The sequence below is a fragment of the Nitratireductor sp. GZWM139 genome (genome assembly GCF_030068685.1).
Lineage (GTDB): Bacteria > Pseudomonadota > Alphaproteobacteria > Rhizobiales > Rhizobiaceae > Nitratireductor > Nitratireductor aquimarinus.
The window spans coordinates 223,044-278,641 of the sequence record NZ_JAMQML010000002.1; the positions used below are offsets into that span (position 1 = coordinate 223,044).

Genomic DNA, 55,598 nt, shown 5'->3' on the forward strand with positions numbered 1-55,598 from the left:
AGGATGCCGTCAGGCGTCTTCCTCGAAATGCTTGCCGCCAATGACGCGGGAATTGCCGCGAAACTCCGCGATGACTTTGCCGTTCTGGTTCTCCACGCGAACATCATAGATGCCCGAGCGCCCGAACCGCGCCACCTCGCGCGCCACCGCTGTAAGCCGGTCGCCGAGCGCGCCGGGCGCAACGAAGGTGATGGAATTGTGCTGCGCGACAACGATCTGGTTGTAGGAGTTGCACGCAAAGGCGAAGGCGGAATCCGCCAGTGTGAAGATGTAGCCGCCGTGGCAGATGTCGTGCCCGTTCGTGTGGTGCGTTTCCACCGTCATCGACAGGGTGGCGCTGCCCGGCGCCACCGCATCAAGGCTGCATCCCAGCCATTGCGAGGCGTCGTCGCGCGCCCACATGGCTGCTGCGCTGCGCTCTGCGATCTCCTGTGGAGACAGTTGCATTTGTGACATCTAGGCTCCTCCCAACGGCGTCGGTGAAAGCAGACTTGCATAAACCGACCGGTCGGTCAATAATACTGTTGAGAGGAGGCGGTGGGGCCGCTTCCGGGAGGAGAGCATGACAAAAACGGCAGACAACGCTGCAACCAATGGCGAGAAACTGGCGGAGGACTTTGAATTGACGGTGCTGCCCGCGGGCTTCGTGGACGATCCGTTTCCGGTCTATCACGCACTTCTGGAGCACGCGCCCCTGAAGCGTTTCGCCGACGGCTCGGTCATGCTGTCGCGCTATGAGGATCTCGACCGCGTCTATCGCGACACGAAAACCTTTTCCTCCGACAAGAAGGCCGAGTTCCTGCCGAAGTTCGGCGACACGCCGCTTTACGAGCATCACACGACGAGCCTCGTCTTCAACGATCCGCCGCTCCACACACGGGTGCGCAAGATCATGATGGGCGCGCTCACGCCGCGCGCGCTGGCAGCGCTTGAGCCGGGTCTGATCACGCTGGTCGATGGCCTGCTCGACCGTATGGAAGAGAAGGTCGAGGTCGATCTCATCGAGGATTTCGCCGCCGCGATCCCCATCGAGGTGATCGGCAATCTGTTCGATATTCCCCACGAGGCGCGCGAGCCGCTGCGCGACTGGTCGCTTGCCATTCTTGGTGCGCTCGAACCGGTTCTCACCGACGAGCAGCTCAAATGGGGCAACACCTCCGTCACCGATTTCAAGGCGTTCCTGAAGGAGATTGCCGATGATCGCCGGCGCAATCCCGGTGATCCGGCGACCGACGTCCTGACCCGTCTCATCAATGGCAATGAGGGCGAAGAACTCTCCGAGGTGGAGCTTCTGCAGAATTGCATCTTCATCCTCAATGCCGGTCACGAGACCACCACGAACCTCATCGGCAACGCCCTTTATGAGCTGTTGCACTGGCCTGAAGAGAAGGCGCGGCTTGAAGCCGACCCGGACCTGATCGCAACGGCGGTCGATGAGTTCCTGCGTTTCCAGAGCCCCAACCAGCTCGGCAACCGCATGGCGGTGGAGCCGGTGGAGTTCCATGGCGAAACCGTGGAGCCGGGCACGCCGATCCATCTGTGCATTGGTGCTGCCAACCGCGATCCGCGCCAGTTTGCCGATCCGGACCGGCTTGATGTGGGGCGCAGGCCCAACAAGCATCTGGCCTTTGCCGGTGGGCCTCATCTGTGCGCGGGCTTCTCGCTTGCGCGCATGGAAGGGCGCATCGGCATTTCGCATTTTCTCAAACGTTTCCCCGACTACCGGATGACGGGCGAGCCGGAACGCACCGGACGTGTGCGCTTTCGCGGCTTCTCCCGGCTGCCGGCGCGGGTGCGCTGATCAATAAAGGAGTTTTCCATGAGCGTGATGCGGCTTGAAAGCTATGCGGCAGGGGCGTGGGTTGCGCCCTCGGGCGATCTCAAACCCCTGCGGAGTGCGGTCACCGGCGATGTGGTTGCCGAACTCGGTTCGCAGAAGCTGGATTTCGCCGGCATGGCCAATCATGCCCGCCAGGTGGGCGGGCCGGCGCTGCGCGCGATGACGTTCCACGACCGCGCCTTCGCCATCAAGGCGCTGGCGCAGTATCTGAACGACCGCCGCGAAGCGCTCTACGAGCTTTCCTACGAGACCGGTGCGACCAGGCCTGACTCGATGATCGACATTGATGGCGGCATCGGCACGCTGTTCGTCTATTCGTCCAAGGCCCGACGTGAGCTGCCCGATGACAAGGTCTATGTGGATGGCGCGCTCGAGCAGCTTTCCCGCTCCGGAAACTTCGTTGGCCAGCACGTGGCAACCCCGCTTCAGGGCGTGGCCGTCCACATCAACGCCTTCAACTTCCCCGTCTGGGGCATGCTGGAAAAGCTTGCGCCGACGCTGATCGCTGGCGTTCCGGCCATCGTCAAACCGGCCTCTGCCACCGCGTGGCTCGCTGAAGCCTGCTTCCGCATGATCGTGGAATCCGGCCTGTTCCCGGAAGGCGCGGTTCAGTTCATTGCGGGTTCCACCGGAGACCTGCTTGACCGCCTGACCGGTCAGGACGTGGTGTCCTTCACGGGCTCCGCCTCCACCGCATCCATGCTGCGCGCCAACCCGAAGATCATCGGCAATTCCGTGCGCTTCGTGGCCGAGCAGGATTCGCTCAACGCCTCGGTGCTTGGGCCGGATGCAGCCCCCGGAACGCCTGAATTCGACGCCTTCATCAAGGAAGTGCACCGCGAGATGACGGCCAAGGCCGGCCAGAAATGCACTGCTGTGCGCCGTATTTTCGTGCCCGACGCACACCGCGATGCGGTCACCGACGCGCTCATCGCCCGGCTTGAGAAGACCGTGGTCGGCAATCCGCGCAGCGAAGGCGTGCGGATGGGCGCGCTCGCAAGCCTCGCCCAGCGCGACGACGTTCTTGAGAAGGCCGGCATTCTCGCCACCGAGGCCCGCCGTGTCTTCGGGGATCCGGATGCGTTTTCGGTCACCGATGCCGATGCCGGAGCGGGCGCATTCGTGCCGCCCATGCTGTTCTCCTGCGACGATCCCGATGGCGCTCAGAAGCTGCATTCGGTCGAGGCGTTCGGCCCCGTGTCCACCATCATGCCGTACCGGGATCTCGGCCATGCGCTAAAGCTTGCCAATCGCGGCGAGGGCTCGCTTGTCGCCTCAGTCTTCACGCATGATCCGGCGGTGGCCCGGCAGGCGGTTCTGGAAGCGGGCGCTTTCCATGGCCGGCTCTATTTCGCCAACCGCGACACCGGCAAGGAGGCAACCGGCCACGGTTCGCCGCTGCCGCACATGGTGCATGGCGGTCCGGGCCGCGCCGGCGGCGGCGAGGAGCTGGGCGGTGTCCGTGGGGTGATGCACTACATGCAGCGCACCGCGATCCAGGCGAGCCCCGATCTGATCGCCGGCATCACCAACCGTTATGTGGCTGGCGCTTCGACCGAAGAGAAAGAGCCGCATCCCTTCCGCCTGACCTTTGGCGAACTGGAGCCCGGCCGCACACTCTGGGCCGGTCCGCGCGAGGTGACGCTGGCGGACATCGAGCATTTCGCCGAGTTCACCGGTGATACGTTCTACGCGCATATGGACGAGGAGGCGGCTGCCGCCAATCCGTTCTTCCCCGGCCGCGTCGCCCATGGCTATCTCATTCTGTCCTTCGCGGCAGGCATGTTCGTTGAGGCTGCACCCGGCCCGGTGCTTGCCAATTACGGCCTCGACAATCTGCGCTTCATGAAGCCGGTCTCCCCCGGCGACACGCTGAAAGTGCGCCTCACGGTCAAGCAGAAGACCCGCCGCAAGGATGAATATGGCGAAGTGCGCTGGGATGTCGGCGTCTACAATCAGGAAGGCGAGCAGGTTGCGGCCTACGAACTCCTGACCATGAACGCCATGTAGTGTGTGGAGATTTGGGGCGTCCTTTGCCATGTCCTCCCGCTTTCTGGAGAACTGGCGCAGCGCCCCTCATCCCCCTGCCGGGACCTTCTCCCCGCCTGCGGGGAGAAGGCAGCGTTGCACCGCTGCGTTTCTCACGAATACCACCGGCTGAACATTGGACCCGCCACGTCAAGGTCTCCCTCTCCCCGCTGGCGGGGAGAGGGTAAGGGTGAGGGGCGAGCGCCGACGGACGCCCGGGAACATCGCCCCCCGCTAAACGCTCCTGGCCTTGAAGGCCAGCCCGTCCACCAGTTCCGAAGCCTTGAGCAGCGCCGCACCCGTTGCGACAACCATCTGCGGCAGAAGCATCCATTCCAGCGTCCATGCCGCGCCGGAGCGTTCGTTTTCATGCACCAGCGCCTGATGCACGCCACCCACCAGCGTGGCGTTGAAGCGCGCGAGCGTCACCAGCGCTTCGGCGGCGACCGGGTTCTTCTTGTGCGGCATGGCGGAAGATCCGCCGCCCGCCGCCAGTTCGATCTCGCCAATTTCGCTTTGTGCCGCAAGCACGATGTCCTGCCCCATCTTGCCGAGGCTTCCGCTGATCAGCGAGAGAACGGAGGCAAAAGCGGCGATCCCGTCGCGCTCGCTGTGGCGGGCATGGTCGGGCTGCGCAAGGCCAAGCCGTGCCGCCAGCCGCCCGGCAACGGCCTCGCCCTTGTGGCCGAGCTTGTCGAGCGTGCCGGCTGCGCCACCGAAATGCAGCACCGCGATGTCGCCCTGAACCGTCTCCAGCCGTCGCACATCGCGGATGAGCGGTTCGCGCCATGACCGGATTTTCCGGCTGGCGGAAACGGGAATGGCGGCCTGCATGCGCGTATGCGCCATCACTTTGGTCTGTCCGTCCCGCGTCTCCAGCGCCGCCAGCGCGTCGATCAGCCCGGCAAGCCGCCGCGCAAGAATCGCCATCGCATCGCGCGCCCGCAGCGCAAATCCCGTATCGATCACGTCCTGGCTGGTCGCGCCGAAATGGAGATGCGCCCTGACGTCTTCGGGAAGGGCTGCGCGTAATTCCCTGACCAGCGCCGGCACAACCACCCCGTCCTGCGCCACGCCGGCCTTCAGACCGGCCACATCCGGGCTGAAGCGCGCAAGCGTCGCGGTGATCGCCTCCGCCGCCGGGCGCGGAATGACGCCCTCATCGGCTTCGGCTTCGGCAAGCGCGGCCTCGAATTTCAGCATCGCGTCGAGTTCCGCCCGCGCGGAAAAGAGATGCGCGAGCTCCTCATCGCCAAGCAGGCCTGAAAGGATGGGATGATCGAACACGGAGATGGTCATGCGGCAAATGTCCCGGTTGGCGTTCTGAGTAGCTCAATAACACATCTGCCGCCGGGCGATTGGCCCGGCGGCAGGTTGATGCGGCAAAAAAGAAAGCGGGGTGTCATTCAGATGTCGAAGAACACCGTTTCCTTCTCCCCCTGGAGATGGATGTCGAACGTGTAGACGTCGCCGTCGCGGCTGGCGATCAGCGTCGGCACGCGGTTTCGATGTTCGATCCGCGCGAGCACCGGGTCCTCGGCGTTTGCTGCCTCTTCGTCACCGAAATACAGGCGCGTCGCCAGCCCCAGATTGATGCCGCGCGCCACGATCCAGAGATTGATGTGCGGCGCCATCATGCGTCCACCGGGGAAGGGAACCGGTCCGGGCTTGATCGTCTCGAAGCGGATTTCGCCGCTTTCCATGTCGGAGGGAAACCGCCCCCAGCCGCTGAAGGCAGGGTCCGCCGCGCCGCGCGTCTCGGAAGGGGAGTTGTAAAGCCCCTCGGCGTCGGCCTGCCAGGTTTCCACCAGCGCGTCCTTCAGAACCGAGCCTGTGCCGTCAAACACGCGGATCACCACGCTGATGCGCTCGCCCTTCGTCTGGTCGCTGACGAGCGATGCGCCGAGATCTTCAGGGAAAATGCCTTCAATACCGCAGAAATTCGGCGTCAGGCCGATATGGACGTAAGGGCCGGCGGTCTGCGACGCGCTTTCCTTCAGGCGATTGAGATCCTGGGCCATCAATTGCCCTCCATGCGGTTTTCAAAAAGGGTCGAGCGGCGGCCACGCAGAACGATGTCGAACTTGTAGGCGCGCGCATCCATCGGCACGGTCGCCTCCATGTCGAGCGCCGCGATCAGCCCCTCAATGGCCCTGCGGTCGGGAATGGTGCCGACAATCGGGCATTTCCAGATCATCGGATCGCCCTCGAAATACATCTGGGTGATCAGGCGCTGCACGAAACCGTGCCCGAACACGGAGAAGTGGATATGCGCCGGCCGCCAGTCATTGATGCCGTTCGGCCAGGGATAGGCTCCCGGCATGATCGTGCGGAAGGAATAATTTCCGTCTTCGTCGGTGATGGTCCGTCCGCAGCCGCCGAAATTGGGGTCCAGCGGAGCGAGGTAGCCGTCCTTGTTGTGCCGGTAGCGGCCGCCTGCATTGGCCTGCCAGAACTCGACCAGAACATTGGGGACGGGGCGCGCATTCTCGTCCACAACCCGGCCATAGACGATGATGCGCGGTCCAATCGCGCTCTCGCCGGAGCGCGCATGGTTCAGCGTCAGGTCGTTGTCGAGCGCGCCCAGAATGCCGTGCCCGAATGTGGGTCCGGTGATCTCAGACGGCGTGTGCGGAAAGGCGATCGGCGCTTTCTGCGGCGAGCGCACGACGGATGTCTTGTAAAGCGGGGTCAGCGCTGGCGGTTGCCAGGCCCGGTCGCGCTGGAAGAAGCCGCCGGTTTCCGGTCTCTGGTTCTTCATGCCTTGTCTTCCTCCATCGCCGCAAGCGTCTGCTTGACGATCTTGATTGCATGGTTTGCCGCAGGCACGCCGGCATAGATGGCCACGTGCAGCATGGCCTCGCGCAGATCCTCCGCGCTCGCACCCGTATTTGCGGTGGCGCGCACATGCATGGCCAGTTCCTCGTCCTGCCCGAGCGCTGCCAGAAGCGCGATGGTCACCACCGAGCGCTCGCGCTTTGTCCATTCGGGCCGCGACCAGACATGTCCCCAGGCGGCTTCCGTGATGAGCGCCTGAAAAGGCTCGTCAAAGGCGGTCTTGCGGGCTTGCGCATTGTCCACCCAGGCATCGCCCAGCACCGCGCGACGCGTCTTCATGCCCTCCTTGTGTCGGGCGCTTTCTTCCTTGCTGGACATGCTATTCTCCTTGGTAGTCTGGGGCCCGACCGTAGGGTCGGGTATTCTAATGGCAGGGGATCAGAAGGGCAGGCCGACATAGTTTTCGGCGAGCATGGTAAGTGCTGCGCGCGACTGGAACAGATAGTCGAGCTCCGCATGCTGGATGCGCTGGCCGAATGTGCCCTGATCAGGGAAGCGGTGAAGCGTGCTGGTCATCCACCAGGAAAACCGCTCCGCTTTCCACACGCGGGCCAGCGCCTTCTGCGAATAGGCGTCGAGGCCGGCCGTGGATTTTTCGATGTAGTATTCTCGAAGCGCATCAAAGAGATAGCGCACGTCGCTCGCAGCGAGATTCAGGCCCTTTGCGCCGGTTGGCGGCACGATATGCGCCGCGTCGCCGGCGAGGAATAATCGGCCAAAACGCATGGGCTCGGCGACGAAGGAGCGTAACGGCGCGATGGATTTCTCGATGGAGGCGCCGGTGGTCATGTCCTCGGCGGTGGCGTCCGGCAGGCGGCGGCGGATCTCGTCCCAGAAGCGCGCATCCGTCCATTCTTCGACGCGCTCATCGGCGGCCACCTGCACATAGTAGCGGCTGCGTGTGGTGGAGCGCATGGAGCATAAGGCAAAGCCGCGCGGATGATTGGCGTAGATCAGTTCGTCGCCCACCGGCGGCACGTCGGCGATGATGCCAAGCCAGCCAAACGGGTAGATGCGCTCGAACGTCTCCAGCGCCTCATGCGGAATGGACTGCCGCGAAACGCCGTGAAACCCGTCGCAGCCAGCGATGAAATCACAGGCGATGCGGTGCGTCTGGCCGTCTTTGTCATAAGTCACGGAAGGGGTGTCGGTATCGAAACCGTGCGGCTGCACGTCCCGCGCTTCGTAGACCGTCTGCGCGCCGATGGCGTCGCGCCCGTCCATCAGATCATGAGTGACTTCGGTCTGCCCGTAGACGAGAACCCGTTTGCCGCCGGTCAGCGTGTGAAGGTCGACCCGGTGGCGGCGATTGTCGAAGGCCAGATCGAAACCGTCATGCGGCAGGCCTTCGGCCCGCATGCGTGCGCCGACGCCGGCTTCGTCCAGCATGGCGGCGGTGCCTTCCTCCAGAACGCCGGCGCGGATGCGCGAAAGCACATGCGCTCTGGATGCGCGCTCCAGAATCACATTGTCGATCCCGGCGCGCGATAAGAGCTGCCCCAATAATAACCCGGCCGGGCCGGAGCCGATGATGGCGACCTGAGTCCGCACGATGGCAATCCTCCCAATTGCATCGCGAAGAGTGGTTGTTTCCGCCGGGCGCGGCAATGGACATTTCCGGCAAACGATTGCACTATTCGCGCATCGTGCGGGAGGGGGCCGGTGCAGAGATCGATACCGAATTACAGACTTTACCAAGAAAAAACAGGCGAATCTCCTGATTTCTGGCTGCATTGCGAAACGCTCTCCGTTCGCAGTTCACTGCACAATTGGGAAATTTCGGTGCACCGCCATTCCGCGCTTTTCCAGATATTCTGGGTGACGGAGGGCGAGGGCATCATGATGGCCGAAGGACAGGCTGATCGTCCTTTTGCCGCCCCTTGCGCGCTTTTCATTCCGCCCGGCGCTGCTCATGGCTTCCGCTTTCTCGGCCAGTCCGAAGGGCTGGTGACCACGGTTCTGGCAGACCGGCTTTCCCTGCCCATCGCCGCCGACCGGACCCTTGCCGATTTCTTCGCTTCCACCCGTATCATTCCGCTGGGCGAACCTGATGCTTCCACCGGGGAGGGCGGTGCGCAGGTGGGGCGTCTCCTGCGGCGCATTCACGCCGAAAACGGGCGAAGGGACATTGGCCGCGATCTCATCCTCGATGCGCTGTTGACGGAGGTTCTGGTCTGGCTGGCGCGTCTTGGCGCAAGGGCCGGCTTGCCGAAGAAAGCCATGTCGACGCGGGACAATGCACGCATGGAGGCGCTCGATACGCTGATCGCCGCGCATTTTCGCGAGCATCGCCCGGTTGGTTTCTACGCCGGACGCGTGGGCGTCTCCGTTGCGCAGTTGAACCGCATCGCAAGACAGGAGGCCGGCGTCAGCGTTTCGCAGCTCATCGCCCGCCGCCTGCTCGATGTGGCGCGGCGTGATCTGGTGTTCACGCCAACCCCGGTGCAGGCCATCGCCTATTCGCTGGGCTTTCAGGACCCGGCCTATTTCAATCGCTTCTTCCGGCGGCAGACAGGCGCTACGCCCGGCGCGTATCGCGAGGCGGAACGTCGGCGCATGGCCGCCTGAAAGGCTCCGGTTCAGAACAAAGAAAAGGGGCCGCTTGGCCCCTTCCTTTTTTGCCTCTTCCCTGGAAAAGCATGGGTTGTGTTGTCAGCCGGGCGTCGAGCCCGGCCAGCCATCACATCGCCTTGTTGGAAATGTCGTGCGTGAATGCGCCTTCCGGCTCCTTGGTGATCACCGGATCGGAACCGCCCTGCAGCAGCGTGTCGACGGTCTGCTGGTACGCAGCTTCATCCAGCGTCGGGCTGTCGCCCAGAAGCTTGGCAATCTCGCGCGTCATGCGCTTCTGGTGCTTTTCGGTCTGCGCACCGGTCGCATCATTGTCGAGCACGATGAGCGCCGCCTCATCCGGGTTGTCCTTGGCCCACATCCAGCCCTTCATGGAGGCTTTCACGAAGCGCGCCATCCTGTCCACGAATTCAGGGTCCTGAAGCTTGTCTTCCAGCACATAGAGCCCGTCTTCGAGCGTGGCCACGCCCTCGTCCGTGTAGTTGAATACAACAATGTCGTCTTCGCTCAGCCCGGCGTCGATCACCTGCCAGTATTCATTGTAGGTCATGGCGGTGATGCAGTCGGCCTGCTTCTGCAAAAGCGGGTCGACATTGAAGCCGATTTTCTGGATGGTTACGCCGTTTTCGGAACCGTCGCGCGGCAGGTCGAGCTTCGACAGCCAGCTATAGAGCGGATATTCATTGCCGAAGAACCAGGTGCCGAGCGTCTTGCCCTTGAAGTCTTCCGGTTTTTCGATGCCGGTCTCCTTGCGGCAGACCATGGTGAGGCCAGAGCGCGCGAAAGGCTGGGCGATGTTGACCACCGGCACGCCCTTTTCGCGTGCGGCCAGTGCTGACGGGAGCCAGTCCACCATCACGTCCGCGCCGCCGCCGGCCAGCACCTGGACGGGCGCAATGTCCGGACCGCCGGGCTTGATCTCGACGTTGAGATCTTCTTCCTCGTAGAAACCCTGATCCTTGGCGACGTAGTAGCCGGCGAACTGCGCCTGCGTCACCCATTTGAGCTGCAGGGTCACGTCGTCGGCTGCAAGAGCTTGCGAAGCGGCGAGCATCAGCGCGCCGGAAAGTATGCCTGTGACTGCGTGTTTCATTTCGCTTCCCTCTTTGATTGGGCCGTTCTCCTCACGGCCGTGATTATCCACTCCTGATGGATGGATGCCAGAAGGTGACAGCGCGCTCCAGAAGCGCGACCGCACCATAGAAGAGCGAACCGGCGAGTGCGGCAACGGCAATCTCGGCCCACACCATGTCGATGTTCATGCGCCCCACCTCGGTGGAGATGCGGAACCCCATGCCCACAATGGGGGTGCCGAAGAATTCGGCGACGATGGCCCCTATCAGCGCCAGCGTGGAATTGATTTTCAGCGCGTTGAAGATAAAGGGGGCGGCCGCTGGCAGGCGCAGCTTGAAGAGCGTCTGCCAGTAGGATGATGCATAGGTGCGCATCAGGTCGCGGTCGATGGCGGTAGAGGCGGTCAGCCCCTGCACCGTGTTCACCAGCATGGGAAAGAAGGTCATGATGATCACGACGGCGGCCTTGGAGGGCCAGTCGAAGCCGAACCACATGACCATGATCGGCGCAACGCCGATGATCGGCAGCGCGGAGACGAAATTGCCCAGCGGCATCAGGCCGCGCTGCAGGAAGGGCGAGCGGTCGATGGCGATGGCCGTCAGAAAGCCCGCACAGCAGCCGATGGCGTAGCCGATCAGCACCGCTTTCAGGAAGGTCTGCTGAAAGTCCGCCCACAGGGTTGGAACGGAGGAGACCAGCCGCGCCCAGATGGCGCTTGGCGGTGTCAGAAGCACGGGCGAGATGTTGAAGCCGCGCACCAGCCCTTCCCAGACCACCAGAAGCGTGATGCCGAAAATGGCCGGGATCAGAATGCCGAGCGCGCGTTTGGCCGATGCCGAGCGCGGATTGAGCCGCGCAAGCCACTCATTGAGCGCCCAGGCCCCTGCCCAGAAAAGAAAGGCTCCCGTCAGCGCCCAGTTCATGGCTTTTCTCCCATCCGCGCCATCACCATGCGCTGGCCGATGCCCACCACGCCCACCAGAATGGCGGCGAGTGCGGCCGCCATGAAGAGGGCAGACCAGATCTGCACCGTCTGGCCGTAATAGGAGCCGGCCAGAAGCCGCGCGCCGAGGCCCGAAACAGCACCCGTCGGCAGTTCGCCGACAATCGCCCCCACAAGGCTGATCGCCACCGCCACCTTCATGGAGGTGAAGAGATAGGGAAGGGCGGCTGGCCAGCGCAGTTTCCAGAAGGTCTGTGCGCCGCTGGCATTGTAGGTCCGCATCAGGTCGAGCTGGAAGGCTTCGGGGCTGCGGAAACCCTTCACCATGCCCACCACCACGGGAAAGAAGGACAGATAGGTGGAAATCAGCGCCTTGGGCAGAAGGCCCGAGAGGCCGATGGCGTTCAGCACCACGATGATCATTGGCGCAATCGCCAGGATCGGGATCGTCTGGCTGGCGATCACCCAGGGCATTACCGATTTGTCCATCGCCCTGTTGTGCACGATGCCGACGGCCAGCAGCACGCCGAGCGCGGTGCCGATCACGAAGCCGAGCAGGGTGGAGGAGAGGGTGATCCAGGCGTGATAGAACAGGTTGCGCTTGGAGGTGAGCCGCGTGCCGACCGTGGTTTTCCAGATTTCCGCCACCACCTGATGCGGCGAGGGCAGCACGGGCCGCTCCTGCGCCATCGTATCGCGCACGAGATCGGCGGCTGTCCATTCCGTCCCCGCGCGCTCATAGGCGTCGATCTGCCATGGCGCGTTCAGATAGACGGTGAAGGCGTACCAGATCAGAACGATGACGCCGAGCACGATCAGGATCGGCAGCGTCTTGCCCTCCACCGCACGGCGAAAGAAGGGCGTTGTGGCGCCCGCCGGCGCCGTTCCCGCCGCCGCCGTCATGGCGTCACCTTTGGGGCGGGGCGCTCGCCCCTCATCCTCACCTTCTCCCCGCAGGCGGGGAGAAGGGGGCGTAGACGGCGTCGCTTCGTCCTTCTCCCCGTGCGCGGGGAGAAGGTGCCGGCAGGCGGATGAGGGGCAGCGCTGGCGGTGGACATTTTCCTAGTCATCGCCATGCCCCGCTCTCAGCCCATCGCGCACCCGGTGTGCGATCTCCAGAAACTCCGGTGTTTCGCGGATGTCGAGCGGCCGCTCCCTTGGCAGGGGCGAAACGATCACGTCCGTCACGCGGCCGGGCCGTGGCGACATGACGACGATGCGCGTCGACAGATAAACCGCCTCCGGTATCGAGTGTGTCACGAAGCCGATTGTCTTGCCGGTGCGCGCCCACAGTTCGAGAAGCTGCTCGTTCAGATGGTCGCGCACGATCTCGTCGAGCGCGCCAAACGGCTCGTCCATGAGAAGAAGGTCGGCGTCAAACGCCAGCGCCCGCGCAATCGAGGCGCGTTGCTGCATGCCGCCGGAGAGCTGCCAGGGGAACTTCTTCTCAAAGCCCGCAAGGTTCACCAGATCGAGCGTGCGGTGCACGCGCTCCTTCTGCTCCGCCCGCGAATAGCCCATGATCTCCAGCGGCAGGGCGACATTCTGCTCGATGGTGCGCCAGGGAAAGAGCCCCGCCGCCTGAAACACGTAGCCATAGGCCCGCTTGCGGCGGGCCTCTTCCGGCGTCATCCCGTTGACGAGGATCTCGCCGGCGGTCGGCTGCTCCAAATCGGCGATCACGCGCAGAAACGTGGTCTTGCCGCAGCCCGATGGGCCGATGAAGGAGACGAACTCGCCCTTGTTGATGGTCAGGTCCACATCGGCGAGCGCGCGCACCGGCCCGTCATTGGTCTCGAAGGTGAGGCCAAGCCCCTTGGCTTCCACGACGGGCTGGCTGGTTTGAGGGGAGGACGCTTCCTGGCGAATGGCTGGGTTGGCGTTCACTGGATCCGTACCCCCTTAAACGCCGCTTGCCGGAATGCCCGTCCGCTCCACCCTGCGTGGCGCGGTCACCTCCTTCCATTGCGACAGCGCCCTGTTCACCGCCATATGCGGTTCGCGCGCCACGAATTTTCCGTGGCCCGGCTTCGCTTTGACCACGCCATCCTCGACCACGATCTCGCCGCGCGACAGAACGGTTTTCGGCAGGCCCTTCACCTCGATGCCCTCGAACACATTGTAATCGATGGCCGATTGCTGGCTCTTTGCCGAAATCGTCTTCGTGGCTTCCGGATCCCAGATCACGATGTCCGCGTCCGCGCCTTCAACGATCGCGCCCTTCCGCGGATACATGTTGAGGATTTTCGCAATGTTGGTGGAGGTGACGGCGACGAACTCGTTCATGGTCAGCCGCCCGGTGTTGACCCCGCGTGTCCAGAGCACCGGCATGCGGTCTTCCAGTCCGCCCGTGCCGTTCGGGATTTTTGTGAAATCGCCCACGCCATAGCGTTTCTGCTCGGTGGAGAAGGCGCAATGGTCGGTCGCCACCACCTGTAACGAGCCTGCCTGCAACCCCGCCCACAGTGAATCCTGATGCTGCTTGTTGCGGAAGGGCGGGCTCATCACCCGCCGCGCCGCATGGTCCCAGTCGGCATTGGCATATTCGCTTTCGTCCAGCACCAGATGCTGGATCAGCGGTTCGCCGTAAACGCGCATGCCCTTCTGCCGCGCCCGGCGGATCGCCTCATGGCTCTGTTCACAGGACGTGTGCACCACATAAAGCGGCGTGCCCGCCATGTCGGCGATCATGATGGCGCGGTTTGTGGCCTCGCCCTCCACTTCGGGCGGGCGCGAATAGGCGTGCGCCTCCGGCCCGTTATTGCCTTCCTCCATCAGCTTTGCCTGAAGCTGCGCGACCACATCGCCATTCTCGGCATGAACGAGCGGCAGCGCGCCAATCTCGGCGCAGCGCTGGAACGACGAATACATCTCGTCATCGTCCACCATCAGCGCGCCCTTGTAGGCCATGAAGTGCTTGAAGGAGGTGATGCCCTTTTCCACCACCTGCGGCATCTCGTTGAAAACCTGCTCGCCCCACCAGGTGATCGCCATGTGGAAGGAATAGTCGCAGGTCGCCCGGGTCGACTTGTTATCCCACATCTGGATGGCTTCCAGCAGAGACTGGCCGGGCGAGGGCAGGCAGAAATCCACCACCATGGTGGTGCCGCCGGAAACGGCGGCGCGTGTTCCGCTTTCGAAATCGTCGCTTGAATAAGTGCCCATGAAGGGCATTTCGAGATGGGTGTGCGGGTCGATCCCGCCCGGCATCACATAGCAGCCGGTGGCGTCGATCTCGTGATCGCCATGTAGATCGTGGCCGATCGCCACGATCTTGTCATGCTGCACGAGAATGTCGGCCTTCCACGTCCGGTCGGCCGTGACGATGGTTCCGTTTCTGATGACCTTGGACATGAGTTTCCCCTCTTATTGTGTTGTCCTCGGCGGATATGCAGGATCGTCAGATCATTCGACGATCTCCGCCGTTTCCACCACGGCATGGAACAGGACATCCGCGCCGCCCTGCGCCCACTCCTTCGTGATCTCTTCCGCTTCATTGTGCGAAAGCCCGTCGACGCAGGGGCACATCACCATGGCGGTCGGCGCCACGCGGTTGATCCAGCAGGCGTCGTGACCGGCGCCCGAAACGATGTCGCGATGCGAATAGCCAAGCCGTTCGGCGGCGTCGCGGATCGCCTTCACGCAGCCCTCGTCAAAGGTGACCGGGGCGAAATGGCCGACCGGCTCGATCTCGAACTTGATGTCGAGCGCGTCGCAGATGGTTTCGATGCCCGCCTCGATCTTCGCGCGCATCCTGTTCAGCGTCTTCTCGTCGGGCGAGCGGATGTCTACGGTGAACACCGTCTTGCCCGGAATGACGTTGCGGGAATTGGGATAGACCTCCACATGGCCGATGGCGCCCACGGCGTTCGGCTGGTAGTCCATCGCCACTTCATGCACCAGCTCCGTTACCCGCGCCATGCCGAGCCCGGCATTGCGGCGCTTTGGCATCGGCGTCGAGCCGGTGTGGCTCTCCTTGCCGGTCAGCGTCACCTGCAGCCACCACAGGCCCTGCCCATGGGTAACGACGCCGATATCGACGAATTCGTCTTCAAGGATTGGGCCCTGCTCGATGTGCAGTTCGAAGAAGGCCTTCATCTTGCGCTGGCCAACGGGCTCGTCGCCCTTCCAGCCGATGCGCTCCAGCTCGTCGCCGAAGCGCTTGCCTTCCGCATCCGTGCGGTCATAGGCCCAGTCGCGCTCATGCACGCCGGCAAACACGCCCGACGCCAGCATGGCCGGGGCGAAGCGCGTGCCTTCCTCATTGGTCCAGTTGGTCACCACGACGGGGTGCTTGGTCTTGATGCCCAGATCGTTCATCGAGCGGATGACTTCGAGCCCGCCCAGAACGCCGAGTACACCGTCATACTTGCCGCCCGTCGGCTGGGTGTCGAGATGCGAGCCCACATAGACGGGCAGGGCGTCCGGGTCGGTGCCTGCGCGCGTTGCGAACATGGTGCCCATTTCGTCCACGCCCATTTCGAGCCCGGCTTCCTCGCACCATTTCTGAAAGAGCCTGCGGCCTTCGCCGTCTTCGTCCGTCAGTGTCTGGCGGTTGTTGCCGCCGGCCACACCGGGCCCGATCTTCGCCATCTCCATGAGTGAATCCCAGAGGCGGTCGGCGTTGATCTTTAAGTTCTCGCCCGGTGCGGCCATGTTGCGTATTCCCTTACTTCAATTCGACTTCGACGAACGACATCGGTTTGTCGCCGCCATTGATGACATTGTGCTCCACGCCCTCGTCGCGGCGGTAGGAAACGCCCGCTTCAAGGTTGTTGTGCACGGTTTCGCCGCCCGGCATTTCCAGATGGAAAGCGCAGGGCGTGAGCGTGGTGATGACATAGTCCATGCCATGGCGGTGCCAGCCGGTCTCCGCCCCCGGCGCGAAATCCCAGCGGGTCACGCGCACGCGCTCGTCTTCGATCAGCACCTCATGGGTGGCCTTTTCGCGTTCCGTCGCCATATCAGTCAATCATCCTCAAAACGTCGCGCAGATTGTCGATCAGTTCGTCGATCTGGCCGCGGGAGATGATCAGCGGCGGCGAAAGCGCGATGATGTCGCCCGTCGTGCGGATCAGGAACCCGCGCTCATAGGCCTTGAGGAAGGCCGAGAAGGCGCGTTTGGTCGGTTCGCCGGGAATACTCTCCAGCTCCACCGCGCCGACAAGGCCGATATTGCGAATGTCGATCACATGCGGCTCGCCCTTGAGCGAATGCAGCGCATCGGCCCAGTGGTCGGCAAGCTCCGAGGCGCGCGTGAGCAGCCCCTCTTCCTGATAGGTGTCGAGCGTCGCCAGACCCGCCGCACAGGCAATCGGATTGCCCGAATAGGTGTAGCCGTGGAAGAACTCGATCAGGTGCTCCGGCCCGTTCATGAAGGCGTCGTGGATTTCCTTCTTCACGAACACCGCGCCCATCGGGATGACGCCGTTGGTCACGCCCTTGGCGGTGGTCATGATGTCCGGCACCACGCCGAAATAATCCGCAGCAAACGGCGCGCCGAGGCGGCCGAAACCGGTGATGACCTCATCGAAGATCAAGAGGATGCCGTGCTTGTCGCAGATGTCGCGCAGGCGCTTCAGATAGCCCTTCGGCGGGATCAGAACACCCGTCGAACCGGCCACCGGCTCGACGATCACCGCTGCCACCGTCGAGGCGTCATGCAGCGCAACGATGCGCTCCAGCTCGTCCGCCAGATCGCCGCCATGCTCCGGCTCGCCGCGCGTGAACGCGTTTTCGCCGGGCAGATGCGTGTGCGGCATGTGGTCGACGCCCGTCAAAAGCGTGCCGAACATCTTGCGGTTGGACACGATGCCGCCCACCGAAATGCCGCCGAAATTCACGCCATGATAGCCGCGCTCGCGGCCGATCAGGCGGAAGCGCGAGCCGTCGCCCTTCACCCGGTGATAGGCAAGCGCGATCTTCAGCGCCGTGTCGACGCTCTCCGAGCCCGAATTGGTGAAGAACACATGGTCCATGCCCTCCGGGGCCATCGCGGCCAGCCGGTTGGCGAATTCAAACGCGATGGGATGGCCCATCTGGAAGGCGGGCGCATAGTCCAGCTCTGCGGCCTGCTTCTGAATGGCCTCGGTGATCTTCGGCCGGCAGTGCCCGGCGTTCACGCACCACAGCCCCGCCGTGCCATCCATGATCTTGCGGCCGTCCTCGGCCGTGAAGTGCATGTCCTTGGCTGCGACCAGCATCCGTGGCGTTTCCTTGAACTGCCGGTTCGCAGTGAACGGCATCCAGAACGCGGATAGGTCATTCGGCCTCTTGTTTTGCCTGTCGAGCATGACCAAGCTTCCCCTGATTGTTTGTTGCGCTCGGCTTATCCCGGTCAATGCTTGGTAGTTCGCACATAGTTATGCTACGAAATTTTTGACCGTTTGGACAAACGTTAACACCGCCATGTGGGCGGTCAAGAGTATAGTAGGGGAAATGTCCTTGCGCCGGCGCATTCCACAGTGGACTAATCGGCTGGACCAGAAGCGCCGTTTACACGGCCTTGATGGCCCCCGTCACACGCGCGCAACCGACCCCGCAGCCCATGGAGCGACGGCCTGATGGACGAGCCCGCTCCCCGCCCCAAACGCACCCGCATCCAGCGCGAGAAACGCGAGCTGATCGGCGAGGCGGCGCTCGAGGTTTTTTCCAGGCACGGTTTCCGTGGTTCGACCATCGATCAGATCGCCGATGAGGCGGGCATGTCGAAGCCCAATCTCCTTTATTATTTCAAGAACAAGGAGGAGATTTTTACGACCCTGATTCAGCGTCTCATGGAGACATGGCTCGCCCCCTTGCGCGCCATGGATGCGGCGGGCGATCCACAGTCGGAAATCCGCTCCTACATCCGCCGCAAGATGGAGATGTCGCGCGACTTTCCGCGCGAGAGCCGGCTTTTCGCCAATGAGATCCTGCAGGGCGCGCCGCGCATCCTTCCGCTGCTTGAGGGCGAGCTCAGGGAACTGGTGGACGAGAAGGCGGCGGTCATCGCCGCATGGATGCGCGAGGGAAAGCTAAAGAAGAGCGACCCCTACCACTTCATCTTCGCCATCTGGGCGACCACCCAGCACTACGCCGATTTCGACGTTCAGGTACGCGCCGTTCTGGGCGAAAAGCGCGGCGGCGAGGGCCGTTTCGAGGATGCCGCGCGGTTCCTGGAAGGGTTGTTTTTGGAGTAAGTAACGGCAAGATTGCGATAGCAGATTTTGCATCGTTTTTTTGCCAAGGGGGATTTGGACTTGAATTTTTGCAAAGCGGGTATTTGGGAGGATGTTGTTAAATCCTCTCAGGGCGATTTGTTCGACATTGATTTTCTTCTTGGGGCAGGAGCTGATTTTCGAGAGCAGTATAGTGGGGCGAAACCCGTTTCCTGGCCGAACATTCCCGCTGATGTTGCCAAATTTGAGCAGGGAAAGGCTGACGACATCTGCGCCGGCTACGATATGCCGATCACCTTTACGCCGGATAATTGGAATGGGTGCTTTTTTGCGCTGATCGCGCAGGATCCTTTGAGAAAACCGCTTGAAGGCAAGGGCAAGCGACAGTTCACTCTGGCAACCCCTTGGGGTTTCAGTAACCCGGAGGCACCAAAAGCCGCTCACAACGGCAAGCTCTGGCCGTCAGTCGAAGCGATCTGTCGTTCCGGTCATGGCGTCTATCTCACCGATGCCTCGAAAATCTACATCCATCCGAAGAACAGCCTCAAAACTGCCGAGACCCGGGCGCTTGAAGAGGTGGTCTTCAAGAAGGAGATGGAAGCGGTCAAACCCGTCCATGTGGTGGTCTTTGGTCGTGAGGCGGAAGCTTCAATCCGTGCGCTTGGTGTGTCCAACTACGACTACCATCCGCATATCTCTGCATGGGGAAAGCAGAAGTCCCACTACGGTACGGAAAACGAAACCCATGCGGTAATCGCAGGAGCCCTGATGGCGCAGATCGCTCGCAACAGCGGTGTCGAACTCAGCTGACCCGAGCCTTCCCCGAAGAGGCTGGCTGGATGGTTTCAGCCAGCCTTGCTCGGATACGATGAGGCGCGTTGCCTCTGCGCCGCACAGCTGTTAAACGCCCGGTCCCAACTCAACCGGAGCACTCACATGCGGCCTGCACTCAGGGCGAAAGCCATCGCGATCTGCGAAGAGAAAATCGCGAAGAAGGGTGAGGGCGTCGGGCTCTCTTTCTATGCCTTCTTCGCCAATAAAAATGACGACCCCGAGCTTCTCATGGAAGCAGCGGAATGGTGGATCAGGACGCACGCGCTCGATCATTTCGAAAAGGCGGTGAAGATCCGCGACATGATCCGGTCCGGCAAATAACCAGCTGTCTTTCAAAGCGGTTCGTCTGACCGGTGCATTCCATTTGCGCCGGTCAGTCCCCATATTGGGGGCATCCGAGTTTCAACCGTTCGAGACAGGCCATGCGTTTTTCCCTCCCGACCCTTGCCGCGTCATTCATCGCGTCCGTTTTCATCGCAGCTCCCGCATCCGCCGAGCAGGTGGGCGAAATCGGTGTCGACTGGCTCGGCAACGACATCATCACCGAAGCCGTCAATGACCCGAAAGTGGAGGGCGTGACCTGTCACGTCACTTATTTCGATCGCGGCGTGATCGACCGTTTGCAGAAGGGCAACTGGTTCGAGGACCCGTCCAACTCCTCCATCTCCTGCCGCCAGACCGGTCCCATCGTCATTGGCGATATCGAGATGGATGACGGTGGCGAAGAAGTGTTCAAGCAGCGCCAGTCGCTCATCTGGAAGTCGGTCGTCGTCAAGCGCATCTATGATGAGGCCAACGACACGCTGATCTATCTGTCCCACGCCCGCCAGGTGCAGGACGGTTCGGCCAAGATGGCGATCTCCACCGTGCCGCTCTACGGGCAGGATGCGGTCTGGAAAGAGGGGGAATAGTCTTCTCTGCTGGTGCGAAGCGGGCGCAACGCGTTTCGCCCGCTTTCGCCTCGTTTTCGCATCCTCAGACCGCGCGTGGCCTGTCGTAAGGGCACCACCAGTAAGCCCTGTGAATGCAGTTTCCCTGTCCATCGCCGAAGGCGTGGTAGGTGCGTTTGAAGCGCTTTTCGTCAATGCCGAAAAGGGCCGCCACGTCTGCGATCTGGAAATCGTTGAGGCCGGCTTTCGCCAGATCTCCAAAGTAGATTTTCGAGACGAAGCCGTTCTCGTCGAAGTCCAGGCAATGCCTGAAAAACGAGATTTCCTCATTGCTCAGGATCGAAAGGTGCGATGTGTCGAGCTTCTGGTCGTCCCCGCAGAACTCGTCGAAATCTTCAAGTGACCTGATCATGACTTTCCTCCACAGCGTAATTGCAGCGAGAATTGCCGGATCAGGCTACTTTAATTCCGATTGATCTGTCACTCGAAATAAAACGCAGAGCCTTGGAAGTTTAGCCGTCAAGATAAGCGTAGGCGCCGGTTGCCGTGAAGGCGAGGCGTGCGTCGCCTTCGGCGCGCATCTCCACCCGCACATAGGCCATGCGCCGTCCATTCGACAGCACCTCGACGCGGATCGCCACGGGGCCGGGTTTCAGCGGGCGAATGAAATGCGTCGTCATGTCCACCGTCGTGCAGGTGCGGAAGCGGCCATTGGCGGCGGAAAGCGCTGCCACCGCGCAGGTGTCGGCGGCGGAAGCCGTTGCCTGCCCGCAGATCACGCCGCCCGCATGCGCAAGGTCCCGGTTTTCCGGCAGGCGGAAGTCCACGCCCGTTTCGTCCGCTGCGAGCGCCTCGATCTCAAGCGCTGCAATCCACGGTGCGAAAACCGTTGCAAGCGTGTCGCGCGCGGCCGTCAGCGCGTTCTTTTCGATCGCCGTTTCGCTCATCATTCCTCCCGTCGCCAAAAAGCGTTACAAAATATTGCAAGTTTCAAGCTTTTTTGTTACACGTTTTCTGTGAGGGCATGTTCCCCCGCCCTGAGCCGCCGCAAGCATGGAGGACAAGCGATGTATAGCCAAGGGCTTATCGGCGCTAAGACCGATACGAACGAAGACGAGGCTTTCCTCGCCGCGTTTCAGGCGCGCATCGACGCCGAAGAGAAAATCGAGCCCAACGACCCGATGCCGGAGGGCTACCGCAAGACGCTCGTCCGCCAGATCGGCCAGCACGCGCATTCCGAGATTGTCGGCATGCTGCCGGAGGGCAACTGGATCACGCGCGCCCCGTCGCTGCGCCGCAAGGCGGCCCTGCTCGCCAAGGTGCAGGATGAGGGGGGCCATGGGCTTTATCTTTATTCCGCCGCCGAGACGCTGGGCGTTTCGCGCGAGGAGATGACCGAGGAGCTTCTGTCCGGCAAGGCGAAGTATTCCTCCATCTTCAACTATCCGACGCAGACCTGGGCCGACATCGGCGCGATTGGCTGGCTTGTGGATGGCGCGGCCATCATGAACCAGATCCCGCTCTGCCGCTGTTCCTACGGCCCCTATGCGCGCGCCATGATCCGCGTGTGCAAGGAAGAGAGTTTTCACCAGCGTCAGGGCTACGAGATCATGATGACGCTGGCGCGCGGCACGCCCGAGCAGAAGGAAATGGCGCAGGATGCGCTGAACCGCTGGTGGTGGCCCTCGCTCATGATGTTCGGTCCGCATGATGGCGACAGCCAGCACAGCGACCAGTCCATGAAGTGGAAGATCAAGCGCTTCACCAATGACGAGCTCAGACAGAAATTCGTCGATGCAACGGTGCCGCAGGGCGAGTTCATCGGCCTGACCTTCCCCGATCCGGACCTGAAATGGAACGAGGAGAAGGGCGGCTACGATTTCGGCGCCATCGACTGGGATGAGTTCTGGCGCGTGGTGAAGGGGCATGGCCCCATGAACCGCGACCGCATCGCCGCCCGGCAGAAGGCCTGGGACGATGGCGCATGGGTGCGCGAGGCGGCCCTTGCGCATGCGGAAAAACGAAATGCCCGCCGCGAAGCGGCGAAAATGGCGGCAGAGTGAGCGGAGAGACGCTATGAGCAAGAACCAGATCCCCCTTTGGGAAGTCTTCATCCGCCCGCGCAACGGGCTGGCCCACAAGCATTGCGGCTCGGTGCACGCCGCCGATGAGGTGATGGCGCTTCAGGCTGCGCGCGATGTCTACACGCGCCGCGGCGAGGGCACCTCCATCTGGGTCGTTCCGTCGTCTGCGATCACCGCGTCGGACCCGGAAAACAAGGACGAGAACTTCGAGCCGGCAATGTCGAAGGTCTACCGTCACCCGACCTTTTACGAGATTCCGGAAGAAGTGGGGCATATGTGATGGCCGCTGCTTCTTCCATCGCTCCTTCCATCTCCGGCGAAACGCTGACGGCGTTCCTCTTGCGGCTTGCCGACGATCATCTGGTTCTCGGCCACCGGCTTTCGGAGTGGTGCGGCCACGCGCCCATGCTGGAAGAGGATCTCGCCATGCCCAACATGGCGCTCGATCTCATCGGCCAGGCGCGCGCACTCTACCAGTATGCCGGCGAGGTCGAGGGCAAGGGCCGCGACGAGGACCAGATCGCCTATGTGCGCCGCGAGCGTGAATATGTGAACTGCCTGATGGCCGAGCGCCAGAATGGCGATTTCGCACACACCATGCTGCGCCAGTTCTATTTCGCAGCCTTCATGCAGCCGCTCTGGCAGGCCATGATGACGTCGACCGACGAGCGTCTGGCCGGCATCGCCGCCAAGGCCGAGAAGGAAGTCGCCTATCACATCCGCCATGCCGGCGAATGGGTGGTGCGCCTTGGCGATGGCACCGAGGAAAGCACCCGCCGCATGAAGGCGGCGGTCGAGGCGCTCGCGCCCTATGTGGACGAGCTGTTCGAGAGCGACGATGTCACCCGCACCGTGGCCGGGGCTGGCATCGCGCCCGACCCCTCCACCCTGCGGCCTGCCTTCGACGCCATTGTTGGCCCGGTCTTTGCCGAAGCTGGCCTTGAATGGGTGGAAACGCCCTATGGCCAGACCGGCGGCCGTCAGGGTCGCCATGGCGAGGCGCTGGGCTTTCTGCTCGCGGAGCTGCAATACATGCAGCGCACCTATCCGGGGATGACCTGGTGAGTGCGAGGTCGGATAAGGTCGTGACAGCCTCCTTCTCCCCGCTTGCGGGGGTCCAAAGGACGGGCCGAGACCAGCGGCTCGGCCCCGGCGGGTCCCGGCAGGGGGATGAGGGGCGAGCCTGCCTCTCGGATGCTGTGCAAAGCCCCTCATCCGACCCTTCGGGCCACCTTCTCCCCGCAGGCGGGGAGAAGGAAGAGCGCGCCTATCGCGCCGCCGCTTCCGTGGTCGATCCGGAAATCCCCGCCGTCACCATTGCCGATCTCGGCATCCTGCGCGGTGTGGAGATGGAGGGCGACGTCGCCGTTGCCCGCGTCACGCCCACCTATACGGGCTGCCCGGCGGTGCTTGCCATTGAGCTCGCGGTGGAGACGGCGTTGCGCGAGGCGGGTTTCGAACCGCGCATCGAGCGGGTCATTTCGCCCGCATGGACGACGGACTGGATCACGGCGGAGGGGCGTGAAAAGCTGCGCGCCTATGGCATTGCGCCACCGGCGAATGCGTCCAATTCCATCCGCTCCCTTTTCGGCGAGACGGAGGTGGCGTGCCCGCGCTGCGGCTCGCTCGAGACCGCGCGCATTTCCGAGTTCGGTTCCACGGCCTGCAAGGCGCTTTACCGCTGCCAGACCTGCCACGAGCCTTTCGACTATTTCAAATGTATCTGACTGAACCCAGACCGAGGTGACCATGGCCCCGCGTTTTCACGATCTGAAAGTGGCCTCCATCGAGCGCCAGACCCCCGAAGCCGTGGCGATCGCCTTTGAGATCCCGGCCGATCAGGCCGAGGCCTTTGCCTTCACACCCGGCCAGTATCTGACCCTCGCCACCGATATCGACGGCACGGAGGCGCGCCGGTCCTATTCCATCTGCTCCGCGCCCGGCGATCCGTATCTCCGCGTCGGCGTGAAGAAGGTGGCCGATGGCCGCTTCTCCACCTTCGTCAACGATGTCCTGTCGGTTGGCGACACGATCCGCGTGATGCCGCCGCAGGGCCGCTTCACCGCGCTGAAGGGTGAGCGCCACGATTACCTGCTGTTCGCCGCCGGCTCCGGCATCACGCCAATGCTCTCCATCGCCCGCACGGTTCTCGCCCACGAGCCCGAGAGCACCATCACGCTGGTCTATGGCAATCGCTCCACCGAGACGATCATGTTCCTTGAGGAGCTGAACGATCTCAAGGACCGCCATATGGGCCGCTTCACGCTGATCCATCTCCTGTCGCGCGAAACGCAGGATGTGGAGCTCCTGAATGGCCGCATTGATGCCGGGCGCGTTGGCGAGCTCGCCTCCGGCGGTCTCATCGAGCCCGCCGCCATGGATGGCGTGTTCCTGTGCGGCCCCGGCGAGATGATCGACGCGGTTTCCGGCGCACTTGAGACCATGGGTGTCGAGCGTGACCGCATCCGCTTCGAGCGCTTCACGCCCTCCGGCGAAGCGCCCGCGCCCCGCAAGGCATCGAAGGCCGCACGCGAAGCGGTTCAGGATGGTGTTGCCATTGAGGTCGTTGTCGATGGCGTGCGCCGCAGCTTCTCCATGCAGGATGCCGATGGCACCGTGCTCGACGCCGCCCACAAGGCCGGCATCGAGCTGCCTTACTCCTGCGCAGGCGGCATGTGCTGCACCTGCCGCTGCCGCGTTGTGGAGGGACAATCGGAGATGGCCGTGAACTTCTCGCTCGAACCCTGGGAAGTGGAAGCCGGCTTCACACTCGCCTGCCAGACCCGCCCCACGGCGAAGAAACTGGTCCTCGATTTCGACGCCGCCTGATCCGCGCGTTTCATTTCTGACAACCGTCAATGACGCGTTCCTTCTCCCCGCAAGCGGGGAGAAGGTCCCGGCAGGGGGATGAGGGGCAAGCGCCTGCTCTTATGGATTTTCCGCTGCCCCTCCATGTCGCCCCCGCCCTTCGACAAGCTCAGGATGAGGGCTGTGTTGGTGCGTGTGCAGTCGTTGCGACCGGCCTCGAATAGGCGGTTCAAGCTCCCGGTTCGCTTCCCGAATAGCGCAAAGCTCCGCCTGATCAGCGCGCTTCATTTCTGCGCAACCGTCAATGACGCGTTCCTTCTCCCCGCAAGCGGGGAGAAGGTCCCGGCAGGGGGATGAGGGGCAAGCGCCTGCTCTTCTCGTTTGCCACTGTCCCCTTCATGCCGCCGCCGCCCTTCGACAAGCTCAGGATGAGGGCTGTGTTGGAGGGGAGGACTTGGCAAGTCGGAACCACCCTATCAGTGGGCTTTCAAACGTAATCTCGCCTGATCAAAGATAGCACGGTTAATCTGCCTTCTCCCTCATCCTGAGCTTGTCGAAGGGCGGGGGAGAAGGCACGCGCTGACAGTGCCGCAGGCTCACGCCCGCAGCACAAATGATTCTCAGCGCTTCTCGCGGATATCCGTCAGCGTTTTGGCGGGCGTGATGGCTTCCGGGTCGAGCCGGATTTCGATCAGCGCCGGTTTGCCGCTGGCCTGTGCGCGCTCGAATGCTTCGGCAAACGCTTCCGTCTTCTCCACCATTTCGCCATGTCCGCCATAGGCGCGGGCAAGCGCTGCGAAATCGGGGTTGTTGATCGAGGTGCCGGAAACGCGGCCGGGATATTCGCGCTCCTGATGCATGCGGATCGTGCCGAAAATGCCGTTGTTCACCACCACCACGATGATCGGCAGGTTCTCCTGCACGGCAGTGGCGAATTCCTGACCGTTCATCATGAAGCAGCCATCGCCGGCAAACGCCAGCACGGGGCGCTCGGGGAAAAGCGCCTTGGCGGCCACGGCTGCCGGCGTGCCATAGCCCATTGAGCCGGAGGTCGGTGCGCCCTGCGTGGCGAAACGGCGGAAACGGTGGAAGCGGTGCACCCAGGTGGCGTAATTGCCTGCGCCATTGGTGAAGATCGCATCGTCCGGCAGAACGCTTTCCAGATACTCCATGATCGGACCCATCTGCACCGCGCCGGGGCCGGTCTTTGGCGGGGTCGACCAGTCGAGATAGGCCTGATGCAGGCGTTCGGTCTCTTCTGCCCATGGCATGTCACGGGGCGCGTCACCCGGTGCGAGCCCGGCAAACGCCTCGGCAAAGGCTGCCGATGATGCGTTGATGGCAAGCGTAGGGCGATAGACGCGGCCAAGCTCATTGGCGTCGGCGTGCACATGCACCAGCTTCTGGTCGGGATAGGGGCTCTTCATGAGCGTGTAGTCTGAGGACGGCATCTCGCTGAACCGGCCGCCGACGAGCAGCACCAGATCGGCATCCTTGACTGCGGCTGCGAGCTTCGGATTGGGACCGATGCCCACATCGCCGGCATAGGAGGGGTGCAGGTGATCGAACAGCATCTGCCGGCGGAACGAGCAGCCAACGGGCAGGGACCACGCTTCCGCCGCCTTCTGGAAATCGGCCACGGCCTTCTCGTTCCAGCGCGAGCCGCCAAGAATGACGAAGGGCCGTTTGGCGTCCTTCAGGAGAGCGGCAAGCTCTTCCATCTCGGCTGCGCCCGGGCGCGTTTCGACCGGCGTGGCGGCCAGTGCTGCGGGCGCATCCACCAGGCTGGTCAGCATGTCCTCGGGAAGCGAAATCACCACCGGGCCGGGGCGGCCGGAGGTCGCGACCGAAAAGGCGCGCGTCAGGATTTCGGGAATCCGCGCCGCATCGTCGATCTCGGTCGCCCATTTGGCGATGGGGCCGAAGAAGGCGCGGTAATCCACTTCCTGAAACGCCTCGCGTTCGCGGGCATGGCTCGCCACCTGTCCGATGAACAGGATCATCGGCGTGGAATCCTGCATGGCGATGTGGACGCCGGGCGATGCGTTGGTCGCGCCGGGGCCGCGTGTCACGAAACAGATGCCAGGCTGGCCGGTCAGCCGTCCGTGGCAGTCCGCCATCATCGCCGCGCCGCCTTCCTGACGGCAGACAATGTTGCGGATCTTTGAATCGTGAAGCGCGTCGAGCACCGCCAGGTAGCTTTCGCCCGGCACGCTGAAAATGCGGTCGACGCCATTGGCTTCAAGGCTGTCGACGATAAGCTGGCCACCGGTCTTCATTCGCTGTCGTCTCCGATTTCGCGCAGGATCTCTGCCGTGTGTTCGCCAAGCCGGGGGCTTGGCCGTTCATAGGAAAGCGGGGTTTGTGAAAGGGCGATGGGCGCACGCACCGAAGGCAGCGCCGTCCCGTGTCCGTCATCGAGCGAAAGCTGCATGCCGCGCGCCTTCACCTGCGGATCATCGAACATTTCCTCAATCGTGTTGATCGGGCTCGCCGGCACCGCATTGGCGTCGAACTTGCCCAGAAGTTCCGCCTTTTCCCAGCCCGCCAGCGTGGCGACGATGCGCTCGCGCAGCGCCGTGCGGTTGGCCACGCGCGCCGGGTTGGTTGCAAAGCGTTCGTCTGCCGGCAGATCGTCAAGGCCGACGATCTTGCAGAAGCGCTGGAACTGGCCGTCATTGCCCACGGCGAGGATGATGTGCCCGTCCTTCACCGGCAGCACCTCATAGGGCGCGATGTTCATGTGGGCGTTGCCCATCTGCACCGGGCTGTTGCCGGAGATCAGATAGTTCATGTTCTGATTGGCAAGCACCGCCACCTGGCTGTCGAGCAGCGCCATGTCGATGTGCTGGCCCTGGCCGGTCGCCTCCGCGTGGCGGAGTGCGGCCTGAATGGCGATCACCGAGTACAGCCCGGTGAAGATGTCGCTCACCGCCACGCCCACCTTCTGCGGCTCGCCGCCCGGCGCGCCGGTGATGGACATCAGCCCCGACATGCCCTGAATGATGAAGTCGTAGCCCGCGCGCGGCGCATAGGGGCCGGTCTGGCCAAAGCCGGTGATGGAACAATAGACGAGGCGCGGGTTGATGGCCTTCAGGCTCTCATAATCGAGCCCGTATTTTTTGAGCCCGCCCAGCTTGAAATTCTCGATCAGAACGTCAGCGGTGGCGATCAGCTTTTTCAGCTTCTCCGCCTCTTCCGGCTTCGAGAAGTCGAGCGCGATGGAGCGCTTGCCGCGGTTGCACGAATGGTAATACGCAGCCGAAAGGTTCTCGCCATCCGTACCTTCCACGAAGGGCGGTCCCCATTTGCGGGTGTCGTCGCCGCCATTGGGGTTTTCGACCTTGATGACATCGGCGCCCAGATCGGCCAGAACCTGGCCTGCCCAGGGGCCGGCCAGAATGCGCGCCAATTCGATGACGCGAACGCCCTTCAGGGGTGGGTTGTTCATGATCGCCCGCAGCCCTCCAAAACTGATATGCTTTTGAGGTAGCAAACGGCCCGGTCGCCTTCTAGATGCGCTCACCGCATTATTTTGGCATTAATTGATGATTTTTTCGGCCCAGGCCGCAAAGTCCTCCATGGCCTGCTCGCGCCCGATCTCCCTGAGGGATTCGTGCCGGAAACCCTCGTAAATCCTTGTTTCGAGATTCGAAAAGCCGTGTTTGCGCAGATGCGTTTCAAGCTTCCGTGTGATCTTGCCGCCGCGTGTCGAAGGATCTTCCGAACCGCCGACCAGTTGATAGGGCAGGGTCTTGCGCGCTGCCGCAAGCGTCGCCGGGTCGGCGGGGCCCCGACCCAGTTCGAACAGCACCGTCCAGATGCCGACCGACGGATCCCAGCCGGACAGCGGATCGGCGATATAGGCGTCGACCTCGGCAGCGTCCCGCGACAGCCAGTCGGACCCGGTGCGCCGCTCCGGGAAGGCGCTCGCCCAGAGCGCAAAGGTGAATTTCGGCAGAAGCCATGAAGGCACATCCGATCCGAGGCGGAAGCGCTCCCACGCCAGAACGGACCGGCCGGCAAACGCTTCCAGCGCGGTGGTCAGTGGTGCGTTCCACACCGCAGCACCCGCCAGCCGGTCGCCATGGCGAAGCGCGAAATTGAGGGCGATCATGCCGCCCATCGAATGCCCGAAGATGACCACCGGCAGACCGGGATGTTCCCCGGCGATATGATCATGCACCGCGTTGACGTCCGTGAGCAGCGTGTCCATCCCGACGCCTGGTCCGAAATGGCCAAGCGGGGCGCCCGGCGCTTTTGTTTCGCCATGGCCGCGATGGTCGTGTGCATAGACGTGAAAGCCACGCTGCGACAGGAAATCGGCGAAGGCCGCATAGCGCGCGGCATGCTCCGCAACGCCATGGTTTATCTGCACGGCAGCGCGCGCCTCGCCGCTCGCCGAGCGTTTGAACAGATGCAGATCAGCACCGGTCGGCGTTGCAAGCCGCGTTTCGATATCGAAGCCCATCTTCCCTCCGTGCTGCGGATTGCCCCGCCGCTTCGTTTGGCCTACATACGCTGCTCAACAGGTTCCCCCCAATTCGAGTGAGACGGAGCGCGACGAGCCACATGGCACGCCAATTCATCTACCACATGTCCGGCCTCAACAAGGCCTACGGCTCCAAGAAGGTTCTTGAGAACGTTCATCTGTCCTTTTACCCGGACGCCAAGATCGGCATTCTCGGCCCCAACGGCGCGGGTAAGTCGACCGTGCTCAGGATCATGGCCGGTCTCGACAAGGAGTTCACCGGCGAAGCATGGCTCGCCGAAGGCGCGACCTGCGGATATCTGCCGCAGGAGCCGCAGCTTGATCCGGCCCTCGACGTGATGGGCAATGTGATGGAGGGCGTCGCCGCCAAGAAGGCGATCCTCGACCGTTACAACGAGCTGATGATGGACTACTCCGACGAGACGGCGGAGGAGGCTTCCCAGCTTCAGGATCAGATCGACAGCCAGAACCTCTGGGATCTGGAAAGCCAGGTCGAAATGGCCATGGAAGCGCTGCGCTGCCCGCCGGCCGATGCATCCATCGACCATCTGTCGGGTGGTGAAAAGCGCCGCGTGGCGCTGTGCCAGCTTCTCCTGCGCCAGCCCGATCTGCTGCTGCTCGACGAACCGACCAACCACCTCGACGCCGAAACGACCGCGTGGCTTGAAAAGCACCTGCGCGAGTATCCCGGCGCCGTGATGATCATCACCCACGATCGCTACTTCCTCGACAATGTCACCGGCTGGATTCTCGAGCTCGACCGTGGTCGTGGCATTCCCTATGAAGGCAATTACACCGCCTATCTGGAAGCCAAGGCCAAGCGCATGGCGCAGGAAGGCCGCGAAGAGGCCGCCCGCGAGAAGGCGCTGTCGCGCGAGCGCGAGTGGATGGCGGCCAGCCCCAAGGCCCGTCAGGCCAAGTCGAAGGCCCGTATCCGCGCCTATGACGAGCTGGTGCAGTCTGCCGCCGACCGGCGTCCCGGCGATGCGCAGATCATCATTCCGGCCGGCGAACGTCTCGGCAATGTGGTCATCGAGGCCGAAGGCCTCTCCAAGGGCTATGGCGACCGCCTCCTGATCGACGGTCTCGACTTCAAGCTGCCGCCCGGCGGCATTGTCGGCGTGATCGGCGCCAACGGCGCGGGTAAGACCACGCTGTTCCGCATGATCACCGGCCAGGAAAAGCCCGATGGTGGCGAGATCCGTGTCGGTGAGACCGTCAAGCTGGGCTATGTCGACCAGAGCCGCGACTCGCTCGACCCCGACAAGACGGTCTGGGAAGAGATTTCCGGCGGCAACGACATCATCAAGCTTGGCGCTCACGAAGTGAACAGCCGCGCCTATTGCTCGTCCTTCAACTTCAAGGGCGGCGACCAGCAGCAGAAGGTCGGCTCGCTGTCCGGCGGTCAGCGCAACCGCGTTCACATGGCCAAGCTGCTCAAGGAAGGCGGCAATGTCCTGCTGCTCGACGAACCGACCAACGACCTCGACACCGAGACGCTGGCCGCACTCGAAGACGCGCTGGAAAACTTCGCCGGCTGCGCCGTTATCATCTCGCATGACCGCATGTTCCTCGACCGTCTGGCCACGCACATCCTCGCCTTTGAAGGCGATAGCCATGTGGAGTGGTTCGAGGGCAACTTCGAGGATTACGAGCAGGACAAGATCCGCCGTCTCGGCCCCGACAGCGTCAACCCCAGACGGGTGACCTACAAGCGCCTGACGCGGTAGACAGACCGATACGTGTCTGTAGAATGAGCATTCGGGAAGGGGCTTCGGCCCCTTCTCTTTTTGCGTTCACACTCTGTTTGAGTGTTTCGTTCATTATTGCATCGTGAACGCCCGGGGCAGTGTTTCCTTGACACCGTGGCGTCACGTCGTAAATCGGCCATAGATCGCCATGTATCCATTCGGACGCAAAAGGGACGATCGAAACTATTTGTGGGGCGTCGGATCAACCGAAACCGGTTTCCGGTCCGAACCTCCAGAAGGCAAACACAGGCACGGATCATGCTGCGCACCAGCGAGCAAGAGGCTTCAGACTTCGCACCGCACCATTCCAACGCCATGACGCGCGTCTGCGTCGGCGGAATTGGCGTCGAAATCCCTGAAGCGTCCATCTCCAATGAAGAATTGGTCGAGAGCTTCAACGCCTGGGTCGACACGGAAAACCCGAAGCGCGAGGCCGCCGGCCTGCCGCCGCTGGCGAAATCTGATGCCGGCTTCATCGAGCATGCGTCCGGCATCCAGCGCCGCCATGTCTATGAGCGTGACGGCATTCTCGATCCAGCCCGCATGGCGCCCAACATTCCCGCCCGCGCCGATGACGAACTTTCCGTCATGGCCGAGTTCGGCGTGGCCGCAGCCCGAAAGGCGCTTGCCCATGCCGGCGTCGAGGCGCGCGATGTCGATCTTGTTATCTGTGCGTCCGCCCATCATCAGCGGCCCTATCCGGCCATCGCCATCGAGATCCAGAAGGCGCTCGGCGCCAGCGGCGCTGGCTTCGACATGGGGCTTGGCTGCTCCTCGGCGCTCGCCGGCCTCCATGTGGCGACCAATCTCGTGCGCTCTGGCGCGCACCGCCGTGTGCTCGTCGTCACGCCGGAGCTCATCACCGCGCACCTGAATTTCCGCGACCGGCAGACCCACTTCATCTTCGGTGACGCCTCCGTGGCCGTCCTCATCGAAGCGCTGGGCGCGAGCGAGGAGCGTCCCGGCCGTTTCGAAATCGTCGACACGCGCAGCTGGACCCAGTTCTCAAACAACATCCGCACCAATTTCGGCTTCATGAGCCGCCTGGCGCAGGACGATCCGTCCTATCTCGCCATGGAAGGCAATCTCATCAAGCAGAACGGAAACAAGGTCTTCAAGGATGTGACCATTGCCGGTCACAAATTCATCGTCGACTTTCTGGCGGAGCACGGTCACACGCCGGAGACCATGCGTCGCTTCTGGCTGCATCAGGCCAATGCGCGCATGAACGCCATGATCCTCAAGCTCGCCTTTGGCGGCGAGGTGGGGCAGGACCGTGCGCCCACCGTGCTCGACCGTCTGGGCAACACGGCAGCCGCTGGTGCAATCATCGCGCTTGAAGAAAAGCACCGGGACATGAAACCCGGCGAGCACGGGCTGCTCTGCGCCTTCGGCGCCGGCTACTCCATTGGCGGCGCGCTCCTGCGCATGATGTGATGCAGGGCATGGCTGCCCGCCGGCAGGTTCAGTCCTGCCGGGCTTCCATGCCGTCTTCTTCCGCCGGATCGAGCAGGCGCGTGGCGCGCCAGCGCGTCAGAACGGTGTTGATGTCGTCCAACACGAAGTGCCGCGCCGCATCCCGGTCATAACCGTCTTCCAGCATCGCGTCGTAATCCGTGTGCTCATGGCGCACATGCGTCACCGTTGCCAGCCAAACGGCGATGGCCGGAGGCAGCGTGCGCAGCTTGCGGTCGTCTGCCTTGTCGCGGATCGCCTCGGCATCCGCCATCGGCGCCCAGGGAATCAGCAACGTCAGCGCCTTGTCGACCGCTTTGCGCCGCCCGGTTGATGCCCGCTTCATGTCCCTGAAAACTCTCTTCTTCCTGTGCGCGGCCCGCATTGCTGCGCGCTGTGCCCCGCTTTGCCGCACGCTTTGCCGCACGCTTTGCCCCACGCTTTGCAGTGTGAACTGCGCCGCCTTGCCAAGCAAGTCGAAACGATATAAACATATCTTTATATGTATCAGGAGAAGCGCATGCTGATGCGTCCGGCAATTCATCTCGACCAGATGGTCGATACGTTGAAGGCGGCGGCTGAAACCAGTCGCCTGCGTATCCTTGCGCTTCTGTCGCAGGGCGATCTGACCGTGACCGATCTGACCGAGATTCTCGGCCAGTCGCAGCCGCGCGTTTCCCGTCACCTCAAGCTCCTGCTCGAAGCCCATCTCATCGTCCGTTACCAGGAGGGTTCCTGGGCCTATTTCCGCCTGTCGGATGCCGACGCCGCGCGTGAATTCGTCGATGGCGTCGTGGTGCGGCTCGATCAGGCCGACCCGGTCATTGAGCGTGATCTGGAGCGGCTTGGCGCGATCAAGCGCCGGCGCGAGGAGAGGGCGGCGGAGTATTTTTCGCAGAACGCGGCAAGCTGGGATGAGATCCGCTCGCTTCACGTGCCCGACAAGGCCGTGGAAGAAGAGCTCCGAAAGCTCATCGGCGACCGGCCGTTCCAGTCCATGGTGGATCTTGGCACGGGCACCGGCCGCATGCTGGAGCTGTTCGCGCCGCTCTACCAGCGCGGGGTCGGCATTGATCTGTCGCGCGAGATGCTTGCGGTGGCCCGCGCCAATCTCGACCGGGCGGGCATCGCCAATGCGCAGGTGCGCCTTGGCGATATCTCCGCCCCGCAGCTTGAGCGTGATGCGCATGATCTGGTGACCATCCATCAGGTGCTGCACTATATCGACAGGCCAGGAAACGCCATCCGCGAGGCCGCCCGGCTTTTGAGGCCCGGCGGGCGGCTGGTGATCGTCGATTTCGCGCCGCATGAGCACGAGTTCCTGCGCGAGGAACATGCCCATATGCGGCTCGGACTGGCCGACAGCCAGATTGCAGAATGGCTCGAAGAGGCCGAACTCGATCTGGCCGAAACACTGGAATTTGCGCCGCGTGGCGAGGCCGGAAAGGGCCTAACGGTCAAGCTTTGGCTGGCCCGCGACCGGCGCATGCAGATTGCCGACGGCATGGCGCCGTCGATTGCTCAGAAGGAGACGGCTTGATGCCGCAACAGCGTTTTTCCCGTCAGCCGGACACGGCTGGCAAGCTCCGTGTGTCGTTCGAGTTCTTCCCCCCGAAGACGGATGCGATGGAGGACCGCCTGTGGGAAACGGTGAAGCGGCTTGAGCCTCTGGCGCCGTCCTTCGTCTCCGTCACCTATGGCGCGGGCGGCTCCACGCGCGAGCGCACGGCCCGCACGGTCCGCCGCATCCTTGAAGAGACGACGCTGACGCCGGCCGCTCACATGACCTGTGTTGACGCTTCACGCGAGGAAGTCGATCAGGTGGTGGCCGAGTTCGTCGAAATGGGCGTAAAGCGCTTCGTGGCGCTGCGCGGCGATCCGAGTGCGGGTGTCGGCGCTGCCTATCGCCCCCATCCCAATGGCTACGCCAATGGCGCAGAGCTCACGGGCGCGATGAAGCTGCAGGGCGATCTCGATATCTCGGTGTCCGCCTATCCGGAAAAGCATCCCGAAAGCCCGGATTTCGCAACCGACATCGACATGCTCAAGCGCAAGGTCGACAATGGGGCGACTCGCGCCATCACCCAGTTCTTCTTCGACAACGATCTCTATGAGCGTTACGTCGAGCGCGCGCGCCGCGCCGGCATCTACATCCCCATCGTTCCGGGCATTCTGCCGGTGCACAATTTCACGCAGGTGGCCAACTTTGCGGGCCGCTGCGGCGCAAGCGTTCCCGGTTGGCTGGCCGAGCGTTTCGCGGGGCTGGAAAACGAACCGCAGATCCACGCTCTCGTGGCTTCGGCGGTGGCCGCCGAGCAGGTTCTGGACCTTATCGAGCGCGGCATTGGCGATTTCCATTTCTACACGATGAACCGTGCGGATCTCGTCTACGCCGTCAGCCACATGATCGGCATCCGCCCGAAGGCGGACCTTGGCGCCGAGCAGCCGGCGGCAGCATAAACCGCTTGTGAGAAAGGGCCGGCGAACCGGCCCTTTTTTATGTCTATCAACAAAATCCGGATGGCTGCCTTCCAGAGCATCGAAACCCTGGATCAACCCTTTTGCATCCGCATGGATGCGGGGAGGGGCTGGGTGGCTGTTCCGGTTATGGCTTTACGGCAACACGCCCATCACGAGAGCGCCGATAAAGACGAATGCCGCACAAATCATCAGTGCATTAACAGGCCGTGTCAGTCCCATGGCAAAGCCTCCTCTGCTTATGCTTCCCGGATTCTAGGGATGGGCGGGTCTGCGGCAAGCGGATTTTATGCTGCGCTGCGGTAGGAATCTGGAAAATCTGACCACTGTCGCGCGCGCCCTTTTGAAATCATTGGGCAATCGGTTTGATTCACTTTGTGTTAACGGATGCGCGCGATCAGCCGCCCGTCGATCACGATCAGGCCCGCCGCGATCAGCGCCATTCCGGCCATCTCGAAACGCGCCAGCCTTTCCCCCAGAAACACGGTTCCAAGCAGGATCGCGCTCACCGGATTGAGGAAGGTTACAAGCGAAGCGTTGGTCGCGCCCGCGCTTGCCAGGACACGGAAATAGATCAGATAGGCGAAGGCCGTCGAAAGGGCGGCCAGCCCGATCACGGCGGCCCAGACATTGCCCGGGAACGCAAACAGGTTGCCCGTGCCGTAAAGCGCCAGAACCAGCGGGATCATGATCACGCTCGAAGCGCTTAGCTGCCCGGCGGCGACGATGGGCGAAGGCACGTTGCGGAAGCGGCGCGCATAGATGAAGGCGAAGCCGTAGGAGACCGCACCGCCGATCATCGCGAACTTGGCCCAGATCGGCCCGCCCAGCCCGGCAAAAAGGCCGGGGCCGATCATCACCGCCGTGCCGGCGATGCCGAGTGCTATGCCAGTGATCTTCGTGACCGACAGTTTTTCATCCGCCGTCAGCATGTTTGCGAGGATGGCCGTCCAGAAGGGCGTCGTTGCATTGAGCACCGAGGCAAGCCCTGCGCCAACCTCCGTCTGGCCCATGAAGATCAGCGAAAACGGGATCACATTGTTCAGGAGCGCCATCACGCAGAAACTGCCCGCAAGCGGTAGCGCCGTGCGGAAAGAAGGGCCGCGCAGGGCGAGATAGGCCTGAAGGATAAGGGCTGCGATCGACACGCGAAACATGACCAGCATGAGCGGCGGCATCTCGCCGACCGCGATCCGCGCGAAGAAATAGGAGCCGCCCCAAACCGCGCCGAGAACGATGAGAAGCGCCCAGTTTTCAAGCGACATATGCGGCGTGGCGGTTCCGGCTGGCGATTGTGCGGTCATCGCATTGTCTTTCGTCTTGGTAACATTCGGGATCGAATGCCTGTCTGGTGCATTAAATCGGAGAGGCACGCGCCGCCCACCCGAAACATGCCTTCCCGTTTCCAGTGCCGGAAAAACCCTTTGGAGGAGCGTTTACTTGAACAGCAAATCCTCTACCCTTCCGGTCCGCCCTAAGCGTTCAACCGAACCCGGAGCCGCCAATGCAGTTTTTTGAGACCGCCCGAGACGCCGCCATGAAGCTTCGTCCGGATGAGCCGATCTACTGCTTCCGGCCCGATGTTCTGAAAGCCGATGCACGTGATTTCATGGGGCAGTTTCCCGGCAAGACGGCCTATGCGGTCAAGACGAATGGCGAGAAACTTGTTTTGAAGACGCTGGCGGAAGCCGGCGTCGATGCGTTCGATGTGGCCTCACCCGCCGAGTTTGCCGCCGTCCGTTCCGTCGCGCCGCGGGCCGAGATGCTCTACATGCACCCGGTCAAGGCGCAGTCCGATATTCGCCTTGCGCTGGAGGAATACGGCATTCGCGTCATCGCGGTCGATCACGAGGATGAGGTCTCCAAGCTGATCCGCGTGGTCCGCGCCCTCGATATCGATCCGGGCACGCTCACCGTCTTCGTGCGCATCCAGACCAAGGGCCACGCGGCCTACGAACTGTCGAAGAAATTCGGGGCCGGTCCCGCTCAGGCGGTTGAGCTTCTGCGGCGTCTGCATCGCCATGGCTACAGGCTTGGCCTGTGCTTCCATGTCGGTTCACAGATCCAGGACCCGGATACCTATGAGCGCGCGCTTGCCTCGGCAGACTGGGTGCGGGGCAGGGCGGGCGTGCCACTCGCCGCGCTCGATGTGGGCGGTGGTTTCCCGGCGGAATATGGCCACGACCCAAACCGCAAGAAGCCCGAAATGCCGAGCCTTGATGAAATCATGGCGCGGTTGCGGGCCGATATCGTGGAGTGGGGCTTTGATGAAATGCCGCTCGTTGCGGAGCCCGGTCGCGTCATCGTCGCGCGCGCCTTTTCGCTCATCGTGCGCGTTCTCCTGCGCAAGGGCCGCCGGCTTTACATCAATGACGGCATCTGGGCCTCGCTCTCCGATTCCTGGACCGGAAAAATCACCCTGCCGGCCCGCTTCATTCCCGACCCCGCGATCCGCAACCGCAATGGCGATCCTGAAAAGGTGGTGCCGTTCAAGGTCTGCGGGGCGACCTGTGATTCCGTCGACATCCTGTCCCGTCCGTTCTGGCTGCCGGAAACGGTGGATACCGGCGACTGGATCGAGATCGGCCATATTGGCGCCTATTCCATGTCGCTAAGAACCCGGTTCAACGGGTTTTATCCCGACACGTTCGTCGAGGTGAAAACGCCTTTCGATGCGGGTTCCGCACCGGAAGGTTTCGCCAGCCTCGAAACCATGGCGGACTGATCGGGCGCGCACGGAAAAGGGAACCGGAACTTGGAAGCGGAAGCACACGCCTTTCCACTGACGGAGATCGCCTTCGTCCTTCTGGTGGCCATTGCGCTCGGGCTCGGCCTGATGCGCCTGAAACAGCCTCCGCTTGTCGGTTTCATTCTGGCCGGTGTCGTCATGGGGCCGACCGGTTTCGGCCTCATCGGCAATTCCGACAGCGTGACCGCGCTTGCCGAGATGGGCGTGCTCATGCTGCTCTTCTTCATCGGCATGGAGCTTTCGCTGAGAGCCTTCATCATGAGCCTCAAACCTGCTGTCCTTGTGGCGGTCGGGCAATTGGCCGTGGCGCTGGCCATCGGTCTGTCCATCGCATGGATGGGCGGAACCGGGCTTTCCGAGGGCATCATCTTCGGCTTCATCATCGGCCTGTCGAGCACGGTCGTCGCCATGAAGATGCTCAGCGACATGGACGAGCTTCGCCGCGATGCGGGCCGCATCGCCATCGCCGTTCTGATCGCGCAGGACATTGCCGTGGTGCCGATGCTCATCATCGTCTCGGCGCTTGGCGGTGCCGACACGAGCCTTCTCGCCATCGCTGCCAAGGTGGCGCTGGCGGTCGGGTTTCTCGGCTGGCTCTTGTGGTGGCTTGGGCGACGCGGCAAGCTGCGCGTGCCCTTCGCTGCCGCCATTGCCGACAATGTCGAGATCCTGGCGCTTGGCGCGCTGGGCGTCTGTTTCGGCGCGGCCGCTCTCTCGGGCTTTCTCGGTCTCTCGCCCGCCTATGGCGCGTTCGTGGCCGGCATTCTGGTGGGCAACTCAAACCTGCGCGCCCGCATCATCCCGGTCATCGAACCGATCCAGAGCATCCTCGTGGTGATCTTCTTCCTGTCCATCGGCCTTCTGTTCGACCTGACCTATATCTGGAACAATCTCTGGATGGTGCTGGGGGCCGCCCTTCTGGTCATCGCCGCCAAGACGCTGCTCAACGTCTTCCTGCTGCGCGCCACCGGGCACGACCGCAACACGGCGCTGATCGGCGGTCTTTCCATGGCGCAGATCGGCGAGTTCTCCTTCGTGCTGGCAGCTGCCGGCCTGTCGGCGGGCGCGCTCGGGCAGGACAGCTATCGCCTTGCCATCGCCGTCACCGCCATCTCGCTTCTCTTCTCGCCGGCGTGGATGTCGGTCATGCGCCGCATCGACTATGTGGCGGCCAAGGGCTTTTCTTCCTATCGTGAAGCGCTGTCGGAGGCCTATGCCGAAGAGATCGGGAATGTGGGTGAGGGGCTCTGGTGGGTGCGCGCCCGCTATCGCGCCGGCCGTCTGACCCTGCGCAAATGGCGCGCCCGCCGCGCGCTTGAAAAGGCCGCAAAAGCCGCCCGGAAGAAAGAAGAGAAGGCGGAAAAGGAAGCCGCCGAGGCGGCGGTCGCATCTGAGGCGACGGAAGAAAAACCCCGGCAACCCGATGAAGATCAGGCTGCCGGGGTGTCTAAAGAAAACGCCTAGAGGTTGGAGAACAGCGTCGGCGTCGGCCAGCCATCGGCGGGCAGGCCAAGGCGCAGCTGTTCCTGACGCACCGCTTCGCGGGTGCCGGCGCCCAGAATGCCGTCGATCTTGCCCACGTCATGGCCGCGCGCGGCAAGCTTGGTCTGCAACTGCTTCATCGTCTCGGGCGCAAGGCCCTGCTCGGGCGAGCGCACGTCAAAGCGCGGTGCGCCGGCAAGGCGCGCCGCCAGATGCGCCGCCGTCAGCGTGTAGATGAGCGACTGGTTCCATTCCAGATAGATGTCGTAATTGTCGTAGACGAGGAAGGCCGGTCCCTTGTGGCCCATCGGCAGAACCACAGCCGTCGCCATGCCATCGGCCGGAAGGGGGCTGCCATCGCGATAGGTCACGCCCATCGCCGCCCATTCCGAGCGCGGCAGCTTGGTCACGCGGCCGGTCTTCTCCCAGGCCATCTGATCGGGCACGCGCACTTCTTCCATCCAGGGCTGGCCGGGCTTCCAGCCGAGCGACTGGAGGTTCTTCGCCGCCGTCAGAATGGCGTCGGGCGAACTGCCTTTCAAATCCACCTTGCCGTCGCCGTCGCCATCGACACCCTTGGTGTAATAGTCGGACGGCAGCATCTGCATCTGGCCGATCTCGCCGGCCCACGCGCCGGTCACATTGGCCGGCACCCAGCCCTGATCGATCAGGTGCAGAAGCGCGATCAGCTGCGGGCGGAAGATTTCCGGCCGGCGGCAGTCATGCGCCAGCGTGGCGAGCGCGTTGAGCGTCGAGAAGTCGCCCTGCACCGCGCCGAAATCCGTTTCCAGCGCCCAGAAAGATGCGATCACCGGGCCGGGGACGCCAAACTCGTTCTGGGCGCGCGCGAAGGTGTTGGCGTATTTCTTCAGATTGGCCGCGCCGTTCTTCAGCCGGTAATCATTGATCATGCGGCCGGCGAATTCGGCAAAGGTCTGGTTGAACACGCCCTGCGCGCGGTCGCGTTGCAGAACCTTCTGCTCGATGCCGGCGCCGTTGAGCGCCGAAAGGCCGCGCTCGCCGATGCCGTCGGCTGCAGCCTCCTGCCGCACGCCTTCCCGCCAGGCGTTGAAATCGCCGCCACATTGCTGCGCCACGGCGCTGCCGGCAAAGCCAAAGGCGAACAGCGCCCCGAGCGCGATGGATTTTCTGCGCATGTGAACTCTCCTTGATAACTCGGGCTGAAGGCGTCTGGCGCGATCAGCTGGCATTGGCCCGGAGCCAGTTCTTCCAGGCTCTGGCGTTGCCGTTGAACACGTTGATATCGGCCTTCCCCTCAATGCCCGGGATCACGCCGGTGCCCGTATATTGCCAGAAGACCCAAGGATGATCGGAATATTTGTCATCCGGATGACCGGCCACCGAGCGTAACCAGAAGGGATAGCCCTTGAAGCTGCTCAGATCATTGTCATCGAAGAAGTCGATCGAGGTATAGATGATCGGCCGCTTGCCATAATGGCGTTCCACCGCGTTCAGGAAGATGCGCATCTCCGAACGCACCTTCTCCGCCGGCGGGCGGATGGTGCAGGTTGGAGAGAAGGGCGTCCACTCCATGTCCAGAACGGGCGGCAGGGCCGAAGCGTCGCGCGGCACATTGCGGATGAACCACCGCGCCTGCTCGATGGCCGGGCGGCAATGGTAGTAGAAATGGTAGGCCCCGCGCGGAACGCCGGCCGCTTTTGCCGCGCGCCAGTTGCGCGCAAAATAATCGTCGACAATGTCGCCACCCTCCGTCGCCTTGATGAAGGCAAAGGAAATGTCGTTGCGGGCAACCTTCTTCCAGTCGATGTCGGCCTGATATTTGGCGACATCCGTTCCGTGCACCGCATAGTGCCAGGGCGCGCCACCCTCCCATTCATGCGGGTCGGTGTCGGCAAAGCGCAGGCCGCCGCTGCTGCGCATTGTCGAGGGTTGCGCCTTGGGCGCAACATCGGAAAAATCATAGTCGACGGTCGAGCAGCCGACGAGCAAAGCGGATAGACTGGCGATCATCAATCGACGCATGATGAGCGGGGCTCCTCAGGGTGCGAATCAGCAAATAGGGGCGTCGCCGACAGAAATAGGCGAAGTTGCCGGCCCCGTCACCACAGGATGAAAGGGCTGGCCGCAAGGGAAGACGGAGAAGACGACGGAATGCGAACTGCTCTCAGGCTCTTCAAATGGCTCCTCGGTCTCCTTGCCGTTGCAATCGCCGGTGCCGCGCTCTGGCTTTACGTCTCGCCGCCCGCGCTCATTCGAGTCGGCTCCAATTACGCCGCCAAGATTATCTGCTCCAATGTGTTCATAGCCGGGCGCGACCCGCAGACCGTGCTCGAGCGCGACGTTCAGGCCCCGGGCCATCCGCTTTTGAAGCTCATGAGCGTGCGGGTCGAGCCGTCCGACGCCACGGTTCATACCGGCCTCTTCGGGGTCTTTGGCGACGGGCTTGCCGTCTATCGTGGTGCGACCGGCTGCGCCGCCGTGCCCGATGGCGATGTGAAGGCGGCGCTGGGCGCCCGTTTCGACAGGCCGGAGCCTGCGTCTCAGGGAACGGATCTGTGGCCGGATGGCCCGCGCATCGACGTTAAGGGGCATGAACTGGTGGCCGAACTCCTCGATGATCCGGCGCTCACCGGCCCCGGCATGCGCGCCGTGGTCGTCGTGCAGGATGGCCGCATCATCGGCGAGCGTTTTGGCGAGGATGTCGCCCATTACACGCAGCCCCTGATCGGCTGGTCCATGACCAAGACCGTCACCGCCGCGCTCATCGGCACCCGCGTCAAGGCTGGCCGCCTTTCCGTCGAGGACAGCAATCTGTTCCCCGAATGGGCGGGTGACGAGCGATCGAAGATCACCGTTGCCGATCTTCTCGCCATGGAGAGCGGTCTCTACTTCAACGAGGATTACGGCGATGTGAGCGATGTCACGCGCATGCTCTATCTCGCCTCCGACATGCCGGCCTTCGCGGCTGACCAGAAGCTTGAAGGTCCCGTTGGCGGGGTCTTCAACTATTCGAGCGGCACGAGCGTTCTCCTGTCGCGTGTCTGGCAGGACACGTTCAATGCGCCACAGGATGCGCTGGCGTGGCCCTATGAGGCCCTGTTCGGTCCGCTGGGCATGGACAGCGCCGTCTTCGAGACGGACCCGCGCGGCACCTATGCCGGTTCTTCCAACCTCTATGCGTCAGCACGCGACTGGGCGAAGTTCGGCCAGCTTCTCCTGCAGGATGGCGTGTGGAAGGGCGAACGCATTCTGCCGGAAGGCTGGGTGCGGTGGATGCGCACCCCCACGGAAGCTTCGGGCGGCGAATATGGCCGGCAGACCTGGCTGCACGGTCCCCGCGCCAACACGCCGCGCGGCGTGCCGGAAGACGAGGGCTTCAACCTGCCGCCCGACGCATTCTGGATGCTCGGCCATGATGGCCAGACCATCACGGTCATTCCCTCGCTGCGCATGGTGGTGGTGCGCATGGGCCTCACGCCCTCACGCCTCGGCTACAAGCCACAGGCGCTGATCGAGGCTCTGGCGAAGATCCCGGGGGAGATGGAGTAGGGGCAGGCGCCAATCTCGGCGCTGTTCGGTTTTGCGGTGGCAGCATTGTGCGTGGTTCGACAAGCTCACCATGAGGGAGGTGGGCTTCGCGGTGAAGACCGGTTTCACGCCCTTGCTCACCAGTTTTGCAGCCAATCCCTTCCGTCATGGTGAGCTTGTCGAACCACGCACCACGTCACTGCAGCAGTATCTCGTCTACTGCGGCAGTTCCACAATCGCCTGCACGGCATAACCCCGAAAAGACGAGTCGAAACGCAGGTTTGCGCCCCGTTTCTCGCATTCCGATTCCAGCGCTTCACGCAGTGAATCACGCGGTGTCACGTGGAAGGCCGCAAGCCAGCGGCGCAGTCCTGCGCGAAACCAGCCGGGCAGGCGCTCCTGCTGGCCGAAATCCACGATGTGCAGCGACCCGCCCGGCGCAACGCAGTCGAGGCCGGCTGCAATGGTCTCGCGCCATGGCGGGATCATCGACAGCGAATAGGAAATGAAAACCCGGTCGAACCGGGCCTGCCCGAACAGCGCTTCGGCATCGAAAGACGATGCATCGGCTTTGGCCAGTCGGGCGTCGATCCCCTCACGCTCCATGCGCCTTCTTGCGGTGGCGAGCATCTCCTGCGAAATATCGAGGCCGAAAAGACGCGCTTTCGGATAATGATCCGAAACGAGCGCCAGATTGCGCCCCGTTCCGCAGCCCAGCTCCAGCACCGCGCCGCCTTCCGGCGCGTTCAGCCCGCCGATCAGCCCGTCACGCCCAAGCAGATAATATTTGCGCGTCAGGTCGTAGATATGGCGCTGGCGGCGATAGACGCCGTCCATCAGACTGGCGTGGCCGGCGGTCTGGGGCATGGCCATTCTCAGGCCGCTTTCACATAGAGGTGGAACCCGCCATAGATCGCCGAGCGGTCATTGGCCGAGAGTTCGCGCGAGCGGAGCTTCTCATAGCGCCACTGGTTCAGAATGTGGTCGTTCACGCGGCCCGGCAGCAGGCTCGGCGCTGCGGCAGTGCGGAAGATGACGCGCGCGCCGGGCGCTGCCGTGCGGGTGATCTCGCTCCACAGCGCGTTGAGCTGATCGTCGTTCATCCAGTCCTGCGCGTCGAGCAGCACATAGCGGTCCACGCTCTGCGCCGGCTTGTTGCCCAGCACATCCATCAGGTTCGCGTGATGCACCGTCACATTGTCTGCCGCAGCGCGGATCGTGTCGAAGTTCCTGCGCTCCAGATAGGCGGGCAGGGTGGCTTCGCCCTGAGCGGGGTAATGGCGGGCGAAGGCCTGCCAGGCGAAATAGTTTTCCTTCAGCGGAAAATGGCAGGCGAGCTTCTCAAGACGGCTCGAAAGAACATCCGCCATGGTGCCGTCACCCGCCGTGATCAGCGAGTCATACTGTGCTGGCGGAATGCCGAGGCCAAACAGCGATGCCTTGCGCGAGGTCGCCCAGCGCACGAGCCCGCGGTCGAACAGCGGGCGTAACTGCTCATCGAAGAAGATGCGCTGATCGCGAAGCGAGCGCGATTTCATGATGTCCGCCGGGTTCACGCCATAGAACTTTGCGACCGTGTGGCCGGTGGCGATGAAGAAGCCGAGCAGGCCCTTGCGGTAGAAATTGCGCGTGAAGGCGTCGATGCGCTTGCGGCCGAGCGGCCCGCGGCTTTCCCAGTGCCGGCGCGACTGGGCGTCGAGCGCTGGCGCGATGAAGCGGCGATAGGCCTCGCTGTTGCTGCGCTGGTTGGTTGCGCCGAAGAAGCGCAGCAGGTCGCCATGGGCGGGCAGCGCCTTGAAGGCGGTGAGCTTCAGCCGGTTGAGCGCCACATGCGCGGCGTTCAGGTCCACGGCGTCGATCTTCGCCGGCTGGCGGGTGAGATAGGCCAGCACATTGCAGCCGCCCGACGCGATGGTGACGATGCGGTGGCTCTCATCGAGTTCCATCGCCGCGATGTCCACGTCCGGGTCTTCCCAGATCTGCGGATAGACGAGGCCCGAAAAAAGAAGGGCGAAGAGGCGTTCGGAAAGGCCTGCGCGCGTGGTGGCCCTGTTCTGATAGACCGCCTTGCCGAGATGTCGGCGGGTGGAAAGGCCGGTGCCGGCTGAAAGATCTGTCATGGGTCTCTCCCCTCAATCTTGTCTTGAGGGGCTACTGCGCTTCCATGACGCGCGCGTGAAACCTGAATGACCGAGTGTGACGGGGCTGTTAAAGGCGGGGTGCAGGTTTGGCCCCGCGCGCCGCCCGTTCGGCAGCGCCTGGCCCCGAACGGGGCTTCAATGGCAATGCGGGCGGAGAAGCATGCTCCCCCGCCCGCAATCCTGAGTGCTTTACGCCTTGCCGAAACCGCCGGCGGTGGGCGTGGTCACGATCACCGCTTCGCCGGCCTCGATCACCGTCTGGTCACAGCCCTTGAGCGTTTCGACATGACCGTCCTTGCGGCGCACCTCGGTCTTGCCCATTTCACCATCGCCACCGCCCTCAACGCCACGTGGCGGCTGGGTGCGGTGGGAGGAGAGAATGGCGCATTCCATGGTCTTCAGGAAGCGGATGGTGCGGCGCGTGCCGTCGCCCGCATTCCATTTACCCTTGCCGCCCGAGCCTTCGCGGATGTGGAAGTCTTCAAGCAGAACCGGGAAGCGCAGTTCGAGGATTTCCGGGTCCGTCAGGCGCGAATTGGTCATGTGGACATGAACGCCCGACGCGCCATCGAAGCCGCGACCGTCATTCATGCGACCAGCCGGCGAGCCGGAGCAGATGGTCTCGTAATACTGATACTCTTCATTGCCGAAGGTCAGATTGTTCATCGTGCCCTGGCTGTTGGCGATGGCCTTCATCGCGCCGAACAGCGCATTGGTGACGTGCTGGGACGTCTCCACATTGCCGGCCACGACCGCTGCCGGATAGGAGGGGCGCAGCATGCAGTCTTCCGGGATCACGATGTTGATCGGCCTGAGGCAGCCCGCATTCATCGGGATCTGCCCTTCCACCATCACGCGGAAGGCATAGAGCACCGCTGCGCGGGTCACCGGTTCGGGCGCGTTGAAATTGTTCTTCTGAACATTCGACGTGCCGGTGAAGTCGACGGTCGCCTCGCGCTTCTCGCGGTCGACGGTGATCTTCACCTTGATCACCTGGCCCGTGTCGGTCGGATATTCATATTCCGACGCGTCCGGCAGGCGTTCGAGCACGCGGCGCACGGCTTCCGCCGCATTGTCCTGCACATGGCCCATATAGGCCTGCACCACGTCCAGACCGAACTGGTCGATCATCTTGCGCAGTTCCGCCACGCCCTTTTCGTTGGCGGCGATCTGCGCCTTCAGATCGGCGATGTTCTGGTGCGGGTTGCGCGCCGGGTAGGCGTGGTCGGTCAGAAGCGTGTGCAGCTCCTCTTCGCGGAACTTGCCGCCTTCGACGAGGCGGAAATTGTCAAACAGAACGCCTTCTTCATCCACCGTGGTCGCCAGCGGCGTCATGGAGCCGGGTGCGGTACCGCCGACATCGGCATGGTGGCCGCGCGAGGCGGTGTAGAACAGAATGTTCTCGCCGTGATCGTCAAACACGGGCGTGACAACCGTGATGTCGGGCAGATGCGTGCCGCCATTGTAAGGCGCGTTCAGCGCGAACACGTCGCCGGGGCGGATATTGCCCTTGTTCAGCCGGATGACGGTTTCCACCGAACGGTCCATGGAGCCCAGATGCACCGGCATGTGCGGGGCATTGGCCACCAGCGCGCCATTCTGGTCGAACACCGCGCAGGAGAAGTCGAGCCGCTCCTTGATGTTCACCGAATAGGCGGTGTTCTGCAGCGTCACGCCCATCTGCTCGGCGATCGACATGAACAGGTTGTTGAAGACCTCAAGCATCACCGGATCGGCCTTGGTGCCGAGCGCGGCCATGCGGGCCTTCTTTTCCACGCGGCGCATCAGAATGTGGTCGAGCGCGGTGATCTCGGCCTGCCAGCCGGGCTCCACAACAACCGTCTGGTTGGCCTCGATGATGAGGGCAGGGCCGTTGACCCTGGCGCCGCGCGACAGCGTTTCGCGGCGGTAGATGCCGGCATCGTGCCATGCGCCATCGCAGAAGATTGCGCGCGTCTCGCCGGGAGCGGGCGTGGCGTCGCTGGTTGCCTGCTCCTGCTCCACCGGACGGCCGTCGCCCGCGTCCAGTCCCTCGACGCTGACGGCTTCCACCACCATCGGCTTGTCGTCATAGACGAAGCCGAACTGCGCCCTGTGCGCCGCCTCGAAGGCGGCCCTGGCGGTCTCAAGCGTGCCGTCGAAGGCGATGGGCAGCGTCGTGTCGGTGCCCTCGTAACGGATTTCCAGCTTGGTTGCCCACATCACCTTGTCGCCGGTGATGCCCTGATCTGCCAGCTCCGCGCGCACTTCTTCGCGCAGCGACGCCGAAAGCGCGTCGATGGCGTCCAGAGAGCTTTCCGCAAAGGGCTTCAAAAGCGCCTGCTGGCGCGAGGCGAACACGGTCGCAAGCCCGATGCCATAGGCCGAGAGCAGGCCCGACATCGGATGGATCAGCACCGCTTCCATGCCCAGCGCGTCGGCCACGAGGCAGGCATGCTGGCCGCCCGCGCCGCCAAAACAGTTCAGCAGATAGCCGGTCACGTCATAGCCGCGCTGCACGGAGATCTTCTTCACCGCGTTCGCCATGTTTTCGACCGCAATGGTGATGAAGCCTTCCGCCACGGCTTCCGCCGGACGTCCGTCGCCGATCTGCTCCGCCAGTTCGGTGAAGCGGGCGCGCACGGCGTCCACGTCGAGCGGCTCGTTCTGCTCGGGGCCGAAAATGGCAGGGAAGAAATCCGGCTGCAGCTTGCCCAGCATCACATTCGCATCGGTCACGGCCAGCGGCCCGCCACGGCGATAGCAGGCGGGGCCGGGGTTTGCGCCGGCCGAATCCGGACCCGCCTTCAGGCGGTTGTCTTCATAATGCAGGATCGAACCGCCGCCGGCGGCCACGGTGTGAATGCGCATCATCGGCGCGCGAATGCGCACGCCCGCCACTTCCGTGTCGAAGGCGCGTTCATATTCGCCGTCATAATGGGCTACATCCGTCGAGGTGCCGCCCATGTCGAAGCCGATCACCTTGTCGAAGCCGGCAAGCCGCGCCGTCTCCACCATGCCGACCACGCCGCCGGCAGGGCCGGAAAGGATCGCGTCCTTGCCCTGGAACTTGTCGGCCGCCGTCAGGCCGCCCGACGACATCATGAATTTGAGGCCCGGGCCTTCGCCGTTCTCGTTGACGCCCAGTTCCGCCGCCACGCGGCTCACATAGCGCGACAGGATCGGCGACAGATAGGCGTCCACCACCGTGGTGTCGCCACGACCCACCAGCTTGATCAGCGGCGAGGTCTCATGGCTGACCGAAACCTGCGAAAAACCGGAATCGCGGCAAAGGCTTGCCGCCGCTTTCTCATGCTCGGGATATTTCCACGCATGCATGAAGACGATGGCGACCGCATCGATGCCGTCTGCCTTGGCCGCCTCGATCTCGCCCTTCACGGCGTCGAGGTCGAGTTCCGTTTCCACCGTGCCGTCGACACGGCGGCGCTCCGGCACCTCGATCACGCGCTCATAGAGCTGTTCGGGCAGGATGATTTCCTTGGCGAAGATGTCGGGCCGCGCCTGGTAGGCGATCTTGAGCGCGTCGCGGAAACCCCTTGTGATGACCAGCGCCACGCGGTCGCCCTTGCGCTCCAGAAGCGCATTGGTCGCCACGGTCGTGCCCATCTTCACGTCGCCGATCAGATGCGAAGGCATGGTTTCACCGGCCTTGACGCCGAGGTGATCGCGAATGCCCTGAATACCGGCGTCGGCATAGGCTTCCGGATTTTCAGAAAGCAGCTTGCGGGCGAAAAGCCCGCCATCCGGATCGCGGCCGATCACATCGGTAAACGTGCCGCCGCGGTCGATCCAAAAATCCCATTTGCCAGCTGTCATCGTCGGTTCCTTCGCATTATCCTTGGCAAAAGGAGAAACATGTCTCGGATAAAACGTCAATAATTTATTGACATATTATCTGAGTGTGCGACGCTCCTTCCATTGCAACGAAAGAAGGTGAGGGAACGCCTCCGTTGCCTCATACAAATGGGAGATTGACGATGCATCATTCCGTGAAATTCGCTGTGGCCGCAGCCGCTCTCGGCTTTGCCACCTCTGCCTCCGCGCAGACCAAGTGGGACATGCCGGTACCCTATGGCGACACCAATTTCCACACGCAGAACATCGCCCAGTTCGCTGAGGATGTGAAAACCGCCACCGATGGCGGTCTGGAGATCACCGTTCATTCCAACGGCTCGCTGTTCAAGCATCCCGACATCAAGAACGCCGTGCGTCAGGGCCTTGCCCAGATCGGCGAGGTTCTGGGGTCGCGTCTTTCCAATGAAGACCCGATCTATGAAGTGGATTCGATCCCCTTCCTGGCGACCAGCTATGATGACGCGAAGAAGCTCTATGGCGCGTCGAAGGACCAGCTTGCCGCAAAGCTTCAGGAGCAGGGGCTTCAGCTTCTCTTCTCCGTGCCGTGGCCGCCGCAGGGCATCTACACCCAGAAGGAAATCTCTTCGGTCGACGACCTCAAGGGTCTGAAGATGCGCGCCTACAATGCCGCCACCGAGCGTCTGGCGCAGCTCGCCGGCTCGCTGCCGACCCAGGTAGAGGTGCCGGACCTGCCGACCGCCTTCGCCACTGGCCGCGTCGAGGCCATGGTCACGTCGCCCTCCACCGGCGCAAACTCCAAGGTCTGGGACTTCCTCTCCCATTATTCCGACGCGCAGGCCTGGCTCCCGCGCAACATGGTCTTCGTCAACAAGGCCGCGTTCGATGCGCTGCCGGAAGATCAGCAGGCAGCGGTGCTTGAGGCTGCGGCCACCGCCGAGACGCGCGGCTGGGAAGCCTCCGTCAAGGAGACGGAAGACAAGACCCAGATCCTCAAGGACAATGGCATCACCGTCACTGCGCCCAGCGCCGGGCTCAAGGAAGGGCTTGCCGCCATCGGTGCGGAAATGTCCGCCGAATGGGCCGAAAAGGCTGGCGACGAAGGCAAGGCCGTCCTCGACGCCTACAGGAACTGACCGCTTTGACTGACCCTGCGGGCGGCTGGATGTCCGGCCGCCCGCAGACCGGTCGCCATGTGCGACCAGAATGAGACCGTCGAGCGGAGACGACGACAATGAGAAAAATACTGAACGGGCTTTATGGCGCGGCCGAGTGGCTGGCCATGGCTGCCCTCTGCGCGATTGCAGTTCTGGTGTTCGCCCAGGTCATGGGGCGCGTGGTGGACACCCTGCTTGGGCTTTTCGGCCTGCCTCCTTACGGGTTTCTCGTGCCGTCGCTGGCCGAGATCGCGGGCTTCCTGCTGGTCGGCGCGTCTTTCATGGCGCTTGCCGGCTCCCTGCGCGGCGGTGCGCAGATCCGTGTGACCCTGGGTCTTGCCGCCATGCCCGAGGGCATGCGCCGGGTGGCCGAGGTGTTCGTGCTTCTGGTCGGCGCGGCGCTGGCCGGCTTCTTCTTCTATTATGCAGCGAAGCTCGCCCTCGACAGTCACCGCTTCAACGAATTGTCTTACGGCATCATCGCCATCCCGCTCTGGATACCGCAGGCGGTCATGGCGCTCGGGATCGGCATCTTCGCCGTTGCGCTTCTGGATGACCTGTTCGCCGCGCTCACGGGCCGGTCTCCATCCTATCTCGCCACCGAAGACGGCGCAGCGGAGGAAGTGTGATGGACCTTCTGACCATTTCCCTCACGCTCGGCGGGCTGATGCTCGTCCTGCTTGCCGCCGGCCTCTGGGTCGCTCTGGCGCTCATGGTGGCCGGCCTTACGGCCATCTATCTCATGGTTCCGGTGCCGCCCGGCGCGGTGATGGCCACCACCGTGTGGGGTTCCATCAATTCGTGGGATCTGGCTGCTCTTCCCATGTTCATCTGGATGGGGGAGATCCTGTTCCGCACGCGGCTGGCCGAAGACATGTTCGCCGGTCTTGCGCCGTGGATGCGGCGTCTGCCGGGCCGGCTCCTGCACGTCAACATTCTGGGCTGCGCCATCTTTGCCGCCGTGTCCGGCTCGTCTGCAGCCACCACGGCCACCATCGGCCGCATGTCTCTGCCCGAACTCAGAAAGCGCGGCTATGACGAGCGCATGGCCATCGGCTCGCTTGCCGGTTCCGGCACGCTCGGCCTGCTCATCCCGCCCTCGATCATCCTGATCGTCTATGGTGCGGCCACCGAGCAGTCCATCGCCCGTCTTTTCATCGCCGGCGTCATTCCCGGCATCATGCTGGCGGCGCTCTTCATGGGCTACACGGCCGTTTGGTCGATGATCAATCACAAGCGCATGCCCGAGGCCGATCCGCGCATTCCCTATCTTCAGCGCATCTGGCAGACGCGCCGCCTGTTCCCGATCCTGGCGCTCATCATCGGTGTCATCGGTTCGATCTATGGCGGCTTTGCTTCGCCCACCGAGGCCGCCGTTGTCGGTGTGGTCCTCTCACTGGCCCTGTCATGGTTCACCGGCACGTTAAGCCGCTCGACCTTTTTCGCTGCGCTGCGCAACGCCTCGCGCACTTCCTGCATGATCGTGCTCATCCTCGCCGGTGCGTCCGTTCTGACCGTGGCCATGGGCTATACGGGCATTCCCCGTGCGCTGGCGCAGTTCATCGCCGAGCAGGGCTACTCGCCCTATGCGCTTCTGGCTGTGCTGACCCTTTTCTTCGTCGTGCTGGGCTGTTTTCTCGACGGTATTTCCATCGTCGTGCTCACCGCATCGGTCATTCTGCCCATGGTCGAGGCTGCGGGGCTCGACATCATCTGGTTCGGTATCTATCTCGTGCTCGTGGTCGAGATGAGTCAGATCACGCCGCCGGTCGGCTTCAACCTGTTCGTCATTCAGGGGCTCACCGGTCACAACATTCTCAAGGTCGCCGGCATGACCCTGCCGTTCTTCCTCATGATGATCGTCGCCGTTGCGTTGGTCGTCCTGTTCCCGCAACTGGCGCTATGGCTGCCGCAAACCATGCTCGCGAGGTAATGATGTCGAACGCCGAACGGAAAGTCGGACCGGTCGTCTCCGCAGCCCATCTGGCCGCTGGCGCCATGCCGGCGCTGTCGGAGATCGAGTTTGCGATGACCGTGATGAGCCATTCCTTCGAGCGCTGGATGGTGCGCTGCATGGCGGCGGCGGGTGTGCCGGGTCTGCAGCCCACCGCCGTGCAGATCCTGCACGCCGTCAATCACAGGAACCGGGAGAAGACGCTTTCGGAACTGTGCATGATGTTCAACATCGAAGACGTTCACGTCGCGTCCTACGCCATCAAGAAGCTGGCCGCGCTCGGTCTGGTCAAGACCGGGCGCAGGGGCAAGGAGAAGACGGTGAAGGCGACTGCGGAAGGGGCTGCCGCCTGCGAGCGCTATCACGAGGTTCGTGAAGCGCTGCTCGTTTCGAGCACCAAGCGCCTCAAACTCGATGAGGAAGCGCTTTCCGGCATCGCCGCGGTAATGCACGCCCTGTCCGGGCAATATGATCAGGCCGCGCGCAGCGCCACCAGCCTTTAGGGGCCTGACCCTGGCCCGTAAGCCTGCGGGCAGGGCGCATGGCGCGTCCGCGATCCCGCATCGTTACGGCCCGTCACTCAACGTTACGAAACTCCATGCGGTCTGGCGCATTTCCTCGCTGTGGGCGCGCGGCGACGTGCCCGGAAGATGTGCTTTGTATGGAGAGTGGATATGAAAAAGTTTCTAGCTGCAACCGTTTCGGGGCTGGCCCTTCTCGGACTTGCCGCCTGCAGTGAAGGCGACAACACGACCACCCAGAGCATCGAGCCCGAGCAGCAGGATACGACCCCGATGGATGCGCCCGCTGCTGCGCCGGAAGCGCCTGACACGATGCAGGATCAGGGCACGACCAGCCAGTAAAGTCCAGTAAGGTGATGCACCGTCTGGCATCGAGCTGATGCCGGCGGGCGTTGACGCTCATGAATGAGACCGGGTGAGCCGTGCGGCTTGTCCGGTTTCTTCATGCGCCAATCTGCGTCTCGAAATCGTCAGCAATTGCGGTTACAAAACCGCATGACTTTTTGGGATCGCATTACAGACTTTATTACGCGCGCACCCGGCAGCGCGCTTTCGGCGATGGTCGAGGCCATTCGCACCGTTTTCGAAGGCGATCCGCAGTTGCGCCGGCGCGTCGCCTTCTCCGTCGCCATCATTGCCCTGTCTGCAAAGATGGCCAAGGCCGATGGCGTCGTGACGCCCGACGAGGTGCAGGCGTTTCACGAGATTTTCTCCGTTCCGCGCAATGAGCAGGCCAATGTTTCGCGTCTTTATGGCCTGGCGCAGCAGGATGTGGCCGGCTTCGAGGCCTATGCCCGTCAGATGTCCGGTCTCTGCGGCTCCGGTGACACCAATTGCGCCATGCTTGAGGATATCCTTGATGCGCTGTTCCACATCGCCAAGGCCGATGGTGTGATCCATGAGCGCGAGCGTGACTTCCTTCAGCGCGTTGCCGAGATCTTCGATATCCGCGAAGACCATTTCGAGCAGATCCTCTCGCGCCATGCGCTTCAGGGCGAGGGCAATCCCTACATGGTTCTTGGCGTCGAGCAGGATGCCCCGTTTGACGAGATCAAGCGCCGCTACCGCAGGCTCGTTGCCGAAAACCATCCTGATCGCATGATCGCACGTGGCGTTCCCGAAGAATTCCTCGCCATCGCCAACACCCGGCTCGCTTCCATCAATGCCGCCTATGAGAGCATCGAGAAAGCGCAGGTTCGCGCGTGAGCGCGGGTGACTGTTCCGCCATGATGTTCGAGCCTGATTTCGCAGGCGCCGAAGTGTGTCCGTCTCCGAATTTCGGAGAGCGGCGTGGCGGACTTCTGCCCGACATGCTCATCCTGCATTACACCGGCATGGAAACGGGCCAGGGCGCACAGGACTGGCTGTGCGCGCCCGAAAGCGAGGTCTCCAGCCATTATCTCGTTCACGAGGATGGCCGGATCGTGCAGATGGTGCGCGAGGCAGACCGCGCCTGGCATGCCGGGCGCAGCTCCTGGCAGGGCTGCGAAGACATCAATTCCTGCTCCATCGGCATCGAAATCGCCAATGCGGGACACCCGCAGGGGCTGCCTGATTTCCCCGATATCCAAATCGAAGCCGTCCTGAAACTGGGCAAAGATATCTGCCGGCGTCACAAAATCGGGCCAAAACGGGTCCTCGGACACTCCGATATTGCGCCCGGCCGCAAGGTTGACCCCGGCGAAAACTTCCCCTGGGAGCGTCTCGCAAAGGGCGGTCTTGGCACTTTTGTCGCAGTTCCGCCCATTTCGGGCGGCCATTCCCTGGGCGCTGGAGACGCGGGGCCGGCGGTGCAGGCTCTCCAGAGATTACTCTCCGGTTATGGGTATGGAATCGCCCAAACAGGCATTTTCGACCGTGACACGGAGGTTTCCGTAAGGGAATTTCAAAGGCATTTCAGACCGTTAGAGATAAATGGGATTGCCGATGTCTGGACATGCGCAATTTTGCAAAAACTAATGTATGATTAACCTGTGATTGATTCTTCTCCCTGACGATCACTCACTCCCAAGACTGGCGCAAAATTTCATCAGTTCATATTATTTGAATTGAAGCGCCTTTTTTGTTTCTCCTTCCCCTGCAAAACAGCGACCCGTGTTGAGGCCGAGGGACCACGTCCCGGCCTCGTGGAAAACAAAACCTGCCGCGCCCTGATGCAGCGGCACAGAATTACGGGTCGAAATGAAAATCACTACCTTATTCGCGGCAGCGCTTGCTGTCTGCGCCGCAACGTCTTTGTCTCACGCTGACGAGCCCCGCTACAGCCAGGTCATTGCCACGCATTCTGCAAAGAAGGCTGCAGAGAAGAAGGTTGATACGGGCAAGGAGCCGACCACGCTCCTTCAGGCAATCATTCGCGGCGGAAAAGGTTCCAGTGCGACTGACGTGGACATGACGACCACCGGTTCCATCAAGGCCGACAAGAAGACCGTCAAGAAGGCCCTGCAGGCGAAGTCCCGCAAGTCCACGAAAACGGCGAAGGCTTCCAAGTCCCGGAAGAAGACCACCGTCAAGACGTCGGTCCGCAAGAGCGGTTCGGGTGGTTCCTACCACACCATCATTTCCAAATACGCGGCTGCCTACGGTGTGCCGGTCTCGCTCGCCAACGCCGTTGTGCGCGTTGAAAGCAACTACCGCGCCAATGCCCGCGGTGCGGCAGGTGAAATCGGCCTGATGCAGATCAAGCCGGCAACCGCGCGCATGATGGGTTACAGCGGTTCCTCCAAGGGCCTCTACAACCCCGAGACCAACATCAAATACGGCATGAAATATCTCGCCAAGGCGCACAAGCTCGGCGGCGGTTCCACCTGCGGCACGATCCTCAAATACAATGCCGGTCACGGTGCAAAGCGCATGAACCCGATCTCCTCGCGCTACTGCTCCAAGGTGAAGCAGATCCTGGGGCATTAATTCTCGGGCTGGGAAGCGGAAACCGGCTTTCGGTTCCTCCGCCGCTTCAGGTGAAATTTGGATCGCCGCGCGTCCGGAAGGGCGCGCGGCGATTTAAGTTCGGGACGAAGGCGCT

General features: G+C 62.8%; 53 protein-coding genes. 27 read left to right on the forward strand and 26 right to left on the reverse strand.

Going from position 1 to position 55,598, the window contains the following annotated elements; genetic code table 11:
- Positions 1 to 9 precede the first annotated feature (9 nt).
- On the reverse strand, positions 10 to 447 hold the full coding sequence (paaI, locus tag NDI72_RS03480; protein ID WP_113155696.1) for a hydroxyphenylacetyl-CoA thioesterase PaaI: 438 nt from the start codon (positions 445 to 447) through the stop codon (positions 10 to 12).
- Between the two features lie 115 nt (positions 448 to 562).
- Here paaI and NDI72_RS03485 point away from each other — a divergent pair, with 115 nt between their 5' ends.
- A complete protein-coding gene (locus tag NDI72_RS03485) occupies positions 563 to 1,801 on the forward strand; it encodes a cytochrome P450 (RefSeq protein WP_283799614.1) in 1,239 nt (412 codons plus the stop codon).
- An 18-nt stretch (positions 1,802 to 1,819) separates the two neighbouring features.
- Positions 1,820 to 3,850 carry a phenylacetic acid degradation bifunctional protein PaaZ gene (paaZ, locus tag NDI72_RS03490; RefSeq protein ID WP_283799615.1) on the forward strand — a complete coding sequence of 677 codons (2,031 nt, stop codon included), beginning with the start codon at positions 1,820 to 1,822 and terminating at the stop codon, positions 3,848 to 3,850.
- 252 nt (positions 3,851 to 4,102) lie between these two features.
- Here the strand turns inward: paaZ and NDI72_RS03495 are convergent, their stop codons facing one another.
- The 5 genes from NDI72_RS03495 to pobA form a co-directional block, all read right to left on the reverse strand.
- Positions 4,103 to 5,167, reverse strand: a complete 1,065-nt coding sequence (locus NDI72_RS03495; protein WP_283799616.1) for a 3-carboxy-cis,cis-muconate cycloisomerase — start codon at positions 5,165 to 5,167, stop codon at positions 4,103 to 4,105.
- Between the two features lie 107 nt (positions 5,168 to 5,274).
- Complete coding sequence (gene pcaG / locus NDI72_RS03500) at positions 5,275 to 5,889, reverse strand: protocatechuate 3,4-dioxygenase subunit alpha (protein ID WP_206554183.1); 615 nt, start codon at positions 5,887 to 5,889, stop codon at positions 5,275 to 5,277.
- Positions 5,889 to 6,629 carry a protocatechuate 3,4-dioxygenase subunit beta gene (gene pcaH, locus NDI72_RS03505; RefSeq protein ID WP_283799617.1) on the reverse strand — a complete coding sequence of 247 codons (741 nt, stop codon included), beginning with the start codon at positions 6,627 to 6,629 and terminating at the stop codon, positions 5,889 to 5,891. Before pcaH ends, pcaG begins: the two co-directional genes overlap by 1 nt.
- Entirely contained in the window at positions 6,626 to 7,024 is a 399-nt protein-coding gene (gene pcaC / locus NDI72_RS03510; protein WP_283799618.1) for a 4-carboxymuconolactone decarboxylase, read from the reverse strand. The genes pcaH and pcaC overlap by 4 nt, the downstream gene beginning before the upstream one ends.
- A 60-nt stretch (positions 7,025 to 7,084) precedes the next feature.
- On the reverse strand, positions 7,085 to 8,257 hold the full coding sequence (pobA, locus tag NDI72_RS03515; RefSeq protein WP_283799619.1) for a 4-hydroxybenzoate 3-monooxygenase: 1,173 nt from the start codon (positions 8,255 to 8,257) through the stop codon (positions 7,085 to 7,087).
- Between the two features lie 231 nt (positions 8,258 to 8,488).
- Here pobA and NDI72_RS03520 point away from each other — a divergent pair, with 231 nt between their 5' ends.
- A complete protein-coding gene (locus tag NDI72_RS03520; protein ID WP_283799620.1) occupies positions 8,489 to 9,274 on the forward strand; it encodes a helix-turn-helix domain-containing protein in 786 nt (261 codons plus the stop codon).
- Between the two features lie 112 nt (positions 9,275 to 9,386).
- Here NDI72_RS03520 and NDI72_RS03525 read toward each other — a convergent pair whose 3' ends face one another.
- The 8 genes from NDI72_RS03525 to aptA form a co-directional block, all read right to left on the reverse strand.
- Positions 9,387 to 10,370, reverse strand: coding sequence for an ABC transporter substrate-binding protein (locus NDI72_RS03525; RefSeq protein WP_283799621.1), 984 nt, complete (start codon positions 10,368 to 10,370; stop codon positions 9,387 to 9,389).
- A 43-nt stretch (positions 10,371 to 10,413) separates the two neighbouring features.
- On the reverse strand, positions 10,414 to 11,274 hold the full coding sequence (locus NDI72_RS03530; RefSeq protein WP_283799623.1) for an ABC transporter permease: 861 nt from the start codon (positions 11,272 to 11,274) through the stop codon (positions 10,414 to 10,416).
- Positions 11,271 to 12,197: an ABC transporter permease gene (locus tag NDI72_RS03535; RefSeq protein ID WP_283799625.1), complete on the reverse strand. Its 927-nt coding sequence runs from the start codon at positions 12,195 to 12,197 to the stop codon at positions 11,271 to 11,273. Before NDI72_RS03535 ends, NDI72_RS03530 begins: the two co-directional genes overlap by 4 nt.
- Before the next feature lie 159 nt (positions 12,198 to 12,356).
- The gene (locus NDI72_RS03540; RefSeq protein ID WP_113155686.1) at positions 12,357 to 13,181 is read right to left on the reverse strand and encodes an ABC transporter ATP-binding protein; all 825 of its coding nucleotides are present in this window, start codon (positions 13,179 to 13,181) and stop codon (positions 12,357 to 12,359) included.
- A 15-nt stretch (positions 13,182 to 13,196) separates the two neighbouring features.
- Positions 13,197 to 14,648: a dihydropyrimidinase gene (hydA, locus tag NDI72_RS03545; RefSeq protein ID WP_283799626.1), complete on the reverse strand. Its 1,452-nt coding sequence runs from the start codon at positions 14,646 to 14,648 to the stop codon at positions 13,197 to 13,199.
- A gap of 51 nt (positions 14,649 to 14,699) precedes the next feature.
- Positions 14,700 to 15,950, reverse strand: coding sequence for a Zn-dependent hydrolase (locus NDI72_RS03550; RefSeq protein ID WP_113155684.1), 1,251 nt, complete (start codon positions 15,948 to 15,950; stop codon positions 14,700 to 14,702).
- A gap of 13 nt (positions 15,951 to 15,963) precedes the next feature.
- Positions 15,964 to 16,257 carry a cupin domain-containing protein gene (locus tag NDI72_RS03555; protein ID WP_090327048.1) on the reverse strand — a complete coding sequence of 98 codons (294 nt, stop codon included), beginning with the start codon at positions 16,255 to 16,257 and terminating at the stop codon, positions 15,964 to 15,966.
- Position 16,258: 1 nt separating this feature from the next.
- Complete coding sequence (gene aptA, locus NDI72_RS03560; protein ID WP_113155683.1) at positions 16,259 to 17,587, reverse strand: omega-aminotransferase AptA; 1,329 nt, start codon at positions 17,585 to 17,587, stop codon at positions 16,259 to 16,261.
- Positions 17,588 to 17,857: 270 nt separating this feature from the next.
- Here aptA and NDI72_RS03565 point away from each other — a divergent pair, with 270 nt between their 5' ends.
- From NDI72_RS03565 to NDI72_RS03580, 4 genes are all read left to right on the forward strand, one after another.
- Complete coding sequence (locus NDI72_RS03565) at positions 17,858 to 18,475, forward strand: TetR family transcriptional regulator C-terminal domain-containing protein (protein ID WP_283799628.1); 618 nt, start codon at positions 17,858 to 17,860, stop codon at positions 18,473 to 18,475.
- 27 nt (positions 18,476 to 18,502) lie between these two features.
- Positions 18,503 to 19,264 carry a hypothetical protein gene (locus NDI72_RS03570; protein WP_283799629.1) on the forward strand — a complete coding sequence of 254 codons (762 nt, stop codon included), beginning with the start codon at positions 18,503 to 18,505 and terminating at the stop codon, positions 19,262 to 19,264.
- A 126-nt stretch (positions 19,265 to 19,390) separates the two neighbouring features.
- Positions 19,391 to 19,609, forward strand: coding sequence for a DUF6500 family protein (locus NDI72_RS03575; protein WP_065814918.1), 219 nt, complete (start codon positions 19,391 to 19,393; stop codon positions 19,607 to 19,609).
- A 101-nt stretch (positions 19,610 to 19,710) separates the two neighbouring features.
- Complete coding sequence (locus tag NDI72_RS03580; protein ID WP_283799631.1) at positions 19,711 to 20,199, forward strand: CreA family protein; 489 nt, start codon at positions 19,711 to 19,713, stop codon at positions 20,197 to 20,199.
- A 64-nt stretch (positions 20,200 to 20,263) separates the two neighbouring features.
- Here the strand turns inward: NDI72_RS03580 and NDI72_RS03585 are convergent, their stop codons facing one another.
- Both NDI72_RS03585 and NDI72_RS03590 read right to left on the reverse strand, forming a co-directional pair.
- Positions 20,264 to 20,590, reverse strand: a complete 327-nt coding sequence (locus NDI72_RS03585) for a hypothetical protein (RefSeq protein ID WP_113155680.1) — start codon at positions 20,588 to 20,590, stop codon at positions 20,264 to 20,266.
- Positions 20,591 to 20,690: 100 nt separating this feature from the next.
- Positions 20,691 to 21,125, reverse strand: coding sequence for a PaaI family thioesterase (locus NDI72_RS03590; RefSeq protein ID WP_206543916.1), 435 nt, complete (start codon positions 21,123 to 21,125; stop codon positions 20,691 to 20,693).
- Between the two features lie 120 nt (positions 21,126 to 21,245).
- Here NDI72_RS03590 and paaA point away from each other — a divergent pair, with 120 nt between their 5' ends.
- From paaA to paaE, 5 genes are all read left to right on the forward strand, one after another.
- Positions 21,246 to 22,241: a 1,2-phenylacetyl-CoA epoxidase subunit PaaA gene (paaA, locus tag NDI72_RS03595; RefSeq protein WP_113155679.1), complete on the forward strand. Its 996-nt coding sequence runs from the start codon at positions 21,246 to 21,248 to the stop codon at positions 22,239 to 22,241.
- Positions 22,242 to 22,254: 13 nt separating this feature from the next.
- Positions 22,255 to 22,542: a 1,2-phenylacetyl-CoA epoxidase subunit PaaB gene (paaB, locus tag NDI72_RS03600; protein ID WP_065814923.1), complete on the forward strand. Its 288-nt coding sequence runs from the start codon at positions 22,255 to 22,257 to the stop codon at positions 22,540 to 22,542.
- Positions 22,542 to 23,327 (forward strand): 1,2-phenylacetyl-CoA epoxidase subunit PaaC, encoded by a 786-nt coding sequence (gene paaC / locus NDI72_RS03605; protein ID WP_206994160.1) that lies wholly within the window; start codon positions 22,542 to 22,544, stop codon positions 23,325 to 23,327. The genes paaB and paaC overlap by 1 nt, the downstream gene beginning before the upstream one ends.
- Positions 23,328 to 23,461: 134 nt before the next feature.
- Positions 23,462 to 23,989 (forward strand): 1,2-phenylacetyl-CoA epoxidase subunit PaaD, encoded by a 528-nt coding sequence (gene paaD, locus NDI72_RS03610; RefSeq protein ID WP_206543914.1) that lies wholly within the window; start codon positions 23,462 to 23,464, stop codon positions 23,987 to 23,989.
- 22 nt (positions 23,990 to 24,011) lie between these two features.
- Positions 24,012 to 25,091: a 1,2-phenylacetyl-CoA epoxidase subunit PaaE gene (gene paaE, locus NDI72_RS03615; protein ID WP_113155676.1), complete on the forward strand. Its 1,080-nt coding sequence runs from the start codon at positions 24,012 to 24,014 to the stop codon at positions 25,089 to 25,091.
- A 599-nt stretch (positions 25,092 to 25,690) separates the two neighbouring features.
- Here the strand turns inward: paaE and NDI72_RS03620 are convergent.
- From NDI72_RS03620 to NDI72_RS03630, 3 genes are all read right to left on the reverse strand, one after another.
- Positions 25,691 to 27,349 (reverse strand): thiamine pyrophosphate-binding protein, encoded by a 1,659-nt coding sequence (locus tag NDI72_RS03620; RefSeq protein ID WP_283799633.1) that lies wholly within the window; start codon positions 27,347 to 27,349, stop codon positions 25,691 to 25,693.
- Positions 27,346 to 28,521, reverse strand: a complete 1,176-nt coding sequence (locus tag NDI72_RS03625; protein WP_283799634.1) for a CaiB/BaiF CoA transferase family protein — start codon at positions 28,519 to 28,521, stop codon at positions 27,346 to 27,348. Before NDI72_RS03625 ends, NDI72_RS03620 begins: the two co-directional genes overlap by 4 nt.
- A gap of 90 nt (positions 28,522 to 28,611) precedes the next feature.
- Positions 28,612 to 29,541, reverse strand: coding sequence for an alpha/beta fold hydrolase (locus tag NDI72_RS03630; RefSeq protein ID WP_206543911.1), 930 nt, complete (start codon positions 29,539 to 29,541; stop codon positions 28,612 to 28,614).
- A 101-nt stretch (positions 29,542 to 29,642) separates the two neighbouring features.
- Here NDI72_RS03630 and ettA point away from each other — a divergent pair, with 101 nt between their 5' ends.
- Together ettA and NDI72_RS03640 are read left to right on the forward strand one after the other, a co-directional pair.
- Positions 29,643 to 31,292, forward strand: a complete 1,650-nt coding sequence (ettA, locus tag NDI72_RS03635) for an energy-dependent translational throttle protein EttA (RefSeq protein WP_206543910.1) — start codon at positions 29,643 to 29,645, stop codon at positions 31,290 to 31,292.
- Between the two features lie 336 nt (positions 31,293 to 31,628).
- The gene (locus NDI72_RS03640) at positions 31,629 to 32,750 is read left to right on the forward strand and encodes a beta-ketoacyl-ACP synthase III (protein WP_283799722.1); all 1,122 of its coding nucleotides are present in this window, start codon (positions 31,629 to 31,631) and stop codon (positions 32,748 to 32,750) included.
- A gap of 28 nt (positions 32,751 to 32,778) precedes the next feature.
- Here NDI72_RS03640 and NDI72_RS03645 read toward each other — a convergent pair whose 3' ends face one another.
- Positions 32,779 to 33,114 carry a DUF2293 domain-containing protein gene (locus tag NDI72_RS03645; RefSeq protein WP_283799636.1) on the reverse strand — a complete coding sequence of 112 codons (336 nt, stop codon included), beginning with the start codon at positions 33,112 to 33,114 and terminating at the stop codon, positions 32,779 to 32,781.
- A gap of 174 nt (positions 33,115 to 33,288) precedes the next feature.
- Here NDI72_RS03645 and NDI72_RS03650 point away from each other — a divergent pair, with 174 nt between their 5' ends.
- On the forward strand, positions 33,289 to 34,308 hold the full coding sequence (locus NDI72_RS03650) for an ArsR/SmtB family transcription factor (protein WP_113156368.1): 1,020 nt from the start codon (positions 33,289 to 33,291) through the stop codon (positions 34,306 to 34,308).
- The gene (gene metF / locus NDI72_RS03655; RefSeq protein ID WP_283799638.1) at positions 34,308 to 35,228 is read left to right on the forward strand and encodes a methylenetetrahydrofolate reductase [NAD(P)H]; all 921 of its coding nucleotides are present in this window, start codon (positions 34,308 to 34,310) and stop codon (positions 35,226 to 35,228) included. Before NDI72_RS03650 ends, metF begins: the two co-directional genes overlap by 1 nt.
- 398 nt (positions 35,229 to 35,626) lie before the next feature.
- Here metF and NDI72_RS03660 read toward each other — a convergent pair whose 3' ends face one another.
- Complete coding sequence (locus NDI72_RS03660) at positions 35,627 to 36,550, reverse strand: DMT family transporter (RefSeq protein ID WP_283799639.1); 924 nt, start codon at positions 36,548 to 36,550, stop codon at positions 35,627 to 35,629.
- 200 nt (positions 36,551 to 36,750) lie between these two features.
- Between NDI72_RS03660 and NDI72_RS03665 the strand changes: the two genes are divergently transcribed.
- Both NDI72_RS03665 and NDI72_RS03670 read left to right on the forward strand, forming a co-directional pair.
- On the forward strand, positions 36,751 to 37,971 hold the full coding sequence (locus NDI72_RS03665) for an alanine racemase (RefSeq protein WP_113155668.1): 1,221 nt from the start codon (positions 36,751 to 36,753) through the stop codon (positions 37,969 to 37,971).
- 30 nt (positions 37,972 to 38,001) lie between these two features.
- Positions 38,002 to 39,459 carry a cation:proton antiporter gene (locus NDI72_RS03670; protein WP_283799641.1) on the forward strand — a complete coding sequence of 486 codons (1,458 nt, stop codon included), beginning with the start codon at positions 38,002 to 38,004 and terminating at the stop codon, positions 39,457 to 39,459.
- Here NDI72_RS03670 and NDI72_RS03675 read toward each other — a convergent pair.
- Positions 39,456 to 40,634: a lytic murein transglycosylase gene (locus NDI72_RS03675; protein ID WP_113155666.1), complete on the reverse strand. Its 1,179-nt coding sequence runs from the start codon at positions 40,632 to 40,634 to the stop codon at positions 39,456 to 39,458. The genes NDI72_RS03670 and NDI72_RS03675 overlap by 4 nt on opposite strands.
- A 43-nt stretch (positions 40,635 to 40,677) precedes the next feature.
- Positions 40,678 to 41,481, reverse strand: coding sequence for a glycoside hydrolase family 25 protein (locus NDI72_RS03680; protein ID WP_113155665.1), 804 nt, complete (start codon positions 41,479 to 41,481; stop codon positions 40,678 to 40,680).
- 129 nt (positions 41,482 to 41,610) lie between these two features.
- On the opposite strand from NDI72_RS03680, the gene NDI72_RS03685 reads away from it, so the two are divergent.
- On the forward strand, positions 41,611 to 43,008 hold the full coding sequence (locus NDI72_RS03685; protein ID WP_283799645.1) for a serine hydrolase domain-containing protein: 1,398 nt from the start codon (positions 41,611 to 41,613) through the stop codon (positions 43,006 to 43,008).
- 195 nt (positions 43,009 to 43,203) lie between these two features.
- Here the strand turns inward: NDI72_RS03685 and NDI72_RS03690 are convergent, their stop codons facing one another.
- From NDI72_RS03690 to NDI72_RS03700, 3 genes are all read right to left on the reverse strand, one after another.
- Positions 43,204 to 43,860 (reverse strand): class I SAM-dependent methyltransferase, encoded by a 657-nt coding sequence (locus NDI72_RS03690; RefSeq protein ID WP_283799646.1) that lies wholly within the window; start codon positions 43,858 to 43,860, stop codon positions 43,204 to 43,206.
- A 2-nt stretch (positions 43,861 to 43,862) separates the two neighbouring features.
- Positions 43,863 to 45,107: a BtaA family protein gene (locus tag NDI72_RS03695; protein WP_206543903.1), complete on the reverse strand. Its 1,245-nt coding sequence runs from the start codon at positions 45,105 to 45,107 to the stop codon at positions 43,863 to 43,865.
- A 210-nt stretch (positions 45,108 to 45,317) separates the two neighbouring features.
- Positions 45,318 to 48,944 (reverse strand): hydantoinase B/oxoprolinase family protein, encoded by a 3,627-nt coding sequence (locus NDI72_RS03700; protein WP_206994168.1) that lies wholly within the window; start codon positions 48,942 to 48,944, stop codon positions 45,318 to 45,320.
- Positions 48,945 to 49,105: 161 nt separating this feature from the next.
- On the opposite strand from NDI72_RS03700, the gene NDI72_RS03705 reads away from it, so the two are divergent.
- The 8 genes from NDI72_RS03705 to NDI72_RS03740 all read left to right on the forward strand — a co-directional run bounded on the left by NDI72_RS03705 (position 49,106) and on the right by NDI72_RS03740 (position 55,483).
- The gene (locus tag NDI72_RS03705; RefSeq protein ID WP_113155660.1) at positions 49,106 to 50,077 is read left to right on the forward strand and encodes a TRAP transporter substrate-binding protein; all 972 of its coding nucleotides are present in this window, start codon (positions 49,106 to 49,108) and stop codon (positions 50,075 to 50,077) included.
- 98 nt (positions 50,078 to 50,175) lie between these two features.
- Positions 50,176 to 50,727, forward strand: a complete 552-nt coding sequence (locus NDI72_RS03710; protein ID WP_206543901.1) for a TRAP transporter small permease — start codon at positions 50,176 to 50,178, stop codon at positions 50,725 to 50,727.
- Entirely contained in the window at positions 50,727 to 52,031 is a 1,305-nt protein-coding gene (locus NDI72_RS03715) for a TRAP transporter large permease (RefSeq protein ID WP_206548145.1), read from the forward strand. Before NDI72_RS03710 ends, NDI72_RS03715 begins: the two co-directional genes overlap by 1 nt.
- Before the next feature lie 2 nt (positions 52,032 to 52,033).
- Positions 52,034 to 52,555 (forward strand): winged helix DNA-binding protein, encoded by a 522-nt coding sequence (locus NDI72_RS03720; protein ID WP_222474093.1) that lies wholly within the window; start codon positions 52,034 to 52,036, stop codon positions 52,553 to 52,555.
- Positions 52,556 to 52,726: 171 nt separating this feature from the next.
- Positions 52,727 to 52,915 carry a hypothetical protein gene (locus tag NDI72_RS03725; RefSeq protein WP_113155656.1) on the forward strand — a complete coding sequence of 63 codons (189 nt, stop codon included), beginning with the start codon at positions 52,727 to 52,729 and terminating at the stop codon, positions 52,913 to 52,915.
- A gap of 153 nt (positions 52,916 to 53,068) precedes the next feature.
- Positions 53,069 to 53,779, forward strand: a complete 711-nt coding sequence (locus NDI72_RS03730) for a J domain-containing protein (RefSeq protein ID WP_113155655.1) — start codon at positions 53,069 to 53,071, stop codon at positions 53,777 to 53,779.
- A gap of 20 nt (positions 53,780 to 53,799) precedes the next feature.
- Positions 53,800 to 54,543: an N-acetylmuramoyl-L-alanine amidase gene (locus NDI72_RS03735; protein WP_206543898.1), complete on the forward strand. Its 744-nt coding sequence runs from the start codon at positions 53,800 to 53,802 to the stop codon at positions 54,541 to 54,543.
- A 211-nt stretch (positions 54,544 to 54,754) separates the two neighbouring features.
- Positions 54,755 to 55,483 carry a lytic transglycosylase domain-containing protein gene (locus NDI72_RS03740; protein WP_206543897.1) on the forward strand — a complete coding sequence of 243 codons (729 nt, stop codon included), beginning with the start codon at positions 54,755 to 54,757 and terminating at the stop codon, positions 55,481 to 55,483.
- Positions 55,484 to 55,598 lie beyond the last annotated feature (115 nt).

Bases quoted from the DNA above. Each gene is read 5' to 3' on its own strand.
- paaC (WP_206994160.1), top strand. From the start codon at position 22,542: ATGGCCGCTGCTTCTTCCATCGCTCCTTCCATCTCCGGCGAAACGCTG.
- paaB (WP_065814923.1), top strand. From the start codon at position 22,255: ATGAGCAAGAACCAGATCCCCCTTTGGGAAGTCTTCATCCGCCCGCGC.
- pcaH (WP_283799617.1), bottom strand. From the start codon at position 6,629: ATGAAGAACCAGAGACCGGAAACCGGCGGCTTCTTCCAGCGCGACCGG.
- NDI72_RS03710 (WP_206543901.1), top strand. From the start codon at position 50,176: ATGAGAAAAATACTGAACGGGCTTTATGGCGCGGCCGAGTGGCTGGCC.
- NDI72_RS03720 (WP_222474093.1), top strand. From the start codon at position 52,034: ATGTCGAACGCCGAACGGAAAGTCGGACCGGTCGTCTCCGCAGCCCAT.
- NDI72_RS03485 (WP_283799614.1), top strand. From the start codon at position 563: ATGACAAAAACGGCAGACAACGCTGCAACCAATGGCGAGAAACTGGCG.
- pcaC (WP_283799618.1), bottom strand. From the start codon at position 7,024: ATGTCCAGCAAGGAAGAAAGCGCCCGACACAAGGAGGGCATGAAGACG.
- NDI72_RS03620 (WP_283799633.1), bottom strand. From the start codon at position 27,349: ATGAAGACCGGTGGCCAGCTTATCGTCGACAGCCTTGAAGCCAATGGC.
- NDI72_RS03730 (WP_113155655.1), top strand. From the start codon at position 53,069: ATGACTTTTTGGGATCGCATTACAGACTTTATTACGCGCGCACCCGGC.
- paaI (WP_113155696.1), bottom strand. From the start codon at position 447: ATGCAACTGTCTCCACAGGAGATCGCAGAGCGCAGCGCAGCAGCCATG.
- aptA (WP_113155683.1), bottom strand. From the start codon at position 17,587: ATGCTCGACAGGCAAAACAAGAGGCCGAATGACCTATCCGCGTTCTGG.
- NDI72_RS03680 (WP_113155665.1), bottom strand. From the start codon at position 41,481: ATGCGTCGATTGATGATCGCCAGTCTATCCGCTTTGCTCGTCGGCTGC.
- NDI72_RS03590 (WP_206543916.1), bottom strand. From the start codon at position 21,125: ATGAGCGAAACGGCGATCGAAAAGAACGCGCTGACGGCCGCGCGCGAC.
- hydA (WP_283799626.1), bottom strand. From the start codon at position 14,648: ATGTCCAAGGTCATCAGAAACGGAACCATCGTCACGGCCGACCGGACG.
- paaZ (WP_283799615.1), top strand. From the start codon at position 1,820: ATGAGCGTGATGCGGCTTGAAAGCTATGCGGCAGGGGCGTGGGTTGCG.
- NDI72_RS03535 (WP_283799625.1), bottom strand. From the start codon at position 12,197: ATGACGGCGGCGGCGGGAACGGCGCCGGCGGGCGCCACAACGCCCTTC.
- NDI72_RS03650 (WP_113156368.1), top strand. From the start codon at position 33,289: ATGCTGATGCGTCCGGCAATTCATCTCGACCAGATGGTCGATACGTTG.
- NDI72_RS03695 (WP_206543903.1), bottom strand. From the start codon at position 45,107: ATGACAGATCTTTCAGCCGGCACCGGCCTTTCCACCCGCCGACATCTC.
- NDI72_RS03530 (WP_283799623.1), bottom strand. From the start codon at position 11,274: ATGAACTGGGCGCTGACGGGAGCCTTTCTTTTCTGGGCAGGGGCCTGG.
- NDI72_RS03550 (WP_113155684.1), bottom strand. From the start codon at position 15,950: ATGGCCGCACCGGGCGAGAACTTAAAGATCAACGCCGACCGCCTCTGG.
- paaA (WP_113155679.1), top strand. From the start codon at position 21,246: ATGTATAGCCAAGGGCTTATCGGCGCTAAGACCGATACGAACGAAGAC.
- ettA (WP_206543910.1), top strand. From the start codon at position 29,643: ATGGCACGCCAATTCATCTACCACATGTCCGGCCTCAACAAGGCCTAC.
- paaE (WP_113155676.1), top strand. From the start codon at position 24,012: ATGGCCCCGCGTTTTCACGATCTGAAAGTGGCCTCCATCGAGCGCCAG.
- NDI72_RS03735 (WP_206543898.1), top strand. From the start codon at position 53,800: ATGATGTTCGAGCCTGATTTCGCAGGCGCCGAAGTGTGTCCGTCTCCG.
- NDI72_RS03740 (WP_206543897.1), top strand. From the start codon at position 54,755: ATGAAAATCACTACCTTATTCGCGGCAGCGCTTGCTGTCTGCGCCGCA.
- NDI72_RS03580 (WP_283799631.1), top strand. From the start codon at position 19,711: ATGCGTTTTTCCCTCCCGACCCTTGCCGCGTCATTCATCGCGTCCGTT.
- metF (WP_283799638.1), top strand. From the start codon at position 34,308: ATGCCGCAACAGCGTTTTTCCCGTCAGCCGGACACGGCTGGCAAGCTC.
- NDI72_RS03640 (WP_283799722.1), top strand. From the start codon at position 31,629: ATGACGCGCGTCTGCGTCGGCGGAATTGGCGTCGAAATCCCTGAAGCG.
- NDI72_RS03715 (WP_206548145.1), top strand. From the start codon at position 50,727: ATGGACCTTCTGACCATTTCCCTCACGCTCGGCGGGCTGATGCTCGTC.
- NDI72_RS03675 (WP_113155666.1), bottom strand. From the start codon at position 40,634: ATGCGCAGAAAATCCATCGCGCTCGGGGCGCTGTTCGCCTTTGGCTTT.
- NDI72_RS03690 (WP_283799646.1), bottom strand. From the start codon at position 43,860: ATGGCCATGCCCCAGACCGCCGGCCACGCCAGTCTGATGGACGGCGTC.
- NDI72_RS03705 (WP_113155660.1), top strand. From the start codon at position 49,106: ATGCATCATTCCGTGAAATTCGCTGTGGCCGCAGCCGCTCTCGGCTTT.
- NDI72_RS03645 (WP_283799636.1), bottom strand. From the start codon at position 33,114: ATGAAGCGGGCATCAACCGGGCGGCGCAAAGCGGTCGACAAGGCGCTG.
- NDI72_RS03630 (WP_206543911.1), bottom strand. From the start codon at position 29,541: ATGGGCTTCGATATCGAAACGCGGCTTGCAACGCCGACCGGTGCTGAT.
- NDI72_RS03660 (WP_283799639.1), bottom strand. From the start codon at position 36,550: ATGACCGCACAATCGCCAGCCGGAACCGCCACGCCGCATATGTCGCTT.
- NDI72_RS03525 (WP_283799621.1), bottom strand. From the start codon at position 10,370: ATGAAACACGCAGTCACAGGCATACTTTCCGGCGCGCTGATGCTCGCC.
- NDI72_RS03585 (WP_113155680.1), bottom strand. From the start codon at position 20,590: ATGATCAGGTCACTTGAAGATTTCGACGAGTTCTGCGGGGACGACCAG.
- pcaG (WP_206554183.1), bottom strand. From the start codon at position 5,889: ATGGCCCAGGATCTCAATCGCCTGAAGGAAAGCGCGTCGCAGACCGCC.
- NDI72_RS03685 (WP_283799645.1), top strand. From the start codon at position 41,611: ATGCGAACTGCTCTCAGGCTCTTCAAATGGCTCCTCGGTCTCCTTGCC.
- NDI72_RS03725 (WP_113155656.1), top strand. From the start codon at position 52,727: ATGAAAAAGTTTCTAGCTGCAACCGTTTCGGGGCTGGCCCTTCTCGGA.
- NDI72_RS03700 (WP_206994168.1), bottom strand. From the start codon at position 48,944: ATGACAGCTGGCAAATGGGATTTTTGGATCGACCGCGGCGGCACGTTT.
- NDI72_RS03625 (WP_283799634.1), bottom strand. From the start codon at position 28,521: ATGAACAACCCACCCCTGAAGGGCGTTCGCGTCATCGAATTGGCGCGC.
- NDI72_RS03495 (WP_283799616.1), bottom strand. From the start codon at position 5,167: ATGACCATCTCCGTGTTCGATCATCCCATCCTTTCAGGCCTGCTTGGC.
- NDI72_RS03665 (WP_113155668.1), top strand. From the start codon at position 36,751: ATGCAGTTTTTTGAGACCGCCCGAGACGCCGCCATGAAGCTTCGTCCG.
- NDI72_RS03575 (WP_065814918.1), top strand. From the start codon at position 19,391: ATGCGGCCTGCACTCAGGGCGAAAGCCATCGCGATCTGCGAAGAGAAA.
- NDI72_RS03555 (WP_090327048.1), bottom strand. From the start codon at position 16,257: ATGGCGACGGAACGCGAAAAGGCCACCCATGAGGTGCTGATCGAAGAC.
- NDI72_RS03565 (WP_283799628.1), top strand. From the start codon at position 17,858: ATGGACGAGCCCGCTCCCCGCCCCAAACGCACCCGCATCCAGCGCGAG.